The sequence below is a fragment of the Paenibacillus luteus genome, assembly GCF_006542765.1.
Lineage (GTDB): Bacteria > Bacillota > Bacilli > Paenibacillales > Paenibacillaceae > Pristimantibacillus > Pristimantibacillus luteus.
The window spans coordinates 1-57,671 of record NZ_SKCD01000013.1 but is presented as its reverse complement, the minus strand read 5'-3'; the positions used below and the strand labels follow the sequence as shown (position 1 = coordinate 57,671).

The following is a 57,671-nucleotide window of genomic DNA, read 5'->3' as shown; positions in this document are numbered from 1 at the left end:
CATACATGCCCTGAAAGGAATCAGGAAGCTGAACACCTGGAAAGCGCCGATTGATCTCTGCCGCACTCAGCAACTCAACCTGCACGCCATTCGCCCGTGCATCGTCCAACCTGCCTTCATAATTGTAAAAGCTCGTTTCCGCCATATTCAGTACACCAGAGCGCTCCAGCAGCTTTTGGCCGGTTTCCTTCTCCAGTGCAAGCCAGCGCTCATCCGCCCTCAGCGCCATCTTCACATAGCTGTCTCCGCCATGGTAAGCATGCCTGATGAGGCGCGGCTCGCCATGATGGCTCCCGTTCGGGTGAGGGGGATCAAATGCATCGATAAGCAGCGTCTTTGCCCCGCGCGCCGCAAGCTCATAACCGGCACTCATGCCCATGGAGCCTGCGCCGACGACGATAACATCATAGGATTTCGGAATGCTGTCGTCCTCCCCGCAAGCGATCATCCGCCAGCTTTCGCAAGGCATCAGAAGCTAATGATGCAAAAAAAGATGCTGCGATCGGCAGTGCTTTCTCATCCACATCAAAGGCCGGATGATGCCACTCCTGCGGACCTGCTGTTCCGAGAAAGACGAACAGCCCTTCCGTTTCTTTCAAATAGAAAGCGAAGTCCTCGCCAGCCGGCGAAGGCACGGGTTGTATAACAGTCAAGCCAAGCGCTTCGGCCGTAACCGTTGCCTGATCTGCCCACTTTTGGTCATTCACAACCGCTGGCGGTCCTTCCAGCCATTTCACTTGGGCCGTTGTTGCAAACGCGGAAGCCACGCCGCCAACCACCTGCTCGAAGCGCTCGCGAACCTTCTCGCGTACGCTCTCGTCAAACGTGCGAAGCGTGCCGTCGAATACCGCTTTATCGGAAATGACGTTCCATGCCGTTCCTGCATGCAGCCTCGTTACGCTGACGACTGCGCTATCAAGCGCGCTTACGCTGCGGCTGACGATCGACTGCAGCGCGGTAATAATATGCGCCGCCGTAACGATCGGATCAAGACCAGCTTCTGGCACCGCCGCGTGACTGCCACGGCCGGCAACCTCAACCACAAAGCCGTCAGCTGCTGCCATAATCGGACCACCCTTGATTCCGATTGTGCCCACGGGCAGATCCGGCTTGTTATGCATGCCAAACACCGCATCCACGCCATTTAGAGCTCCGCTAGCAATAAGCTGTCCTGCTCCTTTCGCCTTCTCCTCTGCCGGCTGGAACAGAAAGCGTACGGTTCCCCGCAACTCCTGCTCCTGCTCTTTGAGCAGGAAGGCCGTTCCGAGAATTGAAGCGGTATGGAAGTCATGGCCGCAGGCATGCATTTTACCCGGAATCTTGGAAGCGAACGGTAGTCCCGTCTCTTCCTGTATCGGCAAGGCGTCGATATCGGCGCGAACGGCGATAAGTGGACCATCTTGCAAGCCGCCAACCTCAGCGATGACGCCGGTCTTCAGTCCGTAATCCACAATCCGGATACCAGCTTCCGTCAGCCAGCCGCGAATAGCCGCTGTTGTCTCGAACTCCTCATGAGAGAGCTCTGGATACTCATGCAGCTGCCGTCTGATGGCTACTAACTGCTGCTCGATAGATTCAGCTGAGAGTCTTGTCATACCAGTTCCCCTTCAAAGGCTTCCTTCAGCAGTTCAAAAGATCGGATCCGCTTAGCGAAATCGGGAATGATCGTCGTAAATACGAATTCATCCACGCCGTATTGCTCTTGTATTTCGAGCAGCCGTTTTCGAACGGTTTCCTTGGTCCCCCGCGTAATGTCCGCGTCTCTTTCCTCGGCTGTAAATTCCTCGCCTGCTTGCCGTGCGAATTCCTTCGCTTGCTCCAGCGACCCGACATTAACCGTTTTGCCGCTAGCCAGCGTCACTCTCACGCTTTTGAAATTGCCTGCCAAAGCATTCGCTTCCTCTTCCGTATCCGAGGCAATGACGGATAGGGCCAATATCGTCTTCGGCTCGCCGCCAAGCGAGCGGTTGAAGTTCTTTTTGTACGTATCCAGCGCTTGGCTAGCCAAAGCAGGATCATTATTAATAAATAGTGCAAAAGCGTACGGATACCCCTTCTCTGCAGCCAGCTCCGCACTCGATACGCTTGTGCCAAGCAAGTAGATTTCTGCGGGTGCAACCGGCAGCGGACTCGCTTCAAGTCCGGCCAACGGGTGTTCCTCGCCTGTCGGCGCATGCAGGAGCTGTTCCAGCTCCGTCAATTTCTCCGCTAACGTCGGATGCTCCGTCACGCCCTTCTGCAAAGCTTTCGTCGAACGCGGTAGCCCGCCCGGTGCACGGCCAATGCCTAGCTCCACTCGCCCAGGCGCCAACGAAGCCAGCACGTTGAAGTTTTCCGCAACTTTATAAGGGCTGTAATGCTGCAGCATCACGCCGCCGGAACCGATGCGAATCGATTTCGTTTGAGCCAGCAAATACGCAATTAGCACCTCTGGCGAGGAGCCTGCCATCCCCGGAGAATCATGGTGCTCCGATACCCAAAAGCGCTCAAAACCAAGCGTTTCCGCCAGTTGTGCCAGCTTGACGGTATTCCCTAGTGCCTCAGCAGCCGTCTGGCCGGGAAAAATAATGCTTTGATCCAGAATGCCAATTTTAAGTGACATATTGATTCGCTCCTCTACCTATTAAATGGAATACACACCGTCTGGCGTAATTCGCTTGAAAAATTGCTTCGTTCTTTCTTCCTTCGGGTTGTTGAAGATTTGAGATGGGTTGCCTTCTTCTACAATGACGCCCCCGTCCATAAATACAACATGGTTGGCCACATCTTGGGCAAAGCTCATCTCATGGGTGACGATGATCATCGTAATGCCTTCCTTGGCGATTTTGCGAATGACGCCCAGCACCTCACCAACGAGTTCCGGATCAAGCGCCGATGTTGGCTCATCGAACAGAATCACTTCGGGATTGAGCGCTAACGCACGGGCGATCCCAACGCGCTGCTGCTGTCCACCAGAAAGCTCGCTTGGATAGGCATCCAGCTTGTTTCCGAGCCCGACCTTATCCAACAGCTCTACGCTAATTTGGCGTGCCTTCTCCTTCGGAAGCTTCTTGACAATAAGCAGTCCTTCCATAACATTTTCCAGTGCGGTCTTATGCTTGAACAAATTATATTGCTGGAATACCATCGCGCTCTTCTGGCGAAGGGTATGAATATCTTTTTTATCCGGACGTTTGTAGTTAACTGTGAATTCGTCAATCGTAATTTGTCCGTCACTTGGCTTCTCCAAATAATTGATGCAGCGCAGCAGCGTTGTTTTGCCGGAACCGCTGGGGCCCAATATCGCAACGACCTCGCCCTTCTTAACGGTAAGATCGATTCCTTTCAGCACCTCATTGCGACCAAAGCTCTTCTTGATTTGTGTCAGCTTAATCATGAAACACCGCCTCGATTATACAGATTAAAGCGCTTCTCGGCCAGCGCAGTCAGCCGTTCAATAATAAAGGTTAAACCCCAGAAGATAAGAGCTGCCGCGAGATAAGCTTCGAAAAATTTCCAATTTGTTGAAGCGACGATTTGTGCTTTGGCATTAATATCAACAACCGACACGGTAAAAGCGAGGGTAGAGCCGTGCAGCATGCCGATGACCGAATTGGACAGGTTCGGCAAGCTAGCTGAAAAAGCCTGAGGCAAAATAATTCTTCGCATCGCCTGCGAAGTCGTCATTCCGATGGAATAAGCGGCTTCGATTTGTCCACGGTTCACAGCGAGCAATCCTGATCTGACAACCTCGGACATATAAGCCCCGGCTGTAATAGAAAATGAAATATAAGCGAATCCTATCATCGGAATAGACACCGATCGAAACGATAGTCCGAGTGCTTCCGATATTCCGTCGACGATAATCGGGAGACCGAAATAGATAAGCAATAAATGCGTCAGCATCGGCGTTCCACGGATAAAGGTAACATAAGAAGCCGCGATCGGATGAAGGACTGGTATCTTGTAAAGCCGGATAATCGCTACGGTGGTCCCAATAAGAAGACCGCAGGAAACGGAAACAACCGTGATGGCAAGCGCCGTTGGCACAGCCGTTAGCAGCTGTAGAAATGCCGTCCAAATGAATGCAAAATCAAGCTTCATTTTCCCTGCCTCCTCTACTGTAGCCAAATCCTAATAAAGAACGCTTTGTTTTTCCAAGCTTTACTAGCTGCTCTTTCACGTCTGTTGTAATTCGGCGCTCGTGCTTCAGCAGCTTCCGCTCAAGCAAATGGAACAACTTCTCTAGGCCAAAGCTAATCACAAAATAAATAATAGCGAGAGAAATGTACGTCTCCACAAAATGCCGCGACATGACAGCTAGTGTCTGCGACTTGCCCGTCATCTCCATAATGCCTAAGGAGAAAGCGAGTGACGTATCCTTCAAATTAGCAATAACCAGATTAGCAAAAACAGGTATTGCAATCGCCATGGCTTGTGGAAGCACAATTCGAGTAAAAGCCTGGAACCCGTTCATGCCTACGGAATACGCTGCTTCCACCTGTCCGCGATCCACCGCTCCAACGGCTGCCCGGATCATTTCGGCCATATAGGCTCCGCTGTGCAGCGCGTACGTGAGAATAACAAAATATATAGCCGGTACTTTAGCCACATCCAGGTTAACGAGCTTCAAAATTTCGGGAAGGCCATAATAAAACAAAAAAAGCTGAATCAATATGGGAGTGCCTCTGAAGAAGGAGAGATACACCTGCGAAAACCGTCTTAAAATCGGAATCTTATAAAGCTGGGGAAGGGCGACGATAAACCCGACGCCCAGCCCGATTACGATGGAACTCACTACAATGAGAAGAGTGATTTTCAAGGTAGGTAGCAGCTTTACTAGATACTCGAACACATAACTGATATCAAATGGTTCTCCCATCTAGTCATCTCACCTTTCACCCACGTTTATTTTTCTTCAGATGTAAAGTCGTCGCCGAGCCATTCTGAGCTTAGCTTAGCTAGCGTGCCGTCTGCCTTAAGTTCTTTAATCACTTCATCAACGGCATCGGATAGCTTCTGTTGATCAGGATCATCCTTGCGGAACATGAACAAAATGTCAGCTTCACTCAGTGCAGGTCCAACCGTCTTAAGCTCTTGCTTAGGATCGATTAGAGAAAGCGTGAAGTCTGCAGCAAGGAATGCCTCTACGCGGCCAGTAGTTACTTGTGCGACGGAATCGTTCGCACCTCCGTTTTGGTATACGAGATTTAACGCGTTGTTATTCTCTTTGTTATAGTTTTCAAGAATCGTTGCTGCTGCGCTTGTTGCCGTCGTCAGCACTTTTTTGCCTTTCAGGTCAGCCAGTGATTGAACGGAATCATTGCTCTTAGCTACGACGATTTTGTTTCTCCAGTGTGCATAAGGCTCTTTATTAAACAGGTATTTTTGCTCCCGCTCTGGATTTTTTTCCATCTCATGAGCGATCAAATCGATTTTTTTCGTTTCTAAACTAAGAAGCAAGTTCGTAAATTCCATCGTTTGAATATCGAATTCATAATCTTCGAGACGTTTGTCAATTTCTCTTACCAATTCAACGTCAAAGCCGGTCAGCTTGCCGTTCTCGTCAATAAAGCATACATTGGGGAATTGCGTTCCGGTACCGACTACGATTTTTGTCACTGCTTTTGGAGTTTCTCCGCCAGCCGCTCCCGCATTTTCTCCTGTATTTTTGGTGTTGCTGCCGCAACCTGCAAGTGTAAGTGCCAGGACTAGTGCAATGGATGAAACGAACAATTTTTTCATTTTCTTTTTCCCCCAAATAATGAAGTTTTTAAATCCTTATAATTCCTACCTGTTAAGTAAGAATTAGCGTTAAATTCACTTTACCACCTGAATGCCAACTTCGTCAATGCTATTTCTTATAGAGATCTTCTATAAGCAAATTGATTTGTCCAATGCACTTTAAGCGTAAAAAAAATCCGCTGCTTCAGAAGAAGCAGCGGACGGATACGTTATAATACACTATTCCAATCGGCTTTACTGACAATATAAATGTAACATAGCTGCAGACATCCCGATAATAGAGGTTTTCTATTAAAGCTTTTAAATTGCCGATAAGCTGAGTTTCTCACCAGCAAGCTGCTTTCCGATTCCAGTAATCGCATCGAGCAGCTCCAAATGCTCACCATGATGCGAAATAAGATTGGTCTGTAAGAAAATCCCCTCGGTCTCAGGAACGCGAATCGGATGCAGCTTCCCATCCAATATTTCCTGCTTGGCACACAAATTAGGCAAAAATCCGATTCCTGCTTTCTGCATAACAAGCTTCTTGGCCATCTCTGAATTATCCGTTTGGATTTGAATATTAGGTGGCAAATCTAAATGCTCGAATATGCGGTGAATCCGAAGCCAGTCCAGCGAGCCGCATTCAAAGAACACCAGCGGCTGCTCGGCAATCGATTCAATCGTCAGATTATCCGACGTCAGAAAAGGATGCCCCTCATAAGCATATAGCTGAATCGGGTCCTCGTAAAACTTGCTGGATTGCAGGCTGGGATGGTTCACGTTCCGGACAAAGCCGATATCCACTTCCTTGCCAAGCACTTTATTTGTAATCTCGTCTGTCGTGCCGGTCACAAGCTTATAATGCGTATTCGGAAACTTCAGCTTCAGACGCGGCAGCAAATCAGGAATAATATAATTAGATACCGATACGGTACAGCCAATTCGGAATTCATTGGGCTGTGATTTCTTCTGATTGATATGCAGCTTGCCCTTCTGGTAAATCAGGAGAAGCTGCTGGGCATAGGGCAAAAATCGTTTGCCATCCTCTGTAATCTGGATTTGCTTACCTTGCCGATCAAACAGCTTGCAGTCAAGCTCCTGCTCCAGCGATTTAATCCTGGCCGTTACGGATGGCTGGGACAAATAGAGAGCATCGGCAGCCTTATTAAAGCTTCCACAGTGAATAACGTAGACGAAGGCCTCAATATTTTCAATGTTAATAGGAAACACCCCTCGCTCACCTAATACCGACTAAACCAATAAGATTATAATATTTTAAAAATAACAAACTAAAGCCCTACTGTCAAATAAGGCATCTCGAATAAGGCTTTTTTGGCGAAATGAAATAGCAGGAGAAATTACTGCTAACTCAAATGGAGTGGCCAGCCTCATAGTTACAAAGAAGCCGCTAGGTGAACTAGATTCACCTGCGGCTTTTAGCGGACTGATTATGATTTACACCTGTTACATTCTATATAAGCTGAACTTAAGAATTCCGGTGAACTGATTGATGAAGCGAAACCTTCGTTTCTCCAGAACGCTCTTCTCGCTTCGCTTCCTTTTCACATTTTAAATGCAATGGATGTCACTCTTTTATATATGGTTAGCGAGGGATCGTTCTGTTATTTATGCCACCGTTATCTCCACGGCCTTTCATCTTTTGGAACGTTTTGCGAAGGAATGGAAGAGCAAAGTAATCCACACCGTATTTGCCTGCGTTCGTTCCTGCGACGACCACGATCATTCCGAAGAGCATGAGCCAAGGGTTAGTCGATACGGTACCCGCGAACATGAACATGAAGTTCATTAATAGTCCGAAAAAAGCGGCGGTTGCCGTTAAGGCACCTACGATAAGTCCCAATCCTACAAGACATTCACCAATCGGAATCACTACATTTATGATTTTGGCATTCGGCAAGGCCACATGTTCAAGAAATGCGGTAAACGTTGGGTATACTAGCTCATTGGTTGCTCTATCAATTACCGGAGTACCAATTGCCCCTTTCAAAAATCCGCTGGCATCGAATCCACCTAATTTATGCCAGCCTGCGCTCAGCCACTGCCAACCCAAGTATACGCGCAGTACGAGCAGCAACCCCGCTGCATATTTATTTTCGCTTAGCCATCTGATCACCATGACGATCAGCTCCTTTGTTTTATAATGTATCTTCACTATAAACCTTGTTAACTCGTTAGTATGTGATCTATTTCACAAAGTGGACGAATGGGGCAGCCCATTTTTATTTAACTGCCCTTCATACTGGTTATACCGAAATCGTTTCAATAAGCTCCTTCAGCTTGCTAGCCGAACGGTGCAGCAGCGCCTTTTCTTCTTCGGTAATCGGAATATCTAGCACCTCTCGTACCCCTTGGCGATCGACGACACATGGTACACCCATGTACACATCCGATAAGCCATGGTAGTTCTCTACCAGCGTAGATACGTTGAGGACTGCCGATTCATTGCGCAAAATCGCTGTAACGATCCGGTCCAGCGCCAAAGCAATCGCATAGTACGTTGCGCCTTTGGCTTCAATAATTTCATAAGCCGCATCTCTTGTGTGGGTAAAAATATCCGTTTTCTCTTCTTCGCTTAGCGCGATGGAAGAGCCAGCTACGTTCGCAAGGCTCCATACCGGAAGCTCGGAATCGCCATGCTCCCCGATAATATGGGCATGCACGCTGCGTGGATCGAGCTGCAATTTCTCTCCAATCAGATAGCGGAACCGTGCGCTGTCGAGCAGAGTGCCAGAGCCAATGACGCGGTGGGTCGGCCAGCCCGATTTTTGCCAGCAGAAGTAACTCATAATGTCTACCGGGTTCGTAGCAATCAGCAGAATGCCATCATCATTGTATTTCAATACTTCCGTAACGATGCTCTCATAGATAGCAATGTTGCGCTTGAGTAGATTGAGCCTCGGCTCGCCAGGCTTTTGCGCCGCTCCTGCCGTAATAATGACGATATCCGCATCCTTGCAGTCCTCGTAGGTGCCTGCCCATACTTTCGTTTGACCCAGAAACGGCATGCCGTGATTCATATCGAGCGCATCCCCGACTGCCTTGCCTGCATTAGCATCAATGAGTACAAGCTCATCCATCCGGCTGCGAAGCAGCAAGGTATAAGCTGTTGTGGATCCGACCGCCCCTACTCCGATTACGACTACTTTTGTTTTTTTCATTGTTATTCCACCTCATCAAATGGTTTATTTACGAAATAATACATAACGCCCATCAGGACGGAACCGCCGATTAAATTGCCGAGCGTCACCGGAACCAGATTATGAATCATGCCTCCGAGTGAAATCGTGCCCGGGTGATTAAGAACTAACGCAATGGCGAACGTGCAAAGATTAGCGATGCTGTGCTCGTAACCGGAAATAAAGAAGCAGAACACGAACAGCATCATGGCGAATAGCTTAGGTCCATCGCCGCGCAGCGACATCGGTACGAAAAATGCAAGGCAGACCAACCAGTTACACAACACGCCTCGGAAAAATAATTCCAATACGGGAGCGTGAAGCTTCTTCTCTACCACGCTTAGCAGAAAACCGTTAACGGAAGCATCCTTGAATAGCCCTGTCGCCCAAATCAGAAGAGCAAAAGCAACAGCTCCCAGAAAATTTCCTGCATAGCTCGTAATCCATAATTTGATTACGTTTGCCCAGCGCATTTTGCCGCGCAGGGCAGTGAAGGTAAAGTAGAAGGTATTGCCGGTGAACAAGTCTCCTCCGCCATAAGCAATGAGGATAATAGCTGCGCCGAACGTGATCGCCGCCATCGGATAAGTGAGCGGGCTATGCGTTTCATAGAAGAAGCTGCCGGTCTTAAAAGCCACGATGACACCGAAGCCGATAAACATACTCGCCAGCATCGCTCGCAATATATACCTCAGTTTGCTTGACAGAAACACCTTCTGCTTCTTCAAAGCAAGCTGCTCAACCCTTTTTAAAGGTATGTGCTCCACCTTGTAAACCCCCTTACAATTGATGCATGGTGACTTGAGCTTTGTTTGCTTGCCCTTGCCATACCCTTATTCTAGGGGATTCCTTTTCATTTGTATGTCGGGGAACTCCCTGAACTATTACTCAGGGTTTCTGCTCGAAAGCCTCGGAATAAATAGGGAGGTTCCCCGATATGGCTGGAGCGCTCCTTCATTTAAAATAGAAACAAGAGATAAGCCGAGAGGGGCTGGCAAGCAATGGCAGTAAGCATATACTCGCTTTTAAATGAAGGGGAAAGCAGGCAGGATACAGGGGTGGCCGCTTTTTTCTCCGAAGAAAACTTCAACAAGCTAAAGGGCATTATGCATACCCGAAAAGTCGACGTTCACGGCTTTTTGTTTCAAGAAGGCGAATCCGCCGAATATATGTATTATGTAAGGAAAGGCCGTGTCAAGCTGACGAAAACGACCGATACAGGCAATAAAATCACCCTTTATCTTCATCATGCTGGTGATATGTTTGGACATATAACGCCGTTTCAGCCTTCTGTTCAGGCCTTTAGCGCAGAGGTCATTGAGGCTGCCGAGTTTGGGGTAATCGAGCAAGGGGAACTTGAGAAGCTTCTGCTTGCCAATGGCGACCTTGCCATTGAGTTTATGCGGTGGATGGGCGCCATGTACCGGATGACGCAGACCAAGTTCCGGGATTTGCTCCTCTACGGCAAGCCGGGTGCGCTTTGCTCCCTGTTGATCCGCATGAGCAACTCCTATGGCATTAAGCGAGACAATCAAATAACGATAAACTACAAGGCGACCAATATGGATCTTGCGGAGATGATCGGAGCCACGCGGGAGAGCGTCAACCGCATGCTCAGCGATATGCGCAAGGCAGAGGTTCTCGAAATCAGCAACGGAACGATCGTCATTAAAAATATGGATTATCTTCGCAACACCTGCAGATGCGAGCAATGCCCCATTGAAATTTGCCGGGTTTAAACAACTATCCTCCGGGAACAACGTAGAGAAAGTGACAGTAAACTGTTGCTAAAAAGTATGTCTTGTGCCAGCCTTCAGTCATATCCGCTTTAATCGAAAGAGCTCTCCAAATTGCCTGTAAAGGCTAAACGGAGAGCTCTTTAACTTGTATATGCATGTACTAAAGGATACGTAACATGATTATAAATTTGACTATGCCTAATCAGATATTATTTAAGCAAGATGCGTAATAACAAGATGTGCCGAAACGGATCTTGTACCTCCAGCAAGTGGAGTAATCGTCAATGCTGCCGGATTACCGGCGGGATTTCTTACCGTTAATATAGAATTAGTAGCCGTTGTTTGCACAATTGAGACGCCGACAAGCTGCGAAGTTCCTGTTGCGCGGCCCACCACTGTATAAGCTAAATCCGCACCATTAAGCGTTAAAAGCAGTTGACCCGCTTCATCGACACTTACTTGAAAAAAGACCTGATAAGTCCCTATTGCAGCTATGTTGAAAGTACTTGGTCCTGTGCGAGATACTCCTATGCCGCTTGTAGGCCCATCCTGTGGGAAACTAACATCAGTTCCAGCAGCAACCGTTGTTGGATTATCAGGAGGCATAAGCGCGAAGAAGTCCGCAAAACCTAATATTCCACCTGTTCCCGTCGCTCCTGTCGTACCGGTCGGTCCTGCTGGGCCTGCTTCTCCTGCCGTTCCCGTCGCTCCTGTCGTACCGGTCGGTCCTGCTGGGCCTGCTTCTCCTGCCGTTCCCGTCGCTCCTGTTGAACCGGTTGGTCCTGCTGGGCCAACTTCTCCCCCCGTTCCCGTCGCTCCTGTTGAACCGGTTGGTCCTGCTGGGCCAACTTCTCCCCCCGTTCCCGTCGCTCCTGTCGCACCGGTCGGTCCTGCTGCGCCTGCTTCTCCCCCCGTTCCCGTCGCTCCTGTTGCACCCACGGGGCCTGCTGCGCCTGCTTCTCCTGCCGTTCCCGTCGCTCCTGTTGCACCCACGGGGCCTGCTGCGCCTGCCGTTCCCGTCACTCCTGTCGTACCCGCGGGGCCTACTGGCCCTGCTGGACCCGCCGTTCCCGCTGCTCCTGTCGCACCTGACGAACCCGCTATACCTTGAGGACCACTTGGACCCTCAGGTCCTGGAGGGCCAGGAGGGCAATTACACCTTCCCATGTACTCAGCTCCTTATGATCAGACAAACATAGTCCATTATATTGATTTCATTAAAAGATAAACACAGCAAACACCTATCAATTTTAAAAAATAGGCAAAATAGAGAACTATTTTCATTCTATGGCTCCTTCATTATGTTAATGTCCCAATCCATCTACTCTATGCTCGCATTAAATAATAAAAGTGCTGGAGCAGGGAGAGATGATAGTGGAGAGCCACCCTTTAATCGGAATTTTTGTCATGCAAAAAAAACATAGAAAAACGATTTTAGAACTTCATAAACAATATAACGACTTGAATTTGAGACTATTCGCCTTTACACCAGCAGATATTGTTTGGGAGAAACGAAGAATTAATGGACTTGGCCAAAAGAAGGACAGCTGGAAGCAGCGTTCATACCCTTTTCCTGATGCCGTTTATAATCGGGGCTTTAACAAAAAAATAACGACACTCCAACGCTTGGAGCTCGCTATTGGCAAAAACAAATGCTTCAACACCGTCAACCATTTTAATAAATGGGAGCTTTATAACCAATTAACGCAATTCTGGCTTAGTCCGCATTTACCCGACACCTTCTTATACAAAAGAGAGAATATGGCGTCGCTAATCGCCAAGTACAAAATCTTATATTTAAAGCCCTTCTACGGCTCAAAGGGGGAATCCGTCTACCGGATTGAATTAATGCATAACGGGGATGTTCATATCTCCTTGCATAGCTTGGCCCCCCTCTATATTTGCAGAAAAAATGAACAGTTGCCGATGCTCTTGGATAAGCTAGTTGGAGTGAATAACTACATTATTCAGCAGGGTATTCGTACGGAGCAGCTTGGTGATCATTTTTTTGATATAAGGGTTCTTGCGCAGAAAGGGATTTTAGGAAGCTGGACGGTCACAGCGATAATAAGCAGAGTGGCGTACAAAGACTATTTTAATACGAGTATGTGTGAAACGATTTATGACACCTATGACTTGCTAGGACAGTTACTATCTGCAGAGGAAAGAGATAAAACACTCGAAGCATTGTACGACCTCGCTATACAAGCTGCCAAATCAGCAGAAAGCTGTATCGGATTATTGGGAGAGCTGAGTGTCGACTTTGTCATAGATAAACAAAAAAAACCATGGATCATTGAGCTTAACGGGAAACCACAAAAAGAAATGTATAAGGATCTTAAAATCCCGGAACTTACCAAACGAATATACAGAACTCCCTTGGAGTATGCTTATTATCTCTCTCAGCTGCGAACAGTATCCATCGACCAAGCGTAGATGGATAGAGAAAGTATAAGCAAACTCATATACTTTCCTATACGTAAAAAACAAGGGCGCCTCACCGTTAACCCGGCAATGAGGCACCCTTACTTCTTACTCTACATCCATTTTGATTTCTTCGTGTTTCTCGTCAAACGAGATGCGAAGCGACTTTTTCTCCAAATACCATAAATTATCTTCTTCTATATAATAAGTTACGCCTTCCGCTTCTACGCTCAAACCGATGCTTCTTGGCTCATCCTTGGTGATGCCAAGGGAAAGACCCGGATGTACGCTGCCACAGCCGCCTAAACGCACAAATATACGAATCGCGTCTCCGTCGACCAGCCCCATCTCCGTCTTGTACCAGCTTGCCGCTGGCTGCTCAACTATTAACTTCATCGCGGTTAACTCCCTTCCCTGCCTATTCTATTCCATCATTGCGAATAAGCGGGGCTATGTCAACCTTTCGATTGCAAAATGGCGCTCGTCAGCGTCCACTTTGCCCGTTATATACTTGAATAGCGATAAGCTGAGCATAGGGCGAACCATTGGTTTCTTCAATAATGATACGAATCGCTTGTGTCTTCACCGGCTGCTCCAGCTTAACGACATTCAAACGCCTGCGATTGTCAGCCGTGGCTGCAACCGCATGCCACTCTCCAGCAGCAAAGGCTTCGATTCGGTAAGACTTGGCCAAATCGGGCAAAACCTCATACGAGGTGTAATGATGATGCAAATTAATGAGATCCTCGTTCACATCATTATTCCAAATGATTCTTAGCTCCGTTACCGTCTGCTCCTGACCCCAATCGAGCTGCAGCCATTCCTCGCGGCCAACCGCCATACGCTCGGACATCCACAGATGAGGGCCTCCAAAAGGACGGATAATGCCATCAACCGCTTTGGCCGGCGCGTAGGCTGCCGAGCTTCCTTCTACTCGGAAGCCAAATAGCCGATGGGCCAAATGCTTCATGCTCCACTCCATAACCGGCTGCGTTGGATCATGGTCCTCCAAATCCTCGCTCGCGTTAGGAGCTGCTTTACGCTCAAAGGCGAGCACCCCCGGTATGGATTGCTGCACCGTATGCAGTTTAATGTGATCATTTTGCGAGATAATGACAAATGCGTTTTGCGCAAGTCTCGGCTGCCAGCCAAGCTCTAACGCCGCCCATTGCTTCTCCCCTTTGGCTATGCGGATCTTCGACGACGCCTGCAAACGAGCAGGCACGTAATTTTCCTCTCGCCCGGTATCCCATACCTCTACGCAAAGCTCCGTATCCTGCATCACGTCCACCAGCAGCTCCAAACGCTCCAGTCCCCCGTCCACAGGGAACAGCAGGGCTGCATCATTTGTCAAAGCATACGTATAGTCGGTATCCGCATCGGTCTGCAGCTGTTGAAACACGGAAGATGCGGATAGTTGGGCTGCTTGGGCAAGCTCCTCTTCATCGCTAAGCGCCAGCCCGATCATGGAAGCATCCTGCTTCAGCAGCGTCCGTTGAAGCTCCTCCAGCCGGCTTTGATACAGTTCTCTCGGCGTTACTCCATTGCGCGCGCATAATGCAGCCGCTGTTCCAGCGGCTTCGCCGATGACCGCACAGGTGGCCATAACGCGTGTTGTGCCAAAGGCCACATGGCTTGCGCTGATATTGCGGCCTGCGAACAGCATGTTGTTCACATTAACCGAATACAGCGAGCGGTATGGAATGTGATAGATGCCGTCCGCGTGCATATGCTTGGAGCCGCTTTCCGACGCATACATCCCTTGAGGCGGATGCAAATCGATCGACCAGCCACCGAAAGCAATACGATCCTCGAACGGCGTTTGCGCGATGATATCGTTTTGGTTCAGTACATAATCGCCCACAAAGCGGCGATACTCCCGCTTGCCGGGCAGCGAGCCTACCCACTCCAGCGTCATCGTATCCGCCTCGAACTGTCCCGAGTTTTTGATATAATCCCATATCCCATAGATGACCGACCACAGCTCATCCCGGATCAGCTCGTTCGCATGGACCGTATCCAGCTCCCCGCCCCATTCGATCCACCAATAATGGCAGCCGGAATCCCCGCTTCGAATGACCCGCTTAATCGGAATTTGCGTTTGGGCAATGTCCTTGGCGAAGCTTGGCGGCACAAATCTCACGGGATGCCCGGCATCTTTCGTATAAAAGAGGAGCGTGCTGCCGAGCGTAATATCATCAGCCATTTCCGGAGCCCATTCTTCATTAAATTCATGCTGGGCTTCCCTGCCGAGCCGATATTTCGCCCCTGCCAGAAAGCCGACAAGACCGTCGCCCGTACAATCTAGAAATAGTGGGCTCTCAAAGCGGATGCGTCGCTCCGAGCCCATCATCCAACCCGTTACCGATTGGATATGCCGCTCATGCTCTGGCCCGTCCGCTTCCACCTCATGCACGTCCGTATGGAGGAAGAGCTGGATGTTAGGCTCCGCCTTTACCGTCTCCAGCACAACCAAATCCCATAAATAAGGGTTCCCATCCGGATTCTGATACTGGTTCTCCACGAACATTTCGCCCATAATGCCGGTTTCCCTAGCATAACGGTTCGTCCCGTGCGCCGTTGCTCCGCATACCCATACGCGAACCTCGCTGCTGGAATTTCCGCCGAGTACGCCTCGGTTATTGATTAGCGCTACCTTGCTGCCAAGACGTGCTGCCGCTACGGCGGCGCATACGCCAGCCAAGCCTCCTCCGACGACGGTTACATCCGAGCGGACCGTTTCTTCCTTCATGTTGAGCTCATCCTTTCACTGCGGAATTCGTAATGCCCTGCACGATAAAGCGTTCGCCAATAATGAATACAAGGAGCATTGGTACGATGCCCGCCGAAGCGGCTGCCATCATCCCGTTGTAGTCCACGTTATTTTCAAGGATGAAATTTTGCAGGCCGAGCGGTACGGTATATAGGCTTTCATCGATCAGGAATACAAGCGCATTCTCGTAATCGTTCCAATGCCAGGAAAAATCAATAATCGCAAGCGTAGCCAGAGCCGGCTTGGCAAGCGGCATAATCAAGCGGAAAAAGATTCGGATATGCCCCGCCCCATCTATAAATGCGGACTCCGATATTTCATTCGGAATCGAGAGAAAAAACTGCCTCATCATAAATACCCCGAATATCGTGAACATGCCTGGCAGGATAAGTGCCCAATGCGTATTGTAAATGCCCCAGCTGTCGAACATAAGAAATTTTGGCACAAACAGTACCTGCGGCGGAACCATCATCATCGATAGGTACACGACGAAGAGTGCATTTCTGCCATTAAACTCAATGCGGGAGAAGCCGTATGCCGCAAAAGCAGAGAGCAGCGTTGCCCCTACCGTGCTGATTAGCGACACTTTCAAGGAATTCAGATAATACGTGCCAAAGCTCTTCGGCCCCGTCCATACCTTGATGTGATGATCCCAGATCCACTGCGACGGAAGCCAGCGGACCGGGTATTCAAATACTTGCGCCGGCGTTTTGAAGGACGTGCTGAACATCCAGACAAAAGGCAGAATCATAACAATCGCAAAAAATGCCATGAGCATGGTCAGCCACCAGTGGCTTGTCTTCGTAATTATTTTCATGCGTAAGCCTCCTCAGTAGTGAACCCAGCGTTTTTGCCCCCACCACTGCACGAGGGTGATCAGCATAATAATGAAGAACAAAGCCCATGATATCGTCGCAGCGTAACCCATCTCGTAATAACGGAAGGCATTTTTGTATACGAACAGTGACAGAATCATTGTGCTGTTGCCCGGACCGCCTTGGGTAATGGCCTGAATAATACCGAAGGTCTTAATCGTCATGATTAGCCCCGTAATCATAAGCAGGAAGGTTGTCGGGCTAACCAGCGGCCACACGATTTTGTAGGTGACCTGATAGGGCTTGGCTCCGTCAATCTTCGCCGCTTCCAGCAGCTCACCGGAGATTTCCTGCAAAGCAGCCAAATAAATGATCATATTGTAGCCGAGCATGAACCAGATCCAAATAATATCAATGGCGAGCATGGAATACTCTGTTGTAGACAGCCATCCCGGCGGGTTGGTGACGCCTAGGCTTGTCAGGATCGCATTGATCGGTCCCTGCTTCGGATGAAAGAGCAGCATCCAGACGAAAGCGACCGCCACGCCGCTCGTGATGTAAGGCATGAAATAGAGCGCTCTCAGCGTTTTTTTGAAAAAGAGCTTGCGGTTGAGTGCCAGCGCTACGAGAAACGCCAGGCCAATTGATACCGGCACAGCAAGCAGGAAGACGATGGTATTTTGGAGCGAGACATAAAAAATTTCATCGTGAAGCAGCCGTTTCACGTTATCCAGTCCGATAAAGCTCATTTTCGGTGCCATAAATTTGTAATCTGTAAAGACAAGATACAGAGAATAGATCGCTGGCAAAATAAAAAATAAAACGACGCCTAGCATATTAGGTCCAATAAACAAATAGCCGAGCAGCTGCTGTCGCTTCATCCAATTTCGTTTCATGTACACACCCCATTTGCTGTTTATATGACCAGTCTACCAGCAGTCCACAACGATTTGAGGTAACAGAACAACCAACTTCATATCACAAAACCATTCATTTTCAGCTCACCGAACTCTTGAGAAAACAAAGATATGTTCTATTCCGCAAGAAGCATCGCAGCTGAAGGCAACAAAAAAACACCTGGATCAAATCCAAGTGTTTGACCATTTTGCTGTATACAGAATCGATAAAAACAAGGCAGCTGCGTCAGCCTATTTTCCGCATCATCAGCTCGATTGGCCCTCTTGGCAGCCATCTTCTCCATAAGGCTGAGAAAACTACGGCAGCTATGAAATATCCACAGCCATAGAGCACAGCAAAGGAAAGGCTCCCATTCTCCAAACGGCCTGCCATTTCAAGCAAGCCTAATCCCAGCCACACATGGCCGATGTAGTGCGTGAGAGAAAGCTGTCCCGTATGAATAAGCCACTTCGTCCATCGGGAAGCAGCCCACTTCTCTGTCGCATAAAAACAGCAAACCAAAAATGCTATACCCGTGCATGCCGCAGACAAAACATAAAGCAGCGTTGGCGGCATCGGCTTTGTCATAAACAAATAATGAGCGGCGTCTGAATCTAATATAGGCGCGCTCCACCGAATAAGGGCATAGGAAATTAATTCAAGCAGTACCGCGCCTGACACCGAATAGAGAAGCAGCTTCAGGCGGCGATTTCCTTTAAACCAAGGCTTTCGGCCGAGCCAAAGCCCAAGCAGAAAAAAACATAACCATGGAGAAACCGGATGAAAACCGTTAAAAAACAGATTGCGTGCGAACCCCGAAAGCGTCCAAAAGTCTTCATATCGATGGAACCCAAGATCCCATCCCTTGTTGTAATCAAACCATACCAAACCAGCTTGGGAGCCAATTAAAAGGATAACAAGTAGACGAATAAGTGTTTTGTCCCGTACCGTTATCAACAGCCCGGCTGTCAACATAAACACCGCATAATAATGTAAAATATCCGCGTTCCAGCCTGTCGCCATCAACAGCAGACCGCTCATAAACAGAAATGCCGCCCTTCGGTACAAGGAATTTCGGCTCTGGCGGACCAACTCCTGATCCAAGCTGCTTCTCGCTTTCATGGTCATTAAGGATACGCCAAAACCTGCCAGCAGCACAAATAGCGCCGACGCTCTTCCCTCAAACAAGGCCGCCGCCTTAAGCAGCCATGCTGCGCCGCCTTGCTCCGCCTGCATAGCAAGCTTGTAGTTTACCATAATCATGCCAAAAATCGCCCAAGCCCGAGCGTAATCGAGCGCCAATATGCGCGGCTGCCCCTTCTTCATCACATGCTACCCCCGTCTCTAACTCCATTCACGATGGCTTGGACTGTTGATCTCCAGATCTCCTCATAGGCATAATCCAATCCGTAGCTTGCAAAGTTGTCAATACTGTCCACGGTCATCGCCAGCAGCTGTCCTAGTATACGTGTATTCTGGATCGCCTTAGCTTCAGGTGGGTTTCCAAGACGCAGCAGCTCATCAAAGCCATAAGCATACTGATCCAAGATTCGTACGAGCCGCTCTGCATATTTCGGGTTCCGGTAACCGAGTGCTTGATACTGCTTCATAATTCGCGAGTAATGTGGATCTGTCTTCTGCTCCATAATCATATATAGACCGTCTTTAATCAGCTTCTCTTCCAAATTCTCTTTTGTATACTCTGAACGAGTGAAAAACTTATGGAATTCAATGCTTTCGCAAAGCTCCTCAAACAACATATCCACAATCGATTCCTTGGATGGGAAATGATAGTATAAGGCTGGCTTGGAAATGTCCAGCTGCTTAGCAATCATCGCCATGCTCGTCTTCTCAAAACCATACTCCGCAAACATCTGATAAGCCGTTTCCAAAATAACGGCATACGTTGATTTTTTGTCCATCTTAATTACAACCCCCTGCTCACTTACTTATCAACTTACTTAACGGTCGGTAAGTAAAGTTTAACGGATAACCGTTTATTCTGCAATCTTTTTTCTGGCCTCTCGAATTCCGCGCTGTAAACCTCTTTTTCCGTTTACAACGCACCATCTATCCAGTTGAAGTTGCGCAGATATGTTTTTTGCCCTTCTACAAGTCCCCGTGATCCTTGCTTGCGTTCTGCCCTTGATCAAACGGCCTTGAAAGCAGATAAGGAAATTGAAGCCTGACGAGCGTGCCGCTCTCTGAAGAAGAAATTTCAAGGCTTCCTTTTTCTTTGAACAGCAATCGCAGTCTCTCTTTTATATTTTTCAGCCCGATGCCCGGCCGCTTCCTTCCCGGCTGCATCGTAGAAGCCCGTTCGACGCCCACGCCGTTGTCCTCCACCTCCACAATGAGGCTTTGCTCCTCCTCCGCATAAATTCGGATTCGAATGCTGCCGCCTTCGGTCATATGGGCAATGCCATGCTGAATGGCATTTTCGATCAAGGGCTGCAATGCAAGCTTCGGCACGAGCACATATTCATTGGCCTGCTCATATTCGTAATGAATCGTAAAGCGGTGATTGTAGCGCATTTGCTGGATATAAATATAAGCCTTGATTAGCTCCATTTCGTCGCGCAAATGTATTAAGTCTACATCGGAATTGAGGCTCGTCTCCAGCAACTTCCCAAGCGACATGCTCATTTCTGCGATCTCATCCTGGTCATTGCGCAGCGCAAGCCACTTCATCGTATTGAGCGTGTTAAGCAGAAAATGGGGATTCAACTGGGCCAGCAGCATTTGGAAATGGACGGCATCCTTTTCCCTCTCCTCGGTCTTCAAGCGCCGGATCAAGCCGTTCATGTCGGCGAGCATCGTATTGAAGGTTTGGGCCAGCTCAAACACCTCGCCCTTATAACGCTTCTCCGGCAAACGGATGTTCAAGTCCTTACGGACGGCCTCCCGCATTTTGTTTTGCATATGGGATAGAGGCCTGGTGAAGCCGTAAGCAATCATAAAGGCGATTAAAATAAATGCGGCAATGAAAAGGAAAAAGGTTAAAAAATATTGCTGTTTGAGCGAGTAGAGATCATCGAACAAAATAGCCGACGGAATGCGGTTCACAATATACCAGTCCAAGGATTCAATATAGCTGAAATTAATAAGCGCCTCCGACACGGGATCAATCAGATAACCTTCCTGCTTGCCTCCCGACACGATCTCGTCCGATACCTCTAGTGACAGCGAGTCTCCGGAAACCCCTTGCGCCACGTCTTCTCCTTCGCCCGTGATGAGGAAATACTCCTGTCCGCCGGAGGAGGTATTCAATATCGATTTGAACCAATAGGAGTAATCGATGCTTACGCGGGCCATGCCATACGGCTTATGCTGCGAATCTCTCAATACGCCATAGAGCGAGAGCAGGGTACTGCTTCGCGATAAATCCGAAAACAAATAATTATCGTCATTCGGAACCCACTGGTACGGCGTGCCTTTGCGCAGCGTTTCCTCGAACCAGCGGCTTTGCCGCATAGACTCGTAATTTAGTGTCGTCTTCGGCTGATAAGAAGTGTAGACGTTTCCCTGTAAATCCAGCAGCGTAAAATACACGGACGGGTTGTACAGAAAAAAGCTGTTGTTGATGCCTTTGAACTTCTCCTCCATCACATCCTTGTTATCCAGCAGATTTCCGGTTTCCGGCGCTTTCAGCAGATTGCGAACGACAGCATCCTGCTCCAGAAAAATAAGCGCCTTGAACGCGATGCTCATCTGGTCTTGCAGCGTCCGCTGTAAATTTTTGAGCTGCTCATGGCTTTGGTCACTGATTTTCTCCTGAATGACTGATTCAATCCGCTGAAAATTATAGACGTTCAAGATGCCGAACGGCAGCAGAATGAGGAGAGCAAAGGCGACAAACAGCCGATATTTCAGCTTATGGGGTACGACGTATTGGAACCATTTTCGCATGCGGACCAGCCTCCCTGCTGCCTGAGAGCGGACGGCTGGCGCCGTGCTTCACAGTTGGATATTGGGCAAAAAGCCGTCCCCATACGCCTTTTTGGCGCATAGGGTCAGCTATCGTACGTTCCTGCTTATTTGGCTTGCTTCAAATATTCATTATGGCGCTTAACCATATTGGCCGTGGTCTGGTCTGCGTTCTGATTGCCCAAGAAAAATTTCTCGTATTCCTGCGTAATCAAATCCGTAACCTCTTGCGGCAGCTCGCGGACATGCGTTGGCGTCTCGTCTTCGAACAACACGTACATCAGAGATTCTTTGTCGTAAGTGTCTCCTTTGTCGCCAAGCAGGTTCGCCACCATTTCGTCTTGATCGGCTGCATTCGAGGCAGGCAAGCGGCCACCGGCAGCCATTGGCGCCATTCCGCCATCGGCATACCATTTTAGAAATTCCCAAGCTTCCTTCGTATACGAGGATTTTGCATTGATCGAGATGTAATCCCCTAAGCCCCCGCGAGGGATATAATCCGCCTGATTCTCTACGAGACGAGGGACAGGTGCGAATGCAATCTTGAAGTCACGCGGGAAATCGGTGAAATTATTGGAGCTTCTCAGCAGCCAGGCACCGATGTTCAGCATTGGAGATTCTCCGGCAAGAAACACATTTTCAACCGGAATTTTCGATGTAATCTGCTCGCCAAGCGGCGGCGTCGTCTGATCTAGCGTCATCATTCCGCCAAGCGTCTCCAGCCATTTCTTCACAGAAGGCGAATCGAGGTTCGATGTGCCGTCCGCTTTAACGTAACCTTCCTTAGTCAGAGCCGCGTCAATCGGATCAAGGAATGGCTCCAAATGCTGGACCATACCGTAGCCACTAGCGGGCTTTAACGTTTTGGCATACTCTCTTGCCTGCTCCCATGTCCAATCCTTTGGAACCGGAAGGCCCGCCGCATCCAGCGCATCCTTGTTCAAAGCGACGAAGAAAGCGCTCCTTGTCGTTGGGACGCCGTAAAATTTACCGTTGACCTGCCAGCCTTCCGCGTTGCTGCCCATCTTCTCCAAAATATTGTAGTCGGTAAAGGCGCTCAAATCGAGCGCGACGCCGGCATCAATACGCTTTTGGGTTTGGGTCAGCGTATAGTTCACGAACAGGTCCACGTTTTGCCCAGTCAGCAAAGCCGTATCCAGCTTTAAGTTGCCATCGTCGTCATTGACGAAACGCACATATTCCACCTGAATTTCCGGATGCTCCTTATTCCAAGCATCGACAACAGCCTGCGGGCCCGACTCCGGCGGCACCCCGCCCCACATCATCAGCTTGACTGGTGCGGAAGGCTTATCCGTTCCCGCTGTCTGCCCGCCTTCCGTTTTATTGCCACCCGCTCCGCTGTTACCGCTTGAGCAAGCGCCCAGCATACTGATCAGAACGATGAACACGAGTGAAAGCGTTATCCATTTACTAGTTTTCAATGCTTTGACCTCCCGTTTGTATATTCGATTTAGGTTGCACACTTAGAATAGCAAGCCGGAGGTCGATCCTTTAAGGAACAAATCGTTTGAATTCATGGAACAGATATTTGTAAAACAAAACAATGGCCAGCATCGCTTTGAACGGTTTTGTTCTATCCCTTGCGGAATTGGCTGGGCGTTGTCCCCGTAATCCGCTTAAATATTTTGATAAAATAATTATCGTTCATAAACCCTACGCGTTCTCCTATTTCATTGACGGTCAAGTCCGTCCGCATCAAAAAATCCTTCGCTTTGTGGATGCGGAACTCATGCAAATAACTAATCAAGGTCTGTCCCATTTTTTTCTTAAACAGCGCACTGACATAATTCTCACCCATCATGACGTAGTGGGCAAGAGATTTGACCGTAATATCCTGAGCGTAATGTCCCTCAATATACGTCAAAATCTTTTGAACCTCGGGGTGCGCTGAGCGTTCTGGCTGACTTGGCAACTGAGGCGTTGAGGCTTCCTTAGCTCTGCTGGATTTCATTAATTCAGCGTTGATCTTGTGAAGCGTCTCTCTAAGATCCTTCACGCTCATCGAGAGCTTCAATATATAGTTGGACGCGCCGTATTCCATCGCTTGACGCATATACTCGAAATCCCCCATGCAGGTGAGCATGACGAACTTGGAGGAGCACCCGGCCTGACGGGCTTCCTTCAGCAGCTCGATGCCATCCATTCGGGGCATAATGATATCGGTAAGAACAAGATCGGGAGGGTCTTCCTTGATCATAGAGAGCGCTTCCATCCCATCTCCCGCTTCACCAGCTAGGATGAAGCCCATCTCTTCCCACCGAATGATTTCACGAATGGATTCCCGAACAAAAACCTCATCCTCCACAAGCAGAACCTTCCACACTGGCGCTCCCCCCCTTTTGCCCCCATTATAGCATCCTCCTCCAGGGACGCGCAGCAAAAGAGAAAAATGTATGGTTTTGTTCCACCCGCGGATGATGAGGGTTTATGAATGCGTAGATTTGTTCTATTGCTTGCGCGTTCTAATCCTTATGCTCCTCCAGACCTCCCGCGTCCATCTCGGACTTCGCTTCCTCGGGCAGCTTTTTCGAGGCGCTTGGCACCTGTCTCCTCTTCTCGTTCACTTCCTCGGAAGAACAGATGACGATGCTCGCCTGCCCTCCGCTTGCATAAGCGCGGATCAGGACGGGCTCGCTGTAATTATTTTGAAATACAAAATCAGGCCCATCCCAGCTAACCGTCGCATCGCGTCCATGCGGTACATACTTAACGTTGCGGCTGTGCGTATAGCGCTGAACGATTTGCAGGCCCGCACGGTCAGCCGCATTAAAGAGCGTGGATGATATTTGGCAGATGCCCCCGCCTATGTCCTCGGACATTTCTCCTCTTACAATTACAGGTGCACGCAAATATCCCTTTTCTGTCGTCCGTTTGCCAACGACTTCATTGAAAGAAAACTTGTCGCCGGGAAAGACGACATAGTTATTAATGGCTTTGGCCGCCAAGCTGACGTTATGAGAGCGGTTTTTGTTATTCGGGTTGTAATATGTAGCATAATGGCCGATCCGCTTACCTTTTATCGTTGACAGCAGCTCACTGTCTACTTTGGCATACGTCGTTGTTAGCGGAGTTTCGAGACGGAAGAAGCCTCCTTCAAAAACAAAACGATGAAATTGAACCGTAAATGCGTCTCGGTCAAGCTTTCGTCCCGTTTGTTCCGAGACGATTCGGCCATATCCATCTAGCGCTGCATTAACGGGGAGTTTCAGCACTCTTTTGCCAAGCTCGTCCATAAAGACCTCAAGCTTATCCGGATCAATAAGAGGCACGCCAGCATTGGAATCGCTATAATGCGACCGGCTCATTTCGAATAGCTCCTGACCTTCATGCTCGATAATCAAAGGATCAGGATAGTGACCTTGCTGGAACAAAATTAAAATGGCTATAACCCATTGCAGCCCCATAATCGCTAATCTCCCCCTTACGGTAATCTGCAGAGTAGTATGAGGCATTTTGGCGGAATCCATGCAATTTGGGACCCTGTACATAAAAGGCAACGATGATGTTGAACATAATAACAAACGACTACGGATGGAGGGTGGCTTATGAACCGTCTAGCAAAGAAAATGACAGCCACACTCCTGCTGTTTCTGTTGATGCTGCTCCTCTTGCAGCCTCAGCTTTTATCCGCACAAGCGGCATCGATAACGCAAAAACCGAATAAAGCAGATATAAAAAAGGAACAAACCCAGATCATCATGACTGTCCGCACTTCGCCGAATGCCGCTTTTATTAGTGAAATTGCCTTAGCGAGCCGTGAAATGAATGATGCTCTTCGCGAATCCAAGCAAGTACAAGCTTCTGCATCGGACTATTACTACGATGTAGATATTGTGCTGCAGGAGCCAGATGGAGCAAAGCATTTGCGATTGGAGCATACGGGCAACCTTTGGAATGCCGCGTACGGCACAAGAACAGTATTGTCCACAAAAGCCGCAAACCGCCTTCTTCATCTGGCAGACGGACTGCGCGCGCAGCATTATGGGAAGCTCGTTTCTTGGCAGGAGTCGGGGCAATTGCTGCCTAACAAAAGCATTTTTTCAGTGACGGAGCTCGACTCAGGTTTAACCTTTCAGGTTCAGCGAAGAGCAGGCAGCGATCACGCCGACGTGCAGCCGCTCACGAAAGAAGACACACGCATCATGAAACAAATTTACGAAGGCAAATGGAGCTGGAAACGAAAAGCCGTACTCATCCATTCCAATGATACATGGATTGCCGCCTCCATGAACGGCATGCCGCATGGCGGAGACGGCATTCCGGAGAATGGCTTCTCGGGCCATTTTTGCATTCATTTCCAAGGAAGCTCTACTCACAAATCCGATAGCCCGGACCCGGCTCACCAAATTATGGTCCATAAAGCCGCAGGACAAGTAAACCCCTATTTGGATTCTGCCGCACCGATGGTGCTTGCCAAAACCTTTATTGAAATTTTGTATCATCAAGACACGGAGCTGCTGCGGCTGCTCGGAGAAGAATTGCCTCAGGATAAGCTCGCAGCATTAGAAAGCTTCATGGGATCGCTTGTCTCCATCAGGGAACAAGTTCCGCAAAAAGGAAAGCGCGCAGAGCCCGAGATGGAGCTAGGCAGCGCCCTTGTAGCAGAAATTAACCTGCCGGTCTCGATCCATCAATTAAACGAACCGCGCCGCAACGGTTATTACCGCTTCTTATTCAAACGGGAATCCACAAACTCGCCATGGCGCATTCAGGACATAACTACAGGCTGACCAATTATAAAAATACTAATCATAAAAATCCCCATAACCGTTCAGCTCCTATGTTTCGGATCTGACTGGCTATGGGGAAGTTTCACTTCATGATTTACTCCTGCTTGCTCAAAATCGAATAGATGACTTTCGCTGCCTGCGCTCTTGTCGAGAGGCCATCCGGAACGAAAGATTGATTGGTCATCCCGTTCAGAATACCTGCAGCCTGCATAGCTTGCACAGCATTGACAGCATAATCCGCTATCGCTGCTTGATCGGCAAAAACTTCTCCACCGCTTCCTGCCAGCGTAATATTTGCAATTGCTGCAGCACGGTGGGCCATGACGGCCATATCCTGACGCGTAATGAAGTCGTTGACTCCGAAGGTCCCGTCTGATTTCCCTTTCACGATGCCGAGCCGCTCAGCCGCAGCAATCGGACCGGCATACCAAGCCCCTTGCTGGACATCGGTGAAGCTGCTTGATGCTTCATTCTCTTCCAAATCCAGCGCTAGCATGAGCATTTTTACAAATGCTGCCCTGGTCACCTGGACATTCGGACGGAAGCTTCCATCCTCGTACCCTTCGATCACATGACGTGCAGCCAAAGCCTCGATAGGGTCTATTGCCCATGCCGCTAGTTGCAAATCTACGAATTGCGGAGCAGCATGCTGGCTCGCATAGTAGCTGAAATGATTCGTTTTGAAGGTAACTAAGCCTGCCTTCGCATCATATTTCGCATTTCGAACCACTTCCAGCTTGCCATCATCCGAGATGTAATAAACAACGACATTGCCAGCCTTCTCGCCTGATTTCAGCACATAAGGAAGCGTGACTTCAACCGCATGCTTACCACCTGAGAATTGGCTTATTTGTTGACCTCCAACCATGAGCTGAAAATCATATACAGCCGCATCGTCGACTTGCTTGCGCACCTCGTCAGATAAAGCGGAAGCCTCGACGCGCTGCACGGTTAGCTTCCAATCGCCAGAAGCTGCACCTGCCGCTGCTTGCAGCGCCTCTGCAGAGAAGGTGAATGTGGCGGAGCCTGTTTCGAGCGATAAACGCAATGGCGCCTTCGCAGCAAGACTCGCGATGGCTGCCCCCGGAATGCTGATCTCCATCTCTTGGACGGTATCAGCAGCGTTTATCTTAATAACAACTAACTGGTTGCTCGCTGCTTGAATGGCTTGTTGAAGCTTAGCGGCATCGACTGCCGCGCTTACTTTACCGTTCGCAGTGATGGCTGCGACAGTCACTATATTGCTCGCTGGCGGCGGTGTCGCCGATGATGGCGAGCCTGGCGTTGCAGCTGGCGACGGCGTTGGCGACGGTGTCGCTGCTGCTGTCTCCGACGGCGTTGGCGACGGTGTCGCTGCTGCTGTCTCCGACGGCGCTGGCGACGGTGTCGCTGCTGGTGTCTCCGACGGCGCTGGCGACGGTGTCGCTGTTGGCGTCTCGGACGGCGTCGGCGACGGTGTCGCTGTTGGCGTCTCGGACGGCGCTGGCGACGGTGTCGCTGTTGGCTCGGACGGTGTAGGCGTTGGCGTCGTAACCGCCTCGGCCGTAATCGTAATTAGCTTCTCCCCTTTGACGTGTGAGCCGTCAATAGCCGTTGCCGTGACTTTGACTTCCCCTTCCGTTAAGGCATGAAGCACCCCGTCCAATCCAATCGTTGCCAGCTGAGTTTGGCTGCCATCCACATTTGTTACGGACCAGGCTACCGTTTTATTTACAGTAGTATCCCCAGAGATTTCCGCAGTAAATTGCAGTGTGCTGCCAATCGCTATGGAATCCGCATTGCCAGCTGTCTTTACCGTAATTGCAGCAACGAGAGGACGAACATAACTGATGCTTGGCGCTGCCGGCATCGCCATGCCGTGGCCCAGGAAGAAGCTCGGGTGCGGCGGCTGGTTGTAGCTGACATTTTGCCAAGCAACCCCAAGGCGGTAAATCGGATCATGCATCAGCGTGCGAATGCGATAATTCGTTTCATCTACCGTTGAATAAATTCTAAACTCCGTGCTGTCCTCTGAACGCCACATCACTTCCTCGCGCCAGTCCCCGAACAAGTCCGCCTGCAGGCTGGAGTTCGCTTTGGTCGAATTATTCGTAGCTGATCCCACGGCTGTAAGCAAGTTGACCGTTTTGTTATTTTCGTAATCCCACTTATCAATACGGTTGTAATCCTGCAGTTCCCGCAGCAGGTCACCGTCCCACCATACGCCAAAATTGGTTGAGCTCGGAATGCTGGACGTAATTTTTTCGCCTTTCACGCTGTATAATCCAGTCACCTGGATATGCTCGGCGTTTACAATGTTTGCGCTCCACATTTCCTCACCGGGGTAACGGGGATCAAGATCTGCGGACATCCCGCGCCCCGTATCCACGCCCGTATGGACTCCCCAAATGATTTCTCCCGTACGCGCATCCTTCAGATCCATGCCATACGGGGAATCAGAGTGCTCCTGCACGGCAAAAATTTCAAGGCCAGGGCGCTCCGGATCCAGATCGCCAAAATGCATCGCATCACCATGGCCCAGCCCTGTGTTATACAGCGGCTTGCCATTATCATCGATCCCCATCGCGCCAAAATGAATCTCGTCCTTGCCGTCGCCATCGGAATCGCCTACCGATAAATTATGGTTTCCTTGACCCGCATAGGAGCCATAACCCTCTTCATTCGAGTCAAACACCCATCTTTTCGTAAGCTGCCCATCCCGGTAATCGTAGGCTGCCAGCACGGTGCGCGTGTAATACCCTCTGCTGAAAATCAAGCTCGGATGCTCGCCGTCGAGATAGGCTACTGCTGCCAGAAAACGGTCTACGCGGTTGCCGTAAGCATCTCCCCATGCAGCAACGTCACCGCGCGGCGGGTCATAATCGGTTGTCACCAGCGCTTTGCCTGTCGCTCCTTCAAATACAGTCAGATATTCGTTGCCAAGCAAAATGTATCCTGTGCTGTTCCGATAGTCCTTGCTTGGATCGCCAATAGCTTTGCCTGTTCCATCAATGGTGCCATCGGCTGTCTTGAACGTTACTTCCGCACGTCCGTCGCCGTCGAGATCGTAAACCATAAACTGTGTGTAGTGCGCGCCCGCTCTAATGTTCGGGCCGAGATTAATGCGCCACAGCCGTGTACCGTCAAGCTTGTAGGCGTCCATATATACAACGCCAGTGTAACCCGCTTGTGAATTGTCCTTGCTGTTCGATGGTGACCACAGCATCACAATCTCGTACTGTCCATCGCCATCGAGATCGCCAACGCTAGCATCGCCAGCCGAATACGTATACGGCTGACCGTCCTTCGTATAGTCATCTGCCGGTTTCTGCAGCGGCACTGATTTGTATTGCTTTTGCCATACGCCGAAGCTGCTTGTTGCCGCTTGCTCGACGCCGTTCAAAACCGACTTAATCTGATACGAAGAAGAATCGGTCCCTGCAGCATCCACATAGTTCGTGCTCGCCGTAATTAAAGCGCCGTTCAGCTTCACACCGTCACGGTACACGTTGAAGCCGATTTCCTCCGGATCAAGCCCCAGCATGCGCCAGCCGATATAGTTGCCGCTCTCCGCTTTAATCGCTACTGGCGACCGATCCAAATATTCCATCGCGCGTACAAGTGTCGTCACCGCCTGCGTCTCCAAATAGCTGGATGGCTCGGAGATGCCGCCCTCGTTTACGGAAGCGACTTTGTAGAAATACGGAATGGTTGTCAGTACTGTTGTATCGGTATACGCGGCTATCGGCGTTTTTCCGATTAACACATACGCTCCATCCGCTTTTTCTGAGCGGTAAATATTGTACATTCTCCCCTGCGAGACCGCATTCCATGAGAAGCTAATCTCATTTTTGTGAATCGCAGTAAGTGCGAGTCCTTCTGGGATAGCTGCTTTCGCAACATCCGGGTCGATCATGGATACGCTAAGCGCATTGGAAGCTACCGATTCAAAGCCGGTATTGTCTATCGCTGTTACGGAATAGATGTACTCCAGGCCGACATCCGCAGACGTATCCGTAAAGGACGTCGCAGTCGTCTGGCCAAGCAGCTCGGCGCTTGCAGCGACCGTCGCTTTGCGGTAAACCTTATATTTTACCGCTTCCGCAACTCCTGTCCAAGTAAGCTCCGCCTTGACCGGATTGCCGGCCAAATCCAGATCGCTCAGCTCGAGCTGTGTCGGCGCCAGCATTAATGGCGTAATCTCCACACCGTTCAAATGCGCTGTCTGGCCGCTCAAGATCATATTCAGCTGGCCATCCTTCACAGCGATCATATTGAAGACCCGCTCGGCAATGTTTTCTTTGCCTGAGGCAATCGTCCCTTGGTCCTTTCCTTCAATGACAATATTCGTTCTGGTCGAGCCGATCCAGTCTCCCGTGTAGGTTTTGACTGAATAATAGCCGTTTGGCAAATCTACTTTGAATTCATAGCTTTGCCCAAAATAGGCCACAAAGTCACGTCTCAGCGCATCTGTGGCAGAACCTCGGTCGCGGTCGATCATGCCAGTGCTGTCCGTAATGCCGTAACCCCGCTCTGGCGTATAGATCGTATTACGCGTGACTTCGTTATACCCTTCGGCTACTGCGCTGCCGACTGGACCAAAATCATATTTGTAAACGGCTGCCTTCGTCTTCATGTAAACGGCATTGGACGGGGAGGATTCCCCTTTCCCATTTACGGCCGTGACGTGTACGTAATAACTGTCGCCTTCCACTAATCCGCCCATATTAAGCGTCGGAATCGTTGAGGTGCCGATCATCGCATATGCGCTGTCGGGCTCGGAGGAGAGCTTGCGATATATTTTGTAAATATCGGCAGATGCCGTTTCATCCCATTTGAGCAGCGCTCCCGCGTTGCTGATGCTTCCTGCAATTAAGCCTGTCGGCTTAGCCGGCACTTCGGCAGGCACTTCAATCTCCTTCACGGACTGCGCCAGCGGCAAGTCAAGCTCTTTAATTCCTCCGGAGAGAAGCCTTGCCAGCTGAATGGCGCCATACTCCTGGAAATGCGTATCATCCGCAGAGCCCGTCGGGAACGCTCCATATACGCCAGCAGGCGTGTGTAAGAACACGGATAGCGTCGCAGCAGGGCCAATGGAATCGTAATAGGCAATGCTCAGCGTGCTAAGGTCAACCAAATCTACATCAAGCTCCTGGGCGACTTCCTTCATCGCCTGTACGTACTCAGGGAAGCTGACGTTAAATTTCCCAGTCTCAGCGTTAAAGCTGCGTCTGCCCATCGGCGTAACGAGAATCGGTGTCGCACCACGCTGCCTTGCACCGTTAATGTACGTCTTTAAATATTTTTTGTAATCGGCCGGAGCCGCATAGCGGTCCGGTACGCTGATCGTGGCATCATTATGGCCGAATTGCACAAGGAAATAATCCCCCGGCTTAATCGCTCTTAAAATTTCATCGAGCCGCCCCTCGGATATAAAGTTTTTTGTACTGCGGCCACCGATGGCGTGGTTTTTGAAGATGACGTTATCGGTGAAAAATCTTGGAATCATCTGTCCCCAGCCCGCTTGCGGGATCCAGTAAGCATCATAGGTTTGAACGGTAGAATCCCCCGCCAGATACAGCGTTGGCAGCTCGCCTGCTGTACGGGACGCTTTCTTGGTGATGACAAGCGCATTAATTTTTGGCGCAGTACCTGTGAACTGGAGATTCATCTGACCGTCGACTAAAGCGATATCGAAGCTCATTTCCAAATAAGCGCCTGCAGGCCTTGGCGCATTCCCATCCAGCCGCTTCACCTTCTCCATGCTCTCCACTGTAATGGAGATATCGGTGATATCATTCGCATCTCCGGCAATCAGAGACACCGTGTAATCTCCGTTCGGAAGATCTACGTTAAAGGCGGTATCTTGCACAATGCTGAAATCCGAGCGCAGCGCATCTGATGTGCCGCGGTCGATGAAGCTTACTTTGGCCGGGTCAGTGAAGCCATATTTCCGCTCCGGAGTATAGGCAACAGCCGAGGTAATGGCCAGATAACCATCCTCTGCTGCTCCCTTACCGAAATCGAAGCGCTTCACATCCCCCTCTGGCAGCGTAACCGGCGGCACGTATACCACACTTACCGCGTAATCCGAGAAGTCTGATGAACCCTGCCCGTTAAACGCTTTTATTTTGTAATATTGCGGCACTCCCGTGTTAGCTGTTGCATCGGTAAATGACAATACTGCTACTATGCCGATTTCAGCAAAGGTACCGTCTGCCGCATCCGCACGGAATATTTTATATTCCGCTGCCCCCGCTGCCGCTTGCCAGGCGAGTACCGTCGAAGCGGCATTCACTTCCGTTATGGCTAGTCCTGTAGGCACAGCTGGTGTCTGCGGAGTTGGAATAGAGGCTGCATCGCTGGCCGCGCTGAGCGCGGACTGCTGACCGAACGCATTAACGCCAGAAACATAATAATGATAGCTGTTTCCAACGCCGACAGTCGTATCGGTGTAGCTGCTCGCACTGATCTGCTCAGCGATCGGGTTGCTAGGCTCCCCGCTGCCAGTTACACGGTAAACGTTGTAATACAGCGCGCCCGGTACCGGCATCCATTGCAGCGATACACCGTCTGCACTAATGTTCGTCAGTATAAGCCCTTCCGGCGCTGAAGGGAGAACTTGCTCAATGATCACCCCGTTCAAAATACTAAACGTTGCATCGCCTGTCAGTACAATATTCAATTGCCCATCCGTAACGGCTGTATCGTAGCTTTTGCTCTCAACCGCCCTTCTGGAATTGATCGGATCCTTCACCACATTCTCGATGGTCACTTTTGTTTTGTAGGTAGAGGTCGTTTGCAGCAAATCTCCTGAATAGAGCGTTACTTTGTAGTTGCCAATAGGTAGATCAGTTGAAAAGGTAAATGGCGTGCTGTTTCCTCCCAATACAAAATCGTTCAACAGATGATCGGTTGACTCGGCCCCGCGATAGCGTGAAGCGAGGTTTTGATCTAGGCCGTAGCCCAGCTCACTCGTATACAGGGTCGTACCTGTAATTCCAATAAATCCATCCGCTACAGGTCCTCCCGTGCTGCCTGCCGGTGCAGGTGCCGCGCCAAAGTCGAACTTCCATACCTGCGGCTCCGCAATGGACGCCGCCTTCGCTTGTTGGACTGGCAAACCTGCCAATACGGTGTATACGACCATAAATACTGCCAATGCCAAAGACATACTTCGTTTCATTCGGTTACTCATACCTCATGTGGTCCCCTTCCATGATTGAGATAATATAAGTGGCAAATGCTCCTGATACTGCTTAGTAAGCAGGTACAAGAAATATTTCCCTCTTATATAGTAACCTTAAAAAGAATGCGCTTACATTACAAAAAACCATACGCTTTGTTCAAAATTCCGTGTTATTCTCAAATTTGTTATGCCTGATGCTGGTATTCATCTGAATAGGAAAGGTATGCGTGCTTACATTGGGACGTTAGCGAGATTGAGAGACTTTCATAGAAACATAGACAACTCCACCGTTTACAAATTCAATGCATATTCAAAGAATAGATTTCCAACCTTTCCCACTCTCATTCCGATATAATGAAACAAACCGTTCACATTGAGCTCACACTCCGCCTTGTACATGCAATTGTCAAACATGCTATAATTATGTGTACATTTACCTAGCTAGCCTAGTCATTGAGAATTAATAGAGCTATACGGGTGACGTTCGAAAGGGGGAGATAAAGATGTTCGCAAAGCGTCTTAAGCAGCTGCGAAAAAAGAGGAAACTAACCATGCAGGAAGTAGCCGACTACTTAGGGGTTGCCAAAAGTACATATGCGGGGTACGAATCGGGATACAGACAGCCAACGATTGAATCGATTCAGACGATCTCGCGCAAGCTGCGCACATCTGCCGACTATCTTCTGGGGCTTACCGACTATCCGGAGCCGCCGATCGAGCTTAACCATAATGCAAAAGAATATTTGAACTATGAACAGCTTCATTGGGACGGGGTCCCTCTGGAAAGGGACGATCTGGAGCTGATCCGCAGCTTGCTCGAACGCGTGCTCCGTGACCGTACCCTGCCAAAGGAAGAATAAACTAACCGCCCATTAATGTCAGCAGCTTCGCTTCGAAATTCCCTTGAAGCTGCAGCATTAAAGCGCTGAACTTCTGTTCCCAGCCTTCCGTAATGTCTGAATCCACTTCGTCTTTTTCAGCTCGATCAATGATTCCCTCGAACTTTGCCGTACAGGCAGACTCCGCATTCGTCAGCCCATCGATCCATTTTTGATTCAGCTCTTGGAATGCATACGGATCTGTCATATCAAGCTCCTTGATGCTCGTATCGGCTCCCGCAAGCACCTCATTCATATCCTGCGTACACTTCGCCTGAACCTGGATAATCTCCTGCTCGTATTTCGCAGACGCCTCAACTGGAGGCGGGGTTACGGTAACTTCTGGTACTTCTGGCGTTGGTTTGGTGACAGTACCTGCGTCTGTACCTTTGCCCGGCTTTGTCCCCGTACCTTGATTAGGCTTCACTGGAGTAGTTGGCTTCGAGGTCTGAACCGGATTGGGCTCATTATCCGCTGCCACAGGCTTATCCGTCGTCGCCGCTTCGGGAATCGTCGCTCCTTTTCCTTCTTCCGCAGGTGGTTCCGTTGCCTGATCAACAGGCTTGGCGGCCTGGTCCGTTGCTGCCGGCTTCACGGCTCCTGCCGGGCTTGTGCTCTCTGGAATATTCGTTTCAACCCCATCAGCCTGCAGCTCTGCATACTGGTTAAGCGCTGCCCCATCTGCACTTACGACAAGCGATTGGTTCGAGGATTCCTTCCAATACAGCCCACCCCATGCAAACACCAAAATAACCGCAAGCGAGCCTAAAATAATGTTGATCGTATCCGGTTTTTGAAAGCGGGGACGCCTTTTTCTTCGTACATGCTGTTGACTCATTTGAGGCTGATACCACCTTCCAATTTGAATAAAAAGAAGCCAGCCCCCTTACTCCTGAGAGAGTAGGAAGACTGGCCGGCACCCTAAGAGCGCATAATTTCGGTAATAATCGTGGTCAGCAATTTGTTGACCTTGCTTTTCGTTTCGTTAATCGCTTTGTTTTTCAATGCATTGGTCGCATTCACTTTGTTAATGGCATCGACCGCTTCATTTCTAGCCTGCACCACCTCGACAATTAATTGCGCCTTTTGCTCATCGTCTGTGGCTGCTTTCAGCTTTTTCTTCATGTCAGCCAGCTGCGCATCCAAAGCCTCAGCGATTTTTTTCAGCTCTGCCTTCGGATCAACCTCGACATCACCGTTCTTAATCGTGATCTCTTGCTGGAAAACAATCTTGGCCGAACCGCCGTATGGATTCATCAGGGTCGCCTGAATGACGGCAGTTCCTTCCGCGACTTTTTTCGGAATGGTTACTTTACCCTTCCAGTCTACCGTTACGTCCTTGCTTCCCGATACTTTTTCCCATCTCAGCAGAGTTGAAGGAAGATTGGTGCCAAACAGCTTCAAGGTGTATTCATGCTGCCTGCCGTTTGCCGTAACCTTTACCGTGGATACAACCTCTGAGCGAATATAAGCGACGGTCAGCGCATTGATCGCTTTCTCGTCATGCTTCAGCTTAACCTGAAAGTTCAGGACAGCTGAGCGGACATCCGCTGGCTTGACGCCTAGATTAGAAAGTGCCTCGCTAAGCGCATAGTCGTCTTTGGCAGCCAAAACCTTGCCCATTGCTTCGGTTAAAACAGCATTAATCTTCTCTTTGTTGCCCAGTAATAAAGCCAATTCATTCGGCTTCATATCCGAGATGATATCGCGTACCGTTCCTTCAACGCCTAAGCGCTCATCGCCGTCTCCAAACAAGAGAACAAGGAAATCGTCCATGGTCAGATCCGTGACTCCACCGGCTGCCGCTATCGTCTTCAGCGTCGCGCGGAACTCCGGATTTGTACGAATGGCCTCCAGCGCCTTTGCCTGCGGATCATATTGTATTGCCCCTACGGCCTGAATGATGCGGAACAAGCTTTTCTTCAGCTCTGCCTGATCGACCGTTGCCGGCAGATTGGCCGCTATTTTCTTCCAGACCGGATCGATCAATGCTTGATCCTTCGCAAAATCCAGCTTGGCCAGCTCATCCCGCAAGTTGCGAACATCCTGTACGTCTGCCGGATCGCCAGCAAGCAAGGATGCATGAAGCTTATTCATTCTCTCCAGGAATTGCTCCGCCGGGAAATGGTCTCCCTCTCCACTGGTAGCTTTCAAGGTCACCGCTTTCTCGAAAATAACCTTGGCTGAACCCCCGTAAGGATTAATAAAGGTGGCCTGAATGATAGCCGATCCCGTTGCTGCGCCTCTCGACAGCGTCACGGAACCATTGGCTGCTACCAACACATCGTCGCTGCCGGATACCTTGCTCCAGCGCAGCGCCAGCGCGGGCACCTCAATGCCGAATACCTTCAAGCTGAACTTTTGCTCACGGCCATTCTCGCTCACGACGACCGTCTCGTTCGATTCAGAACGCAACAGCGCAATCATCAGCGCACTTGCGGCTGGCCCTTCTTTTTTCAGCTTCGTTTGGAAGTTGACTACGGTAGCCGCTACCTCCTTAGTGGTTACGCCCAGACTGCCTAGCAGCGAGCTAACCTTGTAGCTTCCATTTTCAGCAAGCAGCTTCTCTGTTGCCTGGAGCAGCATGGCTGATAAAGCTTGCTGGTCTCCAAGCAGACGCAAGAGTTCAGTGGAAGACAAGCCCGCAAGCTGCTTTCTAATCGTTCCTTCTACGCCCAAATGAGTGCTTCCGTTCCCGAATAGGAAGAGCAGTAAATCATCGACAACAAAGCCCGCTTCTCCCCCGACAGCACCAAGCGCCTTCATTGCCGCCTTGTATTCAGGGTTCGCGCGAAATGCTTCGAGAGCTGCAGATGGCTTTGTACTATAAGGGATTGAAGCCGCTTCTTTGAGCATAGCGAATAGGCTGGCCTTAATTTTGGCTTGATCGGCTGTAGGCGGAAGTTTAGCGGCGAGCTTATTCCAGATCGGATCGATTAAGGCTTGATCCTTCGCAAAATCCAGCTGTGCTATTTCCTCTTGCAAAGCTCTTACCGCAGCGATATCGCCAGGATCTCCGGCAGCAAGCGCCGATTGAAGCTTATTCAGACGCTCTAGGAAAGGAGCAGCAGGAAATTCGGTTTCCTGTGCACCAGCTGCTGTTAACGTCACTTCTTGCTCGTAGATTACTTTTGCTGCGCCCCCGTAAGGGTTCACAAGCTTTGCCTGAATGACAGCCGTACCGCCTGCAGCATTATCCGGAATCGTCACGACACCGGTTGGCAGCACCGTCACGCTAGAATCGCCGGACACCTTCGACCACTGCAGTACCGCGGGCAAAATATATACACCGAACACATTCAGGCTGTATGTATGCACACGCCCGTCATCATTTATTTTCACGCTAGCTTTAGCTGCTGAACGAATGTACGCCACCGTCATGGCGCTGATGGCCGGCTCATCCTTCTTCAGCTTCACTTGGAAGTTTTGCACCGTCGAGCGGACATCCTGCGCCGTGATGCCCAAGTTTTTCAAGATGGAGCTGAACTTGTACGTTCCTGTTTCACCCAGCAGCTTCTCCGTCGCTTGCAGAAGAACCGCAGTAATGCCTTGTTTGTCGCCAAGCAGTTGAATAATTTCGACTGGGGACTTGCTTGCTAGCAAAGCTCCGATTGTTCCTTCCACGCCTTTTGCACTGCCGCCATCGCCAAACATAAAGATGAGAAAATCATCCAGCCTGATATTCTCATCGCCGCCTGCGGCTGCTATGGTCTTCAGCGTTGCGCGAAATTCGGAATTCGTGCGAATGGCCTCTAAATCTGAAGCTTGAGGATCATAGCGGAAGGAGCCAACCGCTTTAACGAGTCGGAAAAGGCTCGCTTTCAGCTCTGCTTGGTCGACCGATTCCGGCAGCTTCGCACTGATTTTGTTCCAGATCGGATCAATAAGCTGCTGGTTCGCGGCTTCATCCAGACTCGCAATTTCGTCCCGCAAGTCTCTAACCTCTTGCATATCCTTCGGATCACCCGCTGCGAGCGCGGCGTATAGACCTTTCATGCGTTCCAAGAATACGCTAGACGGCAATTCGCCATCCGCCGCATACACGGATTGACTGATTCCCAGCTTCTCCACCAGCCCTTTCTGGCTAAGCGGAAGCCCTCCTAACGAAGCGCTGAGCATGGAAAGCGCTATTGCGGATAAAGTCACTTTTTTTCTAAACGTCATCTCGTTCACCTCTGGTCATAAGTTTGAGTTAAAATTGCAAAACGGGCATTTGCTGCTTTACGCCTTGATTTAAACTAGGACGGCCGACAGAATAATAGACAAACTCGGTTCCAAGCAGATCTTTCTCATCGAACACGTTGCGGCCGTCAATGAGAATCGGACTTTTAAGCGCCTTCTGTAATTGGCCCAGATCAATTTTTGAAAATTCCTCCCACTCCGTCAGCAAGCATACCGCGTCCGCTCCGCTGGCTGTAGCCATTGCTTCCGTACACCATTCCACACCATTAATTTCATAGATTGCTCTAAAATTGTCCATGGCAATAGGATCATAGGCTTTGACCCTTACGCCGTTATCGACCAAATGCTGAATGATTTCCGCTGCTGGCGAATCTCGTACGTCATCGGTATTCGGCTTGAAGGCAAGACCCCAGATCGCGATCGTCTTGCCATGCAGCTCACCGCCAAAAATCGTCTCTAGCTTGCGGATAACGTTGAAGCGCTGGTCCTGATTGACTTCCACGACCGAGCGCAGCAGCTTGAATTCGTAGTCGACATGACCAGCGATTTGAATGAGCGCGCTCGTATCTTTAGGGAAGCAGGAGCCTCCATAGCCGATGCCCGCTTTCAAGAAGGACGGGCCGATTCGTTTGTCGTAGCCCATCCCCTCCGCAACCTTCGTCACGTCTGCGCCAACCTTCTCGCAAATATTAGCGATTTCGTTGATAAAAGAAATTTTCGTAGCTAGGAAAGCATTGGACGCATACTTGATCATTTCCGCGCTGCGGATGTCCGTGACAACGATTTGTTCAGTCAAAGGGATATGCAGGATCCTCATGATATCTGCCGCGCTATTTGAGTTGGCACCGATAATTATCCGGTCCGGGTGCAGCGTATCCTGAATCGCTGAGCCCTCTCTGAGAAACTCCGGCAGCGAAATGCTGTCGAAGCGTTCGTTCGTATGGGAGCCGATCAGTTCCGCTAGCCGTTCGTTGGTCCCGACCGGCACGGTGCTTTTGACTGCTATAATTTTGTAGCCGTTCATCGCTTCCGCGATTTCAATAGCTGCTTGATTTATATAGGAAAGATTCGCTTCGCCGTTTGGCAGCGGCGGCGTGCCTACTGCCAATATAATAATGTCCGACTGGCGCACCGCACTTGGCAAGTCCGTCGTGAACGTCAGCATTCCGGCTGCACGATTGGACGCTGCCAGCTCCTTTAGCCCTGGCTCGTAGATCGGAATGCCGCCAGCATTCAAGGTCTCAATTTTGCGTGGATCCTTATCCACACAGATGACACGATTGCCAAGCTCGGCATAGCAAATGCCCGATACGAGACCGACATAGCCTGTTCCTATAACCGTAATATTCATGCTAATCGCTCCTTCATCGAATGATTTCGTTATACCGTGCATAGTTGCAAAATTTCATTCCAATCAAAGGCAAGCCGAACAATGTCCTCTTCAATAAGCTCGGTTCCCGTCTGAATTTCAATAATGTCCATTTCCGTTTCGGCGCGCAGGCTGTGCAGGCTCTCCTTCGAAATCGTCAGAACATCGCCTGCTTTTACGATGAAGCTTTGGCCGTTTAGCACCATGACGCCCTCGCCTGCTACCACCGTCCATACCTCATCCCGAAGCTGATGGTACTGGTAACTTAAATTCCGCCCCGGCGCCACGCATATCCGCTTTGTCAGCACTTCCTTGCCATCGGGATATTTCAAGTAATCCAGTACCCGGTAACGCCCCCATCGCCGCTCCTCGTACATCGGCCGCTGATCCGAATGCTTCATGACCTCCTTGATCAAGGGACTCGATGCTTTGTCCGACACCAAAATTCCATCGGGGCTTGCAGCAACGATGACATTGGATACGTTGAGCAGCGTGATCGGAATATCCAGCTCATTGATGACATGTGTATTGACCGAGCCGTTGGTAATGATTCCTTTGCCGATCAGCGGCGTTTCAATCTCCTCGGTCAGCGTGTTCCACGTACCAAGATCCTTCCAATCCCCCTCGTAAGGAAGCGCAACGATATGATTGGATTTCTCAACGATCTCATAGTCAAAGCTGTTTTTCGGCAGCTTGCCGTATTGCTTCAGCATCTCGTCATATTGAATAGGAAGCTCATTGGCAATCAGAATATTGATGATAAAATCCAGCTTGAATGCAAAAACCCCGCAGTTCCAAAGCGCAGCCTGCTCAATCATGGCTACCGCTTCTTCTTCACGGGGTTTTTCTCTAAAGCTGTGTACATTAACGTAGTTTTCGTCTGTTTGTGAGCCCGGCTCCGGTACGATATAGCCGTATTTCTCGGATGGATAGGTCGGCTTGACGCCCATTAGGGCGAGATCCGCGCCCGATTCGTTCAGTACCTGCTCGAGCTCCTTCGTCTTCTCGAAGAAAGATTCCTCTACATACGGATCAACCGGCATCACGACCACTGCCTCATTCAGGCCCACGCCCTGCACGGAGTACAAATAAGTTGCCGCCAGTGCGATAGCAGGGAACGTATCCCGACGCTCCGGCTCCACAATAACCTCGATCTCGCTTCCAAGCTGGCTGTGGATCATATCTACCTGCGGCTTGCTTGTTGCGATGATGGAATGCTCGCTCAGACCCGCTTTCGCAATCTGCCCCCACACTCGCTGAACCATCGATTCCCGCTCACCGTCCGCATTTTTGAGCACCTTCAAAAACTGCTTGGAGCGCGACTCGTTCGACAACGGCCAAAGGCGCTTGCCCGAGCCCCCTGATAAAAGAACAATTTTCATTCTGATTCCTCCTAAAAAGTTTTTGTGGAGCTTTACTTCGTGGAGATTCTTCGTAACAAAAACTTTGCTGTTTCGTAATCAAGTGAATAACAATTTTCAGTTTGATCGCTGCGCGAGTAGATCATTCTTACGATCGCGGTTGCAGCCAGATTCTTTGAATTCATTAGACATGTAAAGGTAAGAATCCGACTGCAAAGGCGAACACTTCGTTTCTCCAGAACGATCTGCTCGCTTCGCTTTCACTTCAAACTAGTAATTCTATTAAAATAACGTTCCATCAACGCTTCGCTTCTTTAAAACTAGTCAGCGCCACACGAATCTTGTAGTTTAACGGGAAAAGCTCCCGTTAATTCGTCTAACTCGATTCAACTATTTAACTTAACGGGATTTTCTCCCGCTAATTCGGCCAAATTAACGGTAGTTTTTCCCACTAATCAGGTTACTTATCAATATTTCGGCACATTAACGGGAGTTTTTCCTATTCGTTCATGACGTCCGGTTAATCTGAACCCTACTTTTTCATCACTAACTGAGCCGATTTAATGCTGCTCGTCCAGGTGTTGTAGTAGTTGGAGTTTTTGCCGTATGAGTTGTCGAGCAGCGTGTTCGGCTTGTCCATCAGGCAGGATAGGATATGTCCGTGCAGCCTCGAGGTTTGGACGACGCGGTAGCCGCTAAAGCGCTTGACCGCCTTGTCCACCAGATAGTCGGAATATTTGCCCCAGATCGCCTGCATCGGAAGCGGCACGCCGCTTTTCATCATCATTTGGCCGATCATCTTGATCGACTTCCGCTCCACTTTGTTGTACAGAGAGGCCCAGTCCAAGTAATCCCCGCGCCCCGCCGATTCGAAGCTTTCCTGCTCGCTCGTCTTCTCGATATCGGTACGAAAGAAGCACAGCAGCTCCTTGCCAGGAGCGCTCTTCGGCAGGATCGGCCACAGCTGGTGGGCCATGTCAGGCGACAAATAGACGCAGCATCGATCAAATTTTTGAGCAGCCACACCATAGGTTAGAGTGTCCCTCACGAAGAGGTGAACGTCCTTATGCCCGTTGAATATACGCGCCGTCCGGTCGTATTCCGCCTCGCTCTTGAAGAAGATCGTTTGCGGCAGCAGCACGATGCGGTGATGCGGATAGTCCATGACGATTTTTTCCCGCAGCTTCTGGTGCACCGGATACAAATCGCCGAAATTGCCGCCGCCCTGCAGAACGATCACCTGATCCTTCGGGATGCTCAGCTTGTCCGGAAAATCAAGAACGCTGTAACGCGCCGTCACGCGGATATGATTATCTTTGAAGAACGCCTCCGCCCCCTTCATGATCAGCAGATCGCCGCCGTTGTTGTACACGGGATAATCGATATAATAAATGCTTGAGCCTGGCGGGATCACCTTCAAAATTTGGAGGAGCTGCTTCTTCAAACCCTCCATCGGGTGTACATTCGATTCCACTAGCATATCAGCGCGCTCCTTTACGTTGTTTTTTGGCTTTCAAGCGTTCAATCAGAAACCGGAAATCATTTTTATCAAACAGCATGCCCTTCAGACTCACGTGGAAAATAATCCGCATAGACGCCATCGTTACGACCAATCGGATGACTGCGCCTATCAATAAAGCAAGCGCGATTCCGTTCAGTCCATACAGCGGCGTGAAGATGAAAAACAAACCAATCGTGGCGGCCAACGCAATAAGCTGACGCATCAGCACCAGTCCCGGCCTTCCCATCGCGTTAAACGACGAAGCGAGAATCCAAGAGCCGCCGCCGAGAATGCATTCAATCGACAGCAAGTAGAAAGCTCCGCTTGCTTCAAGGAACGGCGCTCCGAATAGAATGCCCATCAGGAACCGCCCGATGAACATGCTCGGAATAACGACGATCGTCATCAGCAGCATCGATAACCGGAAAGCCCGGCCCACCGTGGCGATAATCGCTGACTTCTCCATGCCGGTAACCTTCGGAAAAACGACATTCGTTATCGCCATCTGCACGACGTTGAAGACGCGGGATAACGCGTAAACGACTGTATATAACCCCAGCTCTCTTGCGGTAAGCATGGATAAAATAATGATTTTATCGAACTGCGAATACAGCGTGCCCAGCAGCTCCACTCCAAACACTTTGCTGCCGTAGCCGAACAGCGCTTTGGCCGCTACCTTGTTGCCGAGTCCCATCAGCCAGTTCATGCGAAGCGCATCCCTTATGCTGTATAAGGACCAGCCAATGACGAGCACGCTGGTGACAAGGAAAACGAGGGAGGCATTATGCAGGCTTAAATCGCCTACCGCCCAGAGTCCCATCAGCCCGAGCAGGTTGCATAAGGGAACGCATAAGCGCACGCCATTGTATACGCCAAATCGGCCCGTGCTCTGCGCAAGGGCCGAAATTAAATTAATGGCAAGCAAAATCGGCAGCATCAGCACCGTGTACCATCTGGCGATTTGAACGATATCCGGCGGGTAATTGCCCAGCCAGACCGGCAGCCACGTCCAAGAAACGACGCCAACGATGATGCTGACCGGAATTTGAAAAAGAAAGCCCGCTCTCACAAAATCGCTGCCGCTGCCCTTGTTCTGCTTCATGTTGTAGATAAGCGAGGTCGGCAGGCCAAACCCGACAAGCCCCGCAAGCAGCGTCGGCCAAAATAAAATTGCCGAAAACTCGCCTTTTCCGACGACGCCGAACATACGAGCCGTGACGATCGAGGTCAGCGTGCTGATGACCATGACAAGAAGATTCGTTGCGCTCGTGCGCATAATCGTTTGAACGAGGCCGTTGCCCCTCCACGCTTTATGAATAGCGAGCTGTGCCATAGCTGTCCGTCAACCCCTACCGTTATAACGCAGGATGCCGACCAGCGATCCGTTGCGGTAACATATTTTCACAACCTGGCGAATAAATCGCTTGAAATTAAAAATCGTCAGCAGCGACGTTCCAATCGCCTGTACCATCCGAATAACATGCTTCACGATAGCAAATAGGCTTCGATCCTGCCGCTTGACCGCGTCGCTGACGCCCTGCCAAAAGATCCGTTTCAAAAACCATTTCTTGGTCGTCCGTTCCTTGGCGATCTTATGCTGAACCGGAGCAAACGGAGTATAATACACCTTATAGCTCTCCCTAATCCTTGCGATCAGCTCGCTCTCCTCGCTCGACAGCAGGTTCGTTCCCACCCGGCCGAGATCCTCGCGGAAAGGCTTATAGCGCTTAAAGACGCTTGCCCGGAAGGCCACGTTCGCCCCATAAGGAATCGCAGGCGCCGGCATTTCCTTCACCACATCCGAATAATCAAGAATGGTGAACACCGAGCGGTGCTCCTCGGGAATCCAATCCGGCTCGGCGGCTTCCCAGATTGGATCGATTCTTCCTCCTACACAGCCGATGGCTGGATCGCTCTCGAAGACTTCCACGATTTGCTTCACCCATTGATGGGAAGCGAGCGCATCATCGTCCAGAAACAGGATGAATTCGCCCTTTGCCTCCCGGATCGCCCGGTTTCTCGCTACGGATAAGCCCAGCTTGTTCTCCAAAATATAACGCACCCTTGAGCCGTGAAGCGTCACTTGGGCGCCAACGACGTCGGCGGTATTATCCGTCGACCGGTTGTCGATGACGACGATTTCGATTTGATTCTGCGCAAAGTCTTGCGCGAGTACGCTCTCTATTGCTTCTCCCGTATCCTTGGCCCGGTTATGGGTGCAGATGGCTACCGATACCTTCATCATTCATCCCCATCCTTGGTAAACGTTTTTGATCTTCTGCGCAATCGCGCTCCATTCGAGTTCCTTCAGCACCTCTTCATACGGAGGCGTCCTTTGCTCCCGCTTCACGTTCAACGCCGATTTCATCGCGTTCTCAAGGCCGTTATAATCGTTCGGGTTGTACCGTACGACCATGTCCTCCTTGAAATATTCGTCGATAAATTCATTGTCCGGCATGACGATTAGCTTTCTAAACGAGAGGCCAAGTATCGCCGAGCCCGAGGTTGTAATTTCCTTATACGGCATAACCATTACATCAACCGCGTTGATGAGATCGGCCACATCCTCATTTGGTATAAAACGAAGATCTAGAATAATATTTTCCTTATCCTCGACTCGCTTTAAATAAGCCTCCATCTGCTTATCCGCCTTGCCCGCAATGATCAAATAGGACTGCTTTGTCTTCATGGCATTAAAAGCCTCGATCAAATCCTCAACGCCCTTGTAAGCTTTAATCGCTCCGAGAAACAAATAAATATCTGCATCCGCGTCTATCCCATAGGCCTTTCTGCAATCGACCCCTTTGGATTTATATACCCCAAGGTAATGACCGTGCTTGACGACAAACAGCTTGCTAGCCGGAACGTCAAACTCAGCGATAACCTTGCGCTTGATCGATTCCGAAGCAACGAGCAGCTTGCTGCAAAACTTGCAAATAACGGTCCGCATGAAGCGCTCCAGCCGTTTATATTTCACCTGATGCGGGTAAAGATTATGAATCGTCCATACTAGCTGCACGCGTCGTACTTTCAAATACAGCATCGTCATGATAAACAGGAACGACTTCACGATAAACACCAGCAGATTGCTGTTCTGATAAGCGTGATGCATCCAGTGAATATGGACGATGTCTCCCGCTCTCGCCCCGCCGACCTGCAGCAGCAGCTTGCCATGCTTTAAATCCTTTACCTCTATTCCTGCGCCGCTCAGCGAATTCGTGAGCAAATCATTGTAAAAATTCAATTCGCTTGATTTTGGCCACATCCATACTTTCATCGCCCTACGCTCCCTAGCCTTGCCAGAATCATTGCTGCTTGACCCATTAGTTGTATCTGCGAATCCATTCCTCCGCGACTCGCAGCTCGCGAATCATCTTGGCAGGCGTTCCGCCCGCCAGCACGTTGGCCGGAATATCCCGCGTCACGACGCTGCCTGCCGCAATGACCGAATTGGCGCCAATCGTTACGCCTGGCAAAATGACGGCTCCGCGCCCGATCCAGACATTATCGGAGATCACGATGCGTTTGCCCTGCGAGCGGTCATCCATATCGACCGGATGAAAATTCGTGTCGATAATATTGACCATTGGCCCGATGATCGTATTGCTTCCGATTCGGATCGAAGTCGTGCAGCCGATGTCGAGGCCATAATTAAAAAATACGTTATCGCCTACCCACAGTTCCGCCTGCTTCTCGACCGAAATGGATGAGGGCAGCGGCTTCGCATGAAACGAAACGTTTCTGCCTACATAGAACCGCCCCTTGTTGCTTACCGAGAGCTTGCCTGATATGCGGCCAAGCCGCCCAACCGCACTCGTCTTGATCGGTAGCACGGCGGCACCCTTCAAGACGGCAAGTACCTTGCCGAAGCTAATCTGACTGTATGAGGTACTCATCTTTGCCTCCCGCTGCTTCCGCCTTTAAGCTTGGTGTGAGCAGCATCCGGTAGGTGTTCTCCACCTTCCTCGCAATCGTGCTCATGTTAAAATCCTTCATGACGCTCTCATACCCGCGGCTCGACAATTCTTCATAATTCACTTGATTGTCGTATACGCGCTGAATCGTCTGGTAAAGCTCCTCGACATCGCCGTCCTTGACGATAAAGCCGCCTCTCGTCTCGTGAATAATTTCGGGTGCCCCGCCGGAATTCGCGACAATTACAGGCGTTTGGACGAGCATCGATTCGATGATCACCCGGCCGAAGGGCTCGTTCAGCGAGAAGTTAATCGTCAAGTCGCATTCCTTCATAACGTCGAGCGGCTTCTTGCTGTAGCCGTAGAACATCACATGATGCTCAAGCCCGTAAGAGAGCACGTTCTCGATCATCGTATTGTAATAGTCGTCCGAGCCGTCTACCGAGGCGTCTCCCACAATAAGCAGCTTCCAGTTCATCCGGTTGCTGTCGGCCAGCTTCTTCACGGCCTCGATCATGAGATCATATCTCTTCCACTCCACAATGCGGCCGAAGGTGCCGATGACCAGCGTCCCGTCCTCCATAAAAGCGCGGCTCTTCGCTGTCAGCGCCAGCTCCGGATCGACTCCGTTATAAATAATCGTTTTATTGCTGCCCTGAATCGAATTCGCCACAAAATGCGAGATACAGATCACCTGGTCAAAAAACCGCGGCAGCACCTGGTTGAACATACGCAAATGCGTAAAATCACGATGATGCCAAATCAGCTTGCTCCTCGCGAGCAGCTTTAGCGGCGCGGTATACCATGGCGCCCGCCAGCCATTGGCATGGACGATATCGATCTTGTTTTTGCGAACAAACGATTTGATCTTCATTACCGTCTGTATATAGCCAAGCCCAAACTTCTTCTTAATGCTCTGAAGCTGCAGCGGGAAATGGGTGTAGTCCGCACGGATCTCATCCAAATAGGCGGCATCGCCGGGACTAAGCAAGAAGACCCGATATTTCGTCTTGTCCAAATAATTGATCAGATGGATGAGACTTTGCTCCGCGCCGCCTTTCTTGTCCGCATGGGTGACAAACAAAACGTTAATTTTCCGATTGGTCATCTAGAGCACCTGCTTTACTGGGTAGCTGGCATTCAAGGATTGCATATATTCGCGCAGCACCTCTTTATGGTTGTAATGGGTGCGCAGGAAGCTTTGCGACGCTTCGAGCAGCGCCTTCGCCGTTTGCGGGTTATCGAACAGCTGCTTGATTTTTCCGTGAAATTGCTCCGGCCGGTCAGCAACCATAATATGCTGATTGTCCACAAGCCCCGTCCCCTCGTAACCAATCGAGGTCGAAATGACCGGCAAGCCGTTCTGGATCGCTTCGATCGTCTTCAGCTTGACGCCCGCTCCGTTCTGCATCGGGTTCACAAACAGATAACCGCTCTTGTAGATATCATCCAGCGTCTTCGGCGTATCATGCACGATGACATTGGTCAAATCATAGGCATCCATCCAGCTGAGGCTCTGCTTCCTGCTGTTGCCGGCCACGATGAACTTGTAGCCCGGCTCCTTCAGCATCAGCGGATGAATATGCGCGAGATACCACTGAATCGCCTCTCGGTTATTAGGCATAAACAGCGAGCCAATAAACACGACATGCTTGCTCTGGAAATCGCTAGCCTCGAAGGTTCCCTTCGTCACCGGCGGAGGCAAGAACAAGCTTTTGGCGGTCGGATTCTGCTTCCGAAAGGTTTCGAACTCCTTGCTGGAGATGAATAGATACTTGTCGACCTTCTCCAGCATCTTTTTCTGCAGCGCCGCAAATTTGCTGCTCTCCATGTGATAGTACATTTTGTGGGCAACGTTCTTGGTGCTGCGCGCCAGCGCCTTGAAATAGACCGCTTCATCGTTGTGCACCCGCAGGATGACCGTGTCATGCTTGATCTTCGGATTTTGCAAGACCGGATACACATAATCACCTTCAAGCAGCACGTAATCATAGTCGCCAGCCAGCTCGACATTTTGCAAGCTGCTGCGAGAGCGAACCTGCATCGGTGCAGCGTGAATCAGATCCGCCAGTTTGCTCCGCCTGTCGCAGAGCGTGATTACCTCTACGTATTCATACACGGCGTCCATTTCTTCTCTAGAAGGCTGCTGCTTCCCGCAAACAAGTAAATGCAGCTTCCAGCCGAGCTCAGCCAGCACCTTGATGCGGCCCCAGGTGTCGACTCTTCCGCCATGATCGGCGGGATACGGGAAATCACTGCATACGACTAGCATTCTCATTTGGTTACCCCCGACCTATTGGATTGGTTCATTTCGTTCTTGCCAAGAAAGAGACTAATGAAGGCAAACAACAGCCAAACCTCGTATTTAATCTCCAAAGAAACAAGAAGCATAGAAAACAAGATAAAGATTAATGCCAGAAATAAAATAGAGCTGGATTTCACCTTGATAATTAGGTTCTTAGCCATCAGGTAGAAGAACGCAACGGCAACCAGCCCGCCGAACATCACCCACTGGAAAAAGCCCGATTTGACGCCCAGGTTTTTATCCGAGCCCGAATATTGCAACAGCTCCCCCGCGTTAATTTGGCTGATGCCAAATACGTTGTAATAGAAATGCGACATCATGCTGATCGAGTCATTCACATATTTATCGAAATACATGAGATAGGCTCCCGTGCCAACCCCTAGCGGATTGTGGAAGACGGTAATCAGCGAAATAATGATCGTACCCATTCGCGTATAAGAAGATGTGTAGTTTTCGATGTCATTGCTGAACGAGCTGACCAGCCCTGCTGAAAAATTGGTGATGAACATGTACATGGCCAGAACGACGGAAATAAGCAATATAAAGTTTTTCTTCTTGCGGAAATCAAGAAATTTGATCATCGTTACGACCAGCGTCAGCAAGCAGATGATCATAAAGCCTTTGGAGCCGGTAATGAACAAATAAAACAAGAAGAACCCGGATGCATATGCGATCGTCAGCGTCCTAGCAAAGCCGTTCAAATATTTGGTTAAATAAACGAGGATCGCAGAATAAACAACGACGATCGAGCCCGTCGTACTGCTCTCCGAGGTAAGCATCCTTACGCGCCAGTAGGGGTGGCTCCCCGAATGCAAATAGGTAAAGGCGTTTGGCATGCTCGCCAGCTCAAGAATCATGATAGCAAGCAGCAGCGTGATTACGGCCAGAAAGCAGCCGTACAGCACTTTAAAGCTTTTGATACTAGCGAACACCAGCTGCATATGCCGGATGTAGAGCAGGATCAGCATAAAATAAATCAATACCTTGATGCCTTTGCCAAGCAGGCTCTCTGAACCGAAGCTATAGCTTCCTTGCAGAAATTGTACGAGCAAATAAAAAATCGTAACCAGGCTCAAATAAAGAATGAAACCGAAAATATACTTTTGCAGCATCGAACCATGCATGACCCGTTTATGCTTGGCCAGCAGCGCGATTTCACAAAAAACGAATACAGGCAGCATCAGGATAATCGGCGTGCGCCCGATCTCTCCGATCATGTTGACCAGCGGGAAATCCTGATACATGGTCAAGATCAGCAGCAAGCTGAGATACAAGGCTAGAAAAATTTGCTCCTTGTCCGCGGTCTTCGCTTTTCTCCCAGCTGCAGCCCAGGTAATCGGACGGATCGGCTGGTTTAGGTTCATGGCTTCCAGCCCTGCGAGGCTAGACATATTTTTTGATTGCTGCCGAATAAGAATCGCTCCTCTTCTGGAGGGCTTCCTCATATAGCCGCTCGATTTGGCTGTTCATATGGTTCGAGTGGAACTTCTCCTGAAAAATAGCAAGTCCGGCCTGTCCCATCTCCTCAAGCTTAGGCTTGTCCAACCGCTTGATAATATCGGCCAATTCCTGCTTCTTCTCAAAATCGAAAATGTAACCGTTCAAGCCATGCTGGATAATTTCCGGCAGTGCGCCGCGGTTGCTCGCAATGACCGGCTTCTTGTTGCGCAGCGCCTCTATGGCGACAATGCCGAAGCCTTCCCAGCGCGACGGAATAATGACCGCATCGCAGGCTCTCATGTAACGGTCAATCTCAGAGTTGTCGACCCAGCCGATCTTTACCGTGTTTTCCGGAAAGTCGTAGCTGACCTCCTCAAGCACCGTATCACCGACCAGGTACAATTGAACGTTTTCGAACTTATGCTCATTGAATACTTCAAGCAGCAGATCAAATCCCTTCTGACGGTCAAAACGCCCGACGTACAGCAAATTGATTTTGCCTAGCTCAGTAGCAAAGGGAGCGCCGCTGGAGGGCAGCGTATCGGATACGCCGTTATAGACGACGCCTGACTTTTTGGCCGGAAGCCCATAATGCATCGCCATGTCGTATTCATGCTGCGAGATATTGATGATGTAATCGGTGCGCACCGCAAGTACCTTCTCCACGAGGGCAAAAGCGCGCTGCTTCCACGGCTTCGTATCCATCAGGAACGCCCAACCATGCGCATTATAGATGACGACAGGGCGGCGGCTCTTGAAAAAAAACAACGTCCGCAGGAAAACTCCTGCGAACGTGCCGTGGACATGAACGATATCCGGTTGAAGCTCGTTCACCTTGCGCTGAATCGCTTTGATTGCCTTGATGAAATAGGCCAGCTTCCTCTTGTAAGGATAAAGCTGAAGGCGCTCCCCGCTAATTTGCAGCGTATCCGGACGAGAGTTCTGCTCGGAAGCCATAAGATAAATATCATGTCTGCCCGATTGATAGCTCAGCACTTCGTTCAGATGGGTTTCGATGCCGCCCTTGGTAAATTCCGAAATATGCAGGACTCTTGCCATTTTTTTATCAACTCCTAAAGTTTTGCGGAGCAAAACTGACTTCGTAAGCATGAGCTTAGTTTTACGGAGCAAAACTGACTTCGTAAGCTCTTAAAATGCGTCTTGTGAGCCGGCGAGCGCTTTGACCGTCCGGAACATGATTTTGATATCGAACCAGATGCATCTCTTCTCGATATAGGTGATGTCCAGCTCAACCATTTGTTTGAAGCAAAGATTGTTTCGGCCGCTCACTTGCCATAAACCCGTGCAGCCCGGCGTAACCGACAAGCGCTGCTTGTCGTACTCCGTATACTCGGCTACTTCCCGTTGAAGCGGTGGCCTTGGGCCGACCAGCGACATTTCGCCCCTCAGCACGTTCAGCAGCTGCGGCAGCTCATCGATGCTCGTCTTGCGGATCAGCTTGCCGATCTTTGTAATGCGCGGATCATCCTTCATCTTGAACATCGCGCCGCTGATCTCGTTCTTATCGAGCAGCTCCTTCAGTTTGTCTTCCGCTCCCGTAAGCATGGAGCGAAACTTGTACATCCGAAACGGCTTCTCGTCCTTGCCGATCCTCGTCTGGTAGAAGAAAACAGATCCTTTCGGGTCCTCCCACTTAATGAGAATGGCGATGACAACAAACAACGGGCTGAGCAGGAACAAACCAAACAGCGAGCCCGTAATATCAATCGTGCGCTTCATAATGGAATACATGCTGAGCTCTTTACGCTCGCCGCGTGTCGAATAATAATCCGATACGCCAATTACCGCTTCATCCTGATATTGTGGAGGCGTCATTATCTCTCACCTCTTCCAATCAATAGCCGTTTGGCAAGCTCGCGCTCCATTAGTTCTTCCAGCTCGGACATCAGCTTATGCTTAAGCTCATTGTTGCGAAGCGCAAAATCAAGCGTCGTCATAATAAAACCAAGCTGCTCGCCGACATCGTAACGGACGCCTTGGAAATCAAATGCATAAACGCCTTGATCGACGTTGAGCTTCTGAATCGCATCCGTTAGCTGTATTTCTCCACCCGCGCCGCGCTCATGCCGGCCCAAATATTCGAAGATTTCCGGCGTCAGCACGTATCTGCCCATAATGGCCAGATTGGAAGGCGCCTGACCTTGCGGCGGCTTCTCTACGAAGCGATTTACTTCATACAGATTGTCCAGCCGCTGCCCCGGATCTACGATTCCGTACCGATGCGTCTGATCTACGCCAACCGTCTGAACGCCAATGACGGAACGGCCGGTTTTCTCATATTGCTCGATCAATTGCCGAGTGCAAGGAACCTCCGCTTCGACAATGTCATCGCCAAGCAATACGGCAAACGGCTCATCGCCGATAAAGTTTCTGGCGCACCATACCGCGTGGCCAAGCCCTTTGGCTTCTTTTTGCCTGATATAATGAAGATTGACATTGGATGACTTTCTTACTTTTTCCAAAATGTCGAGCTTGCCTTTTTCCTCTAAAATGTGTTCCAGCTCAAACGCGATATCGAAATGATCCTCAATCGCCCGCTTCCCTTTTCCTGTTACGACGATGATATCCTCAACGCCCGATTCAATCGCTTCCTCCACAATGTATTGAATAGTAGGCTTGTCGACGATTGGAAGCATCTCTTTGGGCATCGCTTTCGTTGCTGGCAAAAACCGTGTACCGAGTCCAGCGGCGGGGATAATGGCTTTTCTCACTGTTTTCATCTGACTTCACCCTATCCTATATATTTTGGTTGTATCTATTTTTATAAGGGGCATCTAACCCCTCCTCACGTCACACCCTTGACGATTAACGTCTAAGGTCGGCTGACCCACAGCATGACCGAGTGCCTCCGGTGATAGAGGTGCAGGAGACATTACCTAATCTATCCGATGCTTTCAGCGGTAAGAAGCAAGGCGCCTAAGCGTCGTTTTTCTCTCCGTAATAGTAAGAATAGATATCTGAATGATTTCGATTGATTTTGTTCAGTACAACGCCGATAAGCCTTGCTTTCACATGATCCAGCGATGCTTTTGCCTTCAGTACGACATCCTTCTTCACCTTGCCCGAATCAATAACGAGCACGACCCCGTCACTCTGTGTGGCAACAATCTGAGCATCGGTCACCGACATGATCGGCGGAGTATCTACGATGATGACATCGAACTGTTCTCGCGCACGCTTCAGAAGCAGCGCCATCGGATCAGAGGAGAGCAGCTCGGATGGATTAGGCGGTGTCGGTCCGGCTTGAATAATCGAGAGATTCTCCGTATTCGTGAACTGGATAATATCCCGCAGTTCCAATTGGTTTAATAAGGCTGTCGTTAACCCGCTCCGATTCGATTTGCCGAAAATATGATGCTGCGACGGCTTGCGCAAATCCGCATCGATGAGCAGTACCTTTTTGTTGGCCTGAGCAAACGCGACTGCCATATTCGCGCATGTCGTGCTCTTGCCCTCGCTTGGCTTGGACGAGGTAACCATTATGATTTGCAGCTTCTGATTGATCGTAGAGAACTCGATATTGGTCCGCAGCATGCGGTAGCCTTCGGATATCGGCGATTTCGGATTCAGCTCCGTAATCAGGTTCCATTTAGGAATCAAGCGAGACATTTTGTTCCCTCCCAGCTAGCTTCGTTAATGGAGCATTGCTGCTTCGCTCCATAGAGTCGCGTTCCTCAAACTTGGGAATCGACGTCAGTACCGGCACCTCTAGCAGCGCTTCGATGTCTTCCTCTGTCTTCACGGTATCATCCAAGTAATCAAGCAGGAAGGAAATCCCTACACCTACCATCAAAGCAAGCATGAAGGTTACAGCGATGTTCATTTTGGCATTCGGCGCTACTGGTCCATGGCTTTCCTTCGGATCGGCCTGATCGAGGACAGAGACGTTATCCACCTTCATCAGATCTGGAACCGATTTTTGAAAAACAATCGCAATCGCATTGGCAATCAGCGCCGCTTGCTCATACGAATCATCTTTTACCGAGATGGACATGACCTGCGTTTCATTTACGGAGCTTACACTTACTTTTCCGATTAGCTCGCTGTAGGTGACGCCTAGGTCCGGATATTGCTTAACGACCTTCTTCATCATTCGTGGCGTTCGCAGAATCTCTTTATAGGTTTTAATTAGTCCGATCGTGGAGTTGATCGCCCCAACATCGATACTTGGCAGCAGTGAGCTGCTGTCCTTATATTGGTTGACGATTAATTTCGCGGATGCTTCATACTGTGGTTTGATGAAGTAGCTGGAGTAAATGCCTATGGTTAGACAGCTGACGGTAATTAATAGAACAATCATCAATAGCCTTCTTTTTACGATGAGCCAATACTGTTTTAATTCCAAATGATTTCCTCCGTTACTTGTAATGTCATCCGTCCTTGCAGGCTGCAAAAGTTGTTCTAATTGAATATTAAAAATTATTAATTATTCAAAACGCGACCTTTTGGACATGGATTATGGTTAGGAATATCCTTTTGCAAGCATTCCAGTTACAAGGACGGAACCTATGATTTGGCTGTGTTCATAAAATCATCCACGGTTCCGCCATTCATGATAAACTCCATCATTTGCGCGGAACAGGGGGTCAAGCCCAGCTTGCCAAGCACTTGAGACATTAACTCGGCCATATCAACGGGCTCATTGCAATACCGGTAACCGTTCGCCATAAGGAGCTCAGGCAGCGATCGTGTTTCAGTTTGGCCGGTTTGCTGTAATAGAGAAGGATCCTCGGATAGTATTTTCAAAAATTGCTTCAGCCTGATTCGCTTCTGCTCCTGATTTGAAATGTTCATCTTTGAAACCTCCATTCATCAGCTTGAGTTTTCACTTTGAATCCTGGAACCATCTTACTCTCTCGTTGCACTCTAGTATGACACAATCAATCATAATTCTTGAGGGAATAAAGACATGGTGTGGATTAGACATTCCTACTCATTTTCAGGACCGTTTTCATAAGTACGGATTCCTAATTGATGCGAATAGTGGGATATAAATTAGCATTTTTTTACTGCAGAATTTAATAATTCTGACAATTGGAAGCGCTTTATGAATTTTCTGAGAGAATCCCACTATAGACTCATAAACCCGAAAGCAAAATTCGCTTTTTTCCCTTTAAAATCCTAGGTTTTTGTCAAATTGGACAATCGTTTTCCACGTTAATTTTGGCAAAAAATACGATATTATCAGATCAAAAGAAGGGACTATTGACCAGCATCCTACCTAAGCAGGACATTTTTCCTGTTCGACATATTTCGCGAAGCCCTTTTAGCTGTACATTTTCACCTATGAGAGCGTTATCTTTACAATAAAATAAGAAAAATAAACGGATTCTAATGAAAAAAAAGCGTTGAAGTCGGCCTAAAAGCGGACATTCAAACGATTCGGGCAACAAATTTTTGTTCTTTGGGCAAGTTCCCCACGACGACGGTCAGGATTTCAACCCATGAATCGGGATAAATATAAAGCTCCAAAAGCCCTGAAAATGGACTAACATTACATGCCATGTTATCCCTAAATGACTAGGCGCAGCACCTCTCCAAACGTCCTAAGAACAGCTTATTTTGACGAATAAGGGAAAGTCGCTGCTGTTCGCTCTCATCAGCGAACTCGAAATCATACCGTAGTAAGTCGATAAAATATTAATTCTCCTTAAGCTTATATAGCAAAAAGCCCCTGTGCGACCGAGTAGGGTATCGGTTGCGCAGGGGGTTTCTTTAGGAAGTTTCCTCAGGATACGCTGCTCATTTGCAGCTCACGTTTCGTGTTGCTCAAAGCTTCAGGCATCAAACTCTAAATTCCACGTTTCAAACTTCAAAATCTTAACTTCCAAAACAACTTTATTCCATAATGTAAGCCAACAGCAAAACCGCCGTATGAACAACAGCGTCCAGATGAGTCCGCTCCATGCCATGGGAGGCGTGTACTCCCGGCCCGATCAGGGCAGCTCGAATATTGCTTCCGCCTCTTAGCGCTGCTGTCGCATCAGAGCCATAAAACGGATAGATATCGACTGCATAAGCCAGCTTCTCGCGCTTGGCGAGTTCAATCAGTCTCGTTGTCATCTGATAATCATAGGGTCCGCTCGAATCCTTGGCGCATATCGATACGTCCTGCTCCGTCGCGGATAGATCATCTCCAAGCGCCCCCATATCGACGGCAATGAGCTCCGTTATATCCGCTGGGATATGCGAGCTGCCATGTCCAACCTCCTCATAGGTAGAGAAGATGAGCTTGATCGTATGGATAGGTGTTCTTCCTTCACGCTTTAACCATTCCAACAAGCCAAGCAAAGCAGCTACGCTTGCTTTATCATCCAAATGACGTGATTTTACCCAGCCGTTTGTAAAAATACGGGTTCGCGGCTCCCACGATATGATATCGCCGACGGAAATGCCCAGCTTCTCGGTATCCTCTTTGGTTTTCACCAGTTCGTCGATGCGAATCTCCATATTGGCTTCCTCGCGCTTCCAATCCCTCGCATCCGCGTGAACATGCACGGAGGCTTTCGTCGAAAGTACGGTACCCTCATACTTCTTGCCGTCACGCGTATGAATGACAGCATACTCTCCCTCTACCGTATGCATGGCATACCCGCCGATCGGCGTAAAACGCAGCATGCCATTTGATTTAATCGAGCGCACCATCGCTCCGAGCGTATCGAGATGAGCAGACAACCCTATGACATGATCCGGCAGTTCTCCAGGTATCGTGACTATGCCATTTCCTTTTGGCGTGGTCTCAAGCGTATAGCCAAGCCTGCTGATCTCCGAATCGAGGTATTTCATTATATCCATGCAGTAGCCGCTCGGGCTCGGTATGTTCAGCAAAGCCTCAAGCTGGCTAGCTATGTAGCTGCGGTCTAACTGCGGTGCAAGCGGTGACGTCATAGTTAAAATCTCCTCTATTTACGGAATAGCTTACTATGGCTTAAGTATTAAGCATAACTATCTATATTGCACTAAAGCAGGATAAACGCTCTTTATCGAATATTTCGCCGCCTATCCTGCAATCCATACAACATAGCAATCCATTAATATCTATTTAGAGGTATTTGAAGGGCATTCTATTGCATTCATGCAGGATAGCTTCCTCACAGGGTCTAAAAAGCGTAAAGTTAATGCATCCGTGCAGGATAGCTTTCCAGTAACCAATTCCTTGAACTTAAACAGTTACCATGAAGTGCTCCCTGTCAAGTAGACAGTGAAAAAAACAAAAAAACGGTTAGGCCTATCCCTCAGTTCAAGTACAGAGAACTGGGGGATTATTTCATTACGCAGCTCGACGATACTCATGGGGAGACAA

Annotated in this window: 46 protein-coding genes (1 of these 46 running past the window's edge); 4 read left to right on the top strand and 42 right to left on the bottom strand. The window is 49.6% G+C overall.

Annotated features, from left to right (window positions below; translation table 11 throughout):
- The 11 genes from solA to E0496_RS12225 all read right to left on the bottom strand — a co-directional run.
- Positions 1-448, bottom strand: partial view of an N-methyl-L-tryptophan oxidase gene (solA, locus tag E0496_RS12275; protein WP_141501989.1) — the beginning only. It extends 713 nt beyond the left edge of the window; only the first 448 of its 1,161 coding nucleotides appear in the window; its start codon is at positions 446-448; the stop codon falls past the left edge of the window.
- A complete protein-coding gene (locus E0496_RS12270; protein ID WP_141501988.1) occupies positions 405-1,595 on the bottom strand; it encodes an amidohydrolase in 1,191 nt (396 codons plus the stop codon). Before E0496_RS12270 ends, solA begins: the two co-directional genes overlap by 44 nt.
- Positions 1,592-2,602, bottom strand: a complete 1,011-nt coding sequence (locus E0496_RS12265; protein WP_141501987.1) for an LLM class flavin-dependent oxidoreductase — start codon at positions 2,600-2,602, stop codon at positions 1,592-1,594. Before E0496_RS12265 ends, E0496_RS12270 begins: the two co-directional genes overlap by 4 nt.
- Before the next feature lie 21 nt (positions 2,603-2,623).
- Complete coding sequence (locus tag E0496_RS12260; protein ID WP_141501986.1) at positions 2,624-3,376, bottom strand: amino acid ABC transporter ATP-binding protein; 753 nt, start codon at positions 3,374-3,376, stop codon at positions 2,624-2,626.
- Complete coding sequence (locus E0496_RS12255; RefSeq protein WP_141501985.1) at positions 3,373-4,083, bottom strand: amino acid ABC transporter permease; 711 nt, start codon at positions 4,081-4,083, stop codon at positions 3,373-3,375. The genes E0496_RS12260 and E0496_RS12255 overlap by 4 nt, the downstream gene beginning before the upstream one ends.
- Complete coding sequence (locus E0496_RS12250) at positions 4,073-4,861, bottom strand: amino acid ABC transporter permease (protein ID WP_141501984.1); 789 nt, start codon at positions 4,859-4,861, stop codon at positions 4,073-4,075. Before E0496_RS12250 ends, E0496_RS12255 begins: the two co-directional genes overlap by 11 nt.
- A gap of 26 nt (positions 4,862-4,887) precedes the next feature.
- Positions 4,888-5,724 (bottom strand): transporter substrate-binding domain-containing protein, encoded by an 837-nt coding sequence (locus E0496_RS12245; protein ID WP_141501983.1) that lies wholly within the window; start codon positions 5,722-5,724, stop codon positions 4,888-4,890.
- 300 nt (positions 5,725-6,024) lie between these two features.
- The gene (locus E0496_RS12240; RefSeq protein WP_338325848.1) at positions 6,025-6,936 is read right to left on the bottom strand and encodes a LysR family transcriptional regulator; all 912 of its coding nucleotides are present in this window, start codon (positions 6,934-6,936) and stop codon (positions 6,025-6,027) included.
- Between the two features lie 373 nt (positions 6,937-7,309).
- A complete protein-coding gene (locus E0496_RS12235) occupies positions 7,310-7,843 on the bottom strand; it encodes a DoxX family protein (protein WP_141501982.1) in 534 nt (177 codons plus the stop codon).
- A 127-nt stretch (positions 7,844-7,970) separates the two neighbouring features.
- Complete coding sequence (locus tag E0496_RS12230; RefSeq protein WP_141501981.1) at positions 7,971-8,885, bottom strand: L-lactate dehydrogenase; 915 nt, start codon at positions 8,883-8,885, stop codon at positions 7,971-7,973.
- 2 nt (positions 8,886-8,887) lie between these two features.
- Positions 8,888-9,670, bottom strand: a complete 783-nt coding sequence (locus E0496_RS12225; RefSeq protein ID WP_139995655.1) for a formate/nitrite transporter family protein — start codon at positions 9,668-9,670, stop codon at positions 8,888-8,890.
- A 234-nt stretch (positions 9,671-9,904) separates the two neighbouring features.
- Between E0496_RS12225 and E0496_RS12220 the strand changes: the two genes are divergently transcribed.
- Positions 9,905-10,642, top strand: coding sequence for a Crp/Fnr family transcriptional regulator (locus E0496_RS12220; RefSeq protein WP_141501980.1), 738 nt, complete (start codon positions 9,905-9,907; stop codon positions 10,640-10,642).
- 213 nt (positions 10,643-10,855) lie between these two features.
- Here E0496_RS12220 and E0496_RS12215 read toward each other — a convergent pair whose 3' ends face one another.
- Positions 10,856-11,809, bottom strand: coding sequence for a collagen-like protein (locus E0496_RS12215; protein WP_141501979.1), 954 nt, complete (start codon positions 11,807-11,809; stop codon positions 10,856-10,858).
- Positions 11,810-12,049: 240 nt separating this feature from the next.
- Between E0496_RS12215 and E0496_RS12210 the strand changes: the two genes are divergently transcribed.
- Positions 12,050-13,078, top strand: a complete 1,029-nt coding sequence (locus tag E0496_RS12210) for a YheC/YheD family endospore coat-associated protein (RefSeq protein ID WP_241674749.1) — start codon at positions 12,050-12,052, stop codon at positions 13,076-13,078.
- 96 nt (positions 13,079-13,174) lie between these two features.
- Here the strand turns inward: E0496_RS12210 and E0496_RS12205 are convergent, their stop codons facing one another.
- The 10 genes from E0496_RS12205 to E0496_RS12160 form a co-directional block, all read right to left on the bottom strand.
- The gene (locus E0496_RS12205) at positions 13,175-13,462 is read right to left on the bottom strand and encodes a HesB/YadR/YfhF family protein (RefSeq protein ID WP_141501977.1); all 288 of its coding nucleotides are present in this window, start codon (positions 13,460-13,462) and stop codon (positions 13,175-13,177) included.
- Between the two features lie 88 nt (positions 13,463-13,550).
- On the bottom strand, positions 13,551-15,818 hold the full coding sequence (locus tag E0496_RS12200) for an FAD-dependent oxidoreductase (RefSeq protein ID WP_141501976.1): 2,268 nt from the start codon (positions 15,816-15,818) through the stop codon (positions 13,551-13,553).
- Positions 15,819-15,825: 7 nt separating this feature from the next.
- Positions 15,826-16,656, bottom strand: a complete 831-nt coding sequence (locus E0496_RS12195; protein ID WP_141501975.1) for a carbohydrate ABC transporter permease — start codon at positions 16,654-16,656, stop codon at positions 15,826-15,828.
- 12 nt (positions 16,657-16,668) lie between these two features.
- Complete coding sequence (locus E0496_RS12190; protein WP_141501974.1) at positions 16,669-17,550, bottom strand: carbohydrate ABC transporter permease; 882 nt, start codon at positions 17,548-17,550, stop codon at positions 16,669-16,671.
- A gap of 247 nt (positions 17,551-17,797) precedes the next feature.
- Complete coding sequence (locus E0496_RS12185) at positions 17,798-18,877, bottom strand: DUF418 domain-containing protein (protein WP_141501973.1); 1,080 nt, start codon at positions 18,875-18,877, stop codon at positions 17,798-17,800.
- Positions 18,877-19,473, bottom strand: coding sequence for a TetR/AcrR family transcriptional regulator (locus E0496_RS12180; RefSeq protein WP_141501972.1), 597 nt, complete (start codon positions 19,471-19,473; stop codon positions 18,877-18,879). The genes E0496_RS12185 and E0496_RS12180 overlap by 1 nt, the downstream gene beginning before the upstream one ends.
- Positions 19,474-19,660: 187 nt before the next feature.
- On the bottom strand, positions 19,661-21,460 hold the full coding sequence (locus E0496_RS12175; protein ID WP_141501971.1) for a cache domain-containing sensor histidine kinase: 1,800 nt from the start codon (positions 21,458-21,460) through the stop codon (positions 19,661-19,663).
- A 125-nt stretch (positions 21,461-21,585) separates the two neighbouring features.
- The gene (locus E0496_RS12170; protein ID WP_241674747.1) at positions 21,586-22,920 is read right to left on the bottom strand and encodes an ABC transporter substrate-binding protein; all 1,335 of its coding nucleotides are present in this window, start codon (positions 22,918-22,920) and stop codon (positions 21,586-21,588) included.
- 152 nt (positions 22,921-23,072) lie between these two features.
- Positions 23,073-23,822 carry a response regulator gene (locus E0496_RS12165; protein ID WP_141501970.1) on the bottom strand — a complete coding sequence of 250 codons (750 nt, stop codon included), beginning with the start codon at positions 23,820-23,822 and terminating at the stop codon, positions 23,073-23,075.
- A gap of 139 nt (positions 23,823-23,961) precedes the next feature.
- Entirely contained in the window at positions 23,962-24,903 is a 942-nt protein-coding gene (locus E0496_RS12160) for a VanW family protein (RefSeq protein WP_141501969.1), read from the bottom strand.
- A gap of 141 nt (positions 24,904-25,044) precedes the next feature.
- On the opposite strand from E0496_RS12160, the gene E0496_RS12155 reads away from it, so the two are divergent.
- Entirely contained in the window at positions 25,045-26,229 is a 1,185-nt protein-coding gene (locus E0496_RS12155; RefSeq protein ID WP_141501968.1) for a hypothetical protein, read from the top strand.
- Between the two features lie 94 nt (positions 26,230-26,323).
- Here the strand turns inward: E0496_RS12155 and E0496_RS36865 are convergent, their stop codons facing one another.
- Positions 26,324-33,406, bottom strand: coding sequence for a rhamnogalacturonan lyase family protein (locus tag E0496_RS36865; RefSeq protein ID WP_141501967.1), 7,083 nt, complete (start codon positions 33,404-33,406; stop codon positions 26,324-26,326).
- Positions 33,407-33,900: 494 nt separating this feature from the next.
- Here E0496_RS36865 and E0496_RS12145 point away from each other — a divergent pair, with 494 nt between their 5' ends.
- Complete coding sequence (locus E0496_RS12145) at positions 33,901-34,257, top strand: helix-turn-helix domain-containing protein (RefSeq protein WP_141501966.1); 357 nt, start codon at positions 33,901-33,903, stop codon at positions 34,255-34,257.
- 1 nt (position 34,258) lies between these two features.
- On the opposite strand, the gene E0496_RS12140 is transcribed toward E0496_RS12145, so the two are convergent.
- The 19 genes from E0496_RS12140 to E0496_RS12050 all read right to left on the bottom strand — a co-directional run bounded on the left by E0496_RS12140 (position 34,259) and on the right by E0496_RS12050 (position 57,256).
- Positions 34,259-35,113, bottom strand: coding sequence for a hypothetical protein (locus E0496_RS12140; RefSeq protein WP_141501965.1), 855 nt, complete (start codon positions 35,111-35,113; stop codon positions 34,259-34,261).
- A gap of 83 nt (positions 35,114-35,196) precedes the next feature.
- Positions 35,197-38,439, bottom strand: a complete 3,243-nt coding sequence (locus E0496_RS12135) for a hypothetical protein (RefSeq protein WP_141501964.1) — start codon at positions 38,437-38,439, stop codon at positions 35,197-35,199.
- 28 nt (positions 38,440-38,467) lie between these two features.
- On the bottom strand, positions 38,468-39,808 hold the full coding sequence (locus tag E0496_RS12130) for a UDP-glucose dehydrogenase family protein (protein WP_141501963.1): 1,341 nt from the start codon (positions 39,806-39,808) through the stop codon (positions 38,468-38,470).
- A gap of 29 nt (positions 39,809-39,837) precedes the next feature.
- Positions 39,838-41,208 (bottom strand): sugar phosphate nucleotidyltransferase, encoded by a 1,371-nt coding sequence (locus E0496_RS12125; RefSeq protein WP_141501962.1) that lies wholly within the window; start codon positions 41,206-41,208, stop codon positions 39,838-39,840.
- Between the two features lie 511 nt (positions 41,209-41,719).
- On the bottom strand, positions 41,720-42,667 hold the full coding sequence (locus tag E0496_RS12120; RefSeq protein ID WP_141501961.1) for a polysaccharide pyruvyl transferase family protein: 948 nt from the start codon (positions 42,665-42,667) through the stop codon (positions 41,720-41,722).
- Position 42,668: 1 nt separating this feature from the next.
- Positions 42,669-44,021, bottom strand: a complete 1,353-nt coding sequence (locus tag E0496_RS12115) for a lipopolysaccharide biosynthesis protein (protein ID WP_141501960.1) — start codon at positions 44,019-44,021, stop codon at positions 42,669-42,671.
- Positions 44,022-44,030: 9 nt separating this feature from the next.
- Entirely contained in the window at positions 44,031-44,933 is a 903-nt protein-coding gene (locus E0496_RS12110; protein WP_241674745.1) for a glycosyltransferase, read from the bottom strand.
- Entirely contained in the window at positions 44,934-45,965 is a 1,032-nt protein-coding gene (locus E0496_RS12105; protein WP_141501959.1) for a glycosyltransferase family 4 protein, read from the bottom strand. It abuts the gene before it with no gap.
- 46 nt (positions 45,966-46,011) lie between these two features.
- Entirely contained in the window at positions 46,012-46,584 is a 573-nt protein-coding gene (locus E0496_RS12100) for a DapH/DapD/GlmU-related protein (RefSeq protein ID WP_141501958.1), read from the bottom strand.
- Positions 46,559-47,710 carry a glycosyltransferase gene (locus tag E0496_RS12095; RefSeq protein ID WP_141501957.1) on the bottom strand — a complete coding sequence of 384 codons (1,152 nt, stop codon included), beginning with the start codon at positions 47,708-47,710 and terminating at the stop codon, positions 46,559-46,561. The genes E0496_RS12100 and E0496_RS12095 overlap by 26 nt, the downstream gene beginning before the upstream one ends.
- Positions 47,711-48,880 (bottom strand): glycosyltransferase family 4 protein, encoded by a 1,170-nt coding sequence (locus E0496_RS12090; RefSeq protein WP_141501956.1) that lies wholly within the window; start codon positions 48,878-48,880, stop codon positions 47,711-47,713. It lies immediately after the preceding gene.
- Positions 48,877-50,298, bottom strand: coding sequence for a hypothetical protein (locus E0496_RS12085; RefSeq protein WP_141501955.1), 1,422 nt, complete (start codon positions 50,296-50,298; stop codon positions 48,877-48,879). Before E0496_RS12085 ends, E0496_RS12090 begins: the two co-directional genes overlap by 4 nt.
- A complete protein-coding gene (locus E0496_RS12080; protein WP_141501954.1) occupies positions 50,291-51,406 on the bottom strand; it encodes a glycosyltransferase family 4 protein in 1,116 nt (371 codons plus the stop codon). Before E0496_RS12080 ends, E0496_RS12085 begins: the two co-directional genes overlap by 8 nt.
- 90 nt (positions 51,407-51,496) lie before the next feature.
- Positions 51,497-52,183, bottom strand: a complete 687-nt coding sequence (locus E0496_RS12075) for a sugar transferase (protein WP_141501953.1) — start codon at positions 52,181-52,183, stop codon at positions 51,497-51,499.
- Positions 52,183-53,088 (bottom strand): UTP--glucose-1-phosphate uridylyltransferase GalU, encoded by a 906-nt coding sequence (galU, locus tag E0496_RS12070; protein WP_141501952.1) that lies wholly within the window; start codon positions 53,086-53,088, stop codon positions 52,183-52,185. The genes E0496_RS12075 and galU overlap by 1 nt, the downstream gene beginning before the upstream one ends.
- A gap of 196 nt (positions 53,089-53,284) precedes the next feature.
- On the bottom strand, positions 53,285-53,977 hold the full coding sequence (locus E0496_RS12065) for a CpsD/CapB family tyrosine-protein kinase (protein ID WP_141501951.1): 693 nt from the start codon (positions 53,975-53,977) through the stop codon (positions 53,285-53,287).
- On the bottom strand, positions 53,958-54,713 hold the full coding sequence (locus E0496_RS12060; protein ID WP_141501950.1) for a YveK family protein: 756 nt from the start codon (positions 54,711-54,713) through the stop codon (positions 53,958-53,960). Before E0496_RS12060 ends, E0496_RS12065 begins: the two co-directional genes overlap by 20 nt.
- 161 nt (positions 54,714-54,874) lie before the next feature.
- On the bottom strand, positions 54,875-55,162 hold the full coding sequence (locus E0496_RS12055) for a hypothetical protein (RefSeq protein ID WP_141501949.1): 288 nt from the start codon (positions 55,160-55,162) through the stop codon (positions 54,875-54,877).
- Positions 55,163-56,206: 1,044 nt separating this feature from the next.
- Positions 56,207-57,256 carry a M42 family metallopeptidase gene (locus E0496_RS12050; RefSeq protein WP_141501948.1) on the bottom strand — a complete coding sequence of 350 codons (1,050 nt, stop codon included), beginning with the start codon at positions 57,254-57,256 and terminating at the stop codon, positions 56,207-56,209.
- Positions 57,257-57,671: the final 415 nt, after the last annotated feature.

Bases quoted from the DNA above. Each gene is read 5' to 3' on its own strand.
- E0496_RS12270 (WP_141501988.1), bottom strand. From the start codon at position 1,595: ATGACAAGACTCTCAGCTGAATCTATCGAGCAGCAGTTAGTAGCCATC.
- E0496_RS12265 (WP_141501987.1), bottom strand. From the start codon at position 2,602: ATGTCACTTAAAATTGGCATTCTGGATCAAAGCATTATTTTTCCCGGC.
- E0496_RS12260 (WP_141501986.1), bottom strand. From the start codon at position 3,376: ATGATTAAGCTGACACAAATCAAGAAGAGCTTTGGTCGCAATGAGGTG.
- E0496_RS12255 (WP_141501985.1), bottom strand. From the start codon at position 4,083: ATGAAGCTTGATTTTGCATTCATTTGGACGGCATTTCTACAGCTGCTA.
- E0496_RS12250 (WP_141501984.1), bottom strand. From the start codon at position 4,861: ATGGGAGAACCATTTGATATCAGTTATGTGTTCGAGTATCTAGTAAAG.
- E0496_RS12245 (WP_141501983.1), bottom strand. From the start codon at position 5,724: ATGAAAAAATTGTTCGTTTCATCCATTGCACTAGTCCTGGCACTTACA.
- E0496_RS12235 (WP_141501982.1), bottom strand. From the start codon at position 7,843: ATGGTGATCAGATGGCTAAGCGAAAATAAATATGCAGCGGGGTTGCTG.
- E0496_RS12230 (WP_141501981.1), bottom strand. From the start codon at position 8,885: ATGAAAAAAACAAAAGTAGTCGTAATCGGAGTAGGGGCGGTCGGATCC.
- E0496_RS12220 (WP_141501980.1), top strand. From the start codon at position 9,905: ATGGCAGTAAGCATATACTCGCTTTTAAATGAAGGGGAAAGCAGGCAG.
- E0496_RS12215 (WP_141501979.1), bottom strand. From the start codon at position 11,809: ATGGGAAGGTGTAATTGCCCTCCTGGCCCTCCAGGACCTGAGGGTCCA.
- E0496_RS12210 (WP_241674749.1), top strand. From the start codon at position 12,050: ATGCAAAAAAAACATAGAAAAACGATTTTAGAACTTCATAAACAATAT.
- E0496_RS12205 (WP_141501977.1), bottom strand. From the start codon at position 13,462: ATGAAGTTAATAGTTGAGCAGCCAGCGGCAAGCTGGTACAAGACGGAG.
- E0496_RS12200 (WP_141501976.1), bottom strand. From the start codon at position 15,818: ATGAAGGAAGAAACGGTCCGCTCGGATGTAACCGTCGTCGGAGGAGGC.
- E0496_RS12195 (WP_141501975.1), bottom strand. From the start codon at position 16,656: ATGAAAATAATTACGAAGACAAGCCACTGGTGGCTGACCATGCTCATG.
- E0496_RS12190 (WP_141501974.1), bottom strand. From the start codon at position 17,550: ATGAAACGAAATTGGATGAAGCGACAGCAGCTGCTCGGCTATTTGTTT.
- E0496_RS12185 (WP_141501973.1), bottom strand. From the start codon at position 18,877: ATGAAGAAGGGGCAGCCGCGCATATTGGCGCTCGATTACGCTCGGGCT.
- E0496_RS12180 (WP_141501972.1), bottom strand. From the start codon at position 19,473: ATGGACAAAAAATCAACGTATGCCGTTATTTTGGAAACGGCTTATCAG.
- E0496_RS12175 (WP_141501971.1), bottom strand. From the start codon at position 21,460: ATGCGAAAATGGTTCCAATACGTCGTACCCCATAAGCTGAAATATCGG.
- E0496_RS12160 (WP_141501969.1), bottom strand. From the start codon at position 24,903: ATGGGGCTGCAATGGGTTATAGCCATTTTAATTTTGTTCCAGCAAGGT.
- E0496_RS12155 (WP_141501968.1), top strand. From the start codon at position 25,045: ATGAACCGTCTAGCAAAGAAAATGACAGCCACACTCCTGCTGTTTCTG.
- E0496_RS36865 (WP_141501967.1), bottom strand. From the start codon at position 33,406: ATGAGTAACCGAATGAAACGAAGTATGTCTTTGGCATTGGCAGTATTT.
- E0496_RS12145 (WP_141501966.1), top strand. From the start codon at position 33,901: ATGTTCGCAAAGCGTCTTAAGCAGCTGCGAAAAAAGAGGAAACTAACC.
- E0496_RS12140 (WP_141501965.1), bottom strand. From the start codon at position 35,113: ATGAGTCAACAGCATGTACGAAGAAAAAGGCGTCCCCGCTTTCAAAAA.
- E0496_RS12135 (WP_141501964.1), bottom strand. From the start codon at position 38,439: ATGACGTTTAGAAAAAAAGTGACTTTATCCGCAATAGCGCTTTCCATG.
- E0496_RS12130 (WP_141501963.1), bottom strand. From the start codon at position 39,808: ATGAATATTACGGTTATAGGAACAGGCTATGTCGGTCTCGTATCGGGC.
- E0496_RS12125 (WP_141501962.1), bottom strand. From the start codon at position 41,208: ATGAAAATTGTTCTTTTATCAGGGGGCTCGGGCAAGCGCCTTTGGCCG.
- E0496_RS12120 (WP_141501961.1), bottom strand. From the start codon at position 42,667: ATGCTAGTGGAATCGAATGTACACCCGATGGAGGGTTTGAAGAAGCAG.
- E0496_RS12115 (WP_141501960.1), bottom strand. From the start codon at position 44,021: ATGGCACAGCTCGCTATTCATAAAGCGTGGAGGGGCAACGGCCTCGTT.
- E0496_RS12110 (WP_241674745.1), bottom strand. From the start codon at position 44,933: ATGATGAAGGTATCGGTAGCCATCTGCACCCATAACCGGGCCAAGGAT.
- E0496_RS12105 (WP_141501959.1), bottom strand. From the start codon at position 45,965: ATGAAAGTATGGATGTGGCCAAAATCAAGCGAATTGAATTTTTACAAT.
- E0496_RS12100 (WP_141501958.1), bottom strand. From the start codon at position 46,584: ATGAGTACCTCATACAGTCAGATTAGCTTCGGCAAGGTACTTGCCGTC.
- E0496_RS12095 (WP_141501957.1), bottom strand. From the start codon at position 47,710: ATGACCAATCGGAAAATTAACGTTTTGTTTGTCACCCATGCGGACAAG.
- E0496_RS12090 (WP_141501956.1), bottom strand. From the start codon at position 48,880: ATGAGAATGCTAGTCGTATGCAGTGATTTCCCGTATCCCGCCGATCAT.
- E0496_RS12085 (WP_141501955.1), bottom strand. From the start codon at position 50,298: ATGTCTAGCCTCGCAGGGCTGGAAGCCATGAACCTAAACCAGCCGATC.
- E0496_RS12080 (WP_141501954.1), bottom strand. From the start codon at position 51,406: ATGGCAAGAGTCCTGCATATTTCGGAATTTACCAAGGGCGGCATCGAA.
- E0496_RS12075 (WP_141501953.1), bottom strand. From the start codon at position 52,183: ATGACGCCTCCACAATATCAGGATGAAGCGGTAATTGGCGTATCGGAT.
- galU (WP_141501952.1), bottom strand. From the start codon at position 53,088: ATGAAAACAGTGAGAAAAGCCATTATCCCCGCCGCTGGACTCGGTACA.
- E0496_RS12065 (WP_141501951.1), bottom strand. From the start codon at position 53,977: ATGTCTCGCTTGATTCCTAAATGGAACCTGATTACGGAGCTGAATCCG.
- E0496_RS12055 (WP_141501949.1), bottom strand. From the start codon at position 55,162: ATGAACATTTCAAATCAGGAGCAGAAGCGAATCAGGCTGAAGCAATTT.
- E0496_RS12050 (WP_141501948.1), bottom strand. From the start codon at position 57,256: ATGACGTCACCGCTTGCACCGCAGTTAGACCGCAGCTACATAGCTAGC.